The following is a 57,671-nucleotide window of genomic DNA, read 5'->3' as shown; positions in this document are numbered from 1 at the left end:
CGGAGGTCAAAGTGCCGGACACTGAGGCGATCCTGCGCGCGGCGCTGGATCAGTGGAAGAACGGAATCGACGCGCACGATCCGGAGCTGGTCGCCGCGGTGTTCACCGACGACGCGATCTTTCAGGGGCTGCGGCCGTTCAGCGTAGGGCCGCGGGGTGTTTACGAGTACTACGACGCACAGCCGCCGGGCATGACGGTGCACTACCGCATCCTGGAGTCGCGTCGCTTCGGCGCTGACGTAGCGCTCGGTTACCTCGCCGCCGAGTTTGGGTTTCGCGACCGGGACTCCGTGCAGCTGAACATCGGGGTTGTCGTCACCCGCACCGACAAAGACTGGCGGATCGCGTTCTACGAGGCCAGCTCCGCGTCCAACTGATCTCTCCTCAAGGGCTCCTCACCGGCAGGGCCGAACTTCGATCCCGACTTGTGCAGACGGCGCTCGAACAGCCGCTGCAACGGTGTCGCGACGAAGGTCGTGACGATGGTCATGAGCGCCAAGATGGTGTACAGCTTTCCGGAGATGAGTCCCGCCTCGAACCCGATGTTGAGCAGGATGAGTTCCATGAGCCCGCGGGCGTTGGCGAGCGCCCCCATCGAACCGGCCTCATACCAACTCATGCCCTGCCAACGCGCTGCCAGTCCGATGGCCCCGAACTTCGAGGCGAACGACACCACGAGCACGACACCCGCCATCAGAAGAGTCGGCCCGTCGAAGATCAACGTGAGCGACGTATTCAGGCCCGAATAGATGAAGAACGCGGGCAACAGCAGGTAGGCGACCAGCGGTTCGAACCGGTCGCGGATTGCGTCGAGCAGCGCGCCGCGTGGCATGACGGCGCCTGCGACAAAGGCACCGAACACCGAATAGATTCCGACCGCATCGGTGACGCAGCTCGCGGCCAGCACGACGAGGAGAATGACGCTCAGATGCGCGATCGGCAGGCCGCCTGAGCGTTCGACGTCGAAGCGAGGTGGCGTCCATGTTTCAAGCCGGCCGAGAAGCGGGCGACCGATATAAACCATGAACGCCAAATAGGCCAACCCACCTCCGACGGCCAGGATCGCCCCGAACAGGCTTCCCTTGGCCGTCGCCACCACCGTCGCCAGCAGTACCCACGAGCAGGCGTCGTCGACGGCGGCGCAGGACAGCGCCATCGTGCCCAGCCGCGTATTGAGCAGTCCGGAGTCGTAGACGATCCACGCCAGCATCGGAAACGCCGTGATGGCAACGGCCGCCGCCACGAAAAGGCCACCCTGCCAATGCACTACCTTCTCCGTGAAGTAGCCGCCGAGGCTGACCATCCACCATCCGACGAGGCCACCGAGGATGAGCGGGATCCCGATGCCGGCGGCCGAGGTGAAACCGGCCTGCCGCGAATGCGCGGTGAGGATGTCGAGTTTGAACGACGCGCCCACCAGGAACATGTAGAGCACGAGCCCGAGCTGACCGACGACGTAGATGACCACCAGGTTCGGATGGGTGAACGTTTCGGCGCCGATGGTCAGCTTGGTGGGGAACAGCCACTGCTGCGCAGCGGGCCAGAGCCAGCCCAATACCGATGGGCCGAGCAGGAATCCGGCCACCATCATCGCCACAACCTGTACCTGCGCGAGTCGGCGGAATAACGGCCACAGGAGGCGATAGGTCACGAGGACGACGGCGACCTGGAGGAAGAAGTGATAGGTGATCGCGAGCAACGACGGCATGTGGGCTCCTACCCTCGACTCAGTCCCGATCCGACCATCGGAATACGTAGAGGCACGCCATCAATCCGCCAAGGCTCCACGCGGCCAGGACCAGGAACGTCCGCCAGTGCTCCCAGGTGCCTGCCGGTTCAAGAACGACCATCTGTGCGGGTAACAGCGCCGATCGAAAGCCCTGTGCCATCCACTTGACTGGGAAGATCGAGCCGATGACCAGCATCCAGGTCGGCAGCAGCATCAGTGGCACGTAGGTGCCCGACACGAACTGCAAACCGACGGCCGGGCCATTGGTGATGACGGCGGCGGACACGGCGTTGCTTGCGAAGTTGCTGACGAGGATGCCCAGGAGTGAACAACTGATGATGCCGAGCACGAACACCCATGTGAGCGTGAACCAGCCGAATACGTCCGTCGGTAGCCGGAGCCCGAAGACCAAAACCCCTACCAGCAAAAGGATTACGGCCTCGGCGAAACTGACGATGGCGACCAGCATGATCTTGCCGATGAAGTACGACGTTGCGGTCGCCGGTGTTCCGCGGAGCCGCTTCAGCGCCCCGGTGTCGCGGTCCGCGGCGATACTGATGCCCAGATTGATGAAGGACGTCGACAGGATTCCATAGGCGAGCATGCTCGCCGCGATCACCGCACCGGTGGTGATACCACCGTCGGGCAGTTGCGTCGAGAAGATCGAACCCAACAGCAGGCAGATCACCGCGGGCATCGAGAACGTCAACGCCACCTGTTCGGGCCTGCGGTAGAACATCTTCAGCTCGGGGATGACTCGCGAAAGCCCGATGCGCCACACGGACGGGACCGCTGGGGCCGAGCCGCGGGCCCGCTGCCGCGGCAGTGCAGCCCTGTCCTGATGGCCGACCGACATCAGGCCTGGCCGATCAGGAGCAGGTACGCGTCTTCGAGTGAGGGCCGCGTGACGGTCAACTGCGCCAGCTCTGCGCCGTCCTTGCTCCGCTGCCGGATCAGGTCGGTCGGATAGTCCGTCTGCTCTACGCGGACCTCGTCTCCCTCCATCCAACGGACGGTGGCGGCCGAGTCGACGTGTCCGATCAGCCGCGTCGGCGAGTCCACCGCGACCACCCTGCCGCCTGCGAGCACCGCGACACGATGCGCGAGCGCGGACGCTTCTTCCAGGTAGTGCGTGGTGAGCACGATCGTCGTGCCATCAGCCGCCAAAAGCCTGATGAGCTCCCAGAATTGGCGTCTGGCTTCGGGGTCGAAGCCGGTGGTCGGTTCGTCCAGAAAGAGCAACTCGGGCGTGCCGACGATGCCGAGGGCGACGTCGAGCCGGCGACGCTGACCACCGGACAGGTTTCTCACCCTCGACCCGGACACCTCGGCGAGCCCGACGAGGTCGAGTACCTCTGCGGGCTTCCTGGCGGTGCCATAGCAGCTGGTGAACATCTGCAGGGTCTCGTGCACCGTGAGCATTCCGGCGTCACTGACCTCCTGCAGGACCACGCCGATCCGTGCCCGCCAGTCTCGGCCCGCCACTGCCGGGTCCTCGCCCAGCACCTGCACCTGTCCGGAATCGCGTCTCCGGTTGCCTTCGAGAATCTCGATGGTCGTCGACTTTCCTGCCCCGTTCGGACCGAGGATCGCGAAGATCTCGCCGTAGCCGATGTCGAGATCCAGATCTTGCACCGCGTGTGACTGCCCATAGGCCTTCGACAACCCTCGCACGTGTACTGCGGAGGCGGTCATGGGTGCGCCCCTCCGGTTTCGGGCTCGGTGGTCTGCGCCTCGAGTTCTGCGAGCAGCTCCCGTAGCTCGGCGTCCGACAACTCGCCCATCAGCCGATCCACATCGGCGTTTTCTGCCACGGGCACGTCGCCGTGGGTAAACCGAAGCTCGGCCAGCACCCGTTCGGACAGTGAGTTCACGCTGACGCCCCTGAGGATCTCCAGAACAGGAATGTCGATCGAGAACGTCGTATTGATCCTGACCCTGAAGTCCATCGCCATCATGGAATCCAGTCCGATGTCGTCGAGAATGTCGTCGGGGTCGATGTCGGTCGCGGCGCAGTCGAAGACAGCGGCGACGATGCGCCGCACCTGATCGGCGATCACTGCCAGCCTGTCAGCGTCCGGAGTGGCCGCGAGGACATCGAGTATCGAAGACTCCGAATCGGTTAGATAGGGCGATGATTCGTCGGTCTCGAGTTCTGAGAACATCATCGGCAGGCGCCCGCCGAGTCCGGCATGGCGGGCTCGACTCCAGTCGGCGGTGATGGCGACGACGTTTGGTGTCTGCTGACCGATGAGCCGATCGAGAATCCGCCCACCCACCGCGGGGGTGATGAGCTCGATGCCCCGCGACGCATAGATCTTCTCCAGCTTGAGCTCCTCGACCATCCCGACCGACCACGGCCCCCACCCGATGGTGAGCGCCGGAAGGCCCTGCGCCTGCCGATAATGGGCGAAGGCGTCGAGGAAGGCGTTGGCGGCCGCGTAATTCCCTTGTCCTGGTGAGACGATGGTGGAACCGGCGGATCCGAACATGACGAAGAATTCGAGGTCGTGATCCTTGAGGGCGTCGTGCAGCACGCGCGTTCCGGTGATCTTGGGTCGCACCACCCTGGCGAAATCGTCTTCAGTCATGTTCACCAGAAGCTGGTCGGCGACCGAGCCCGCGGCGTGAACGATTCCCCGGATCGGCCGCCCGCCGCGCCGCTCGTGGTCGTCCAGCCACGTCGTCACCTGCCCGACGTCGGCGATATCGACACTCGCAGTGGTGATTCGGGCACCGAGACGTTCCACCGCCCGGATGGTGTTCACGGTGGCGTAGTGGGCGTCGTCTTCCGTCAGTGCTGCCCAGCGCTCTCTGGGCGGGATGACGCTTCGGCTCAGCAAGGTGATGTGTCGTGCCCCGTGTTCGGCGAGGTAGCCGGCGACAACGCGGCCGAGCGCTCCCACTCCCCCGGTGACCACGTAGGTTGCGTCCGGGGTGAGCTTGGTGGGGAACGGCTTCGTCAGACCGTCGCAGAGGCGCAGGCGCGGAACGAATGTCAGGCTGCCGCGGATCGCGATCTGATCTTCGGCCTCACCGTCGAGAAGGTGCTCGCAGATGCGCGAAGCGGTTGGTCCGCGGTCGGGGGCTGAATCGGTGTCCAGGTCGATGTCGATGAGACCACCCCAGTGTTCGGAGAACTCCTGGTGTCCGATGACCCGACCGAGGCCCCAGACAGCGGCCTGGTCGACTGCACCCAGTCGCGTACCGGGCACCGGTTGCGCGTTGGCGGTGACCAGGTAGAGGCGGGGCTTGACGGTGTTGTGTTCCGCGAGGGCCTTCACCAGACGCAGCACCGTGAAGGCGCCCAGCTGATGGTTCTCGTCGGCAGAGGCGTGATCGGAGATGTCCAGGGGCCAGCAGTTGACGATTCCCGCGAAACCACCTGTGCTGCCGAGGCGTACGAACAAGTCGCCGATGTGCTCGGGGTGTTCGACGGCGTGCACGCGGTGCCCGCGACTACGCAGTTCGTGTACGACGGCCGCACCCACACCGGAGGTGTCGCACAGGACGAGCCACGATCCCTCGTCGCCCGCATCGACGCGCTCTGCGGGTGCGGCTGGATCAGCATCGCTACTCTTCTCGCGCCACTGGATCTCGTACAGCCCCTTGTCGATGTGGTCGACCGACATGCGAGATGAGGCGCTCAGCGACTGCACGACGAAGCCGTCGATGACAGCAAGGGGGTTGCCGAGCACGTCGGTGATCGTGATGTCGCTCTCGACCGCTTCGCTGGTCGCCGACACGACTCGGGTGTGGACCATCATGCGTTCTTCGGGCGGGCCGTACACCGAGCACCGCCGGATACGAGTGGGTAGGTATGGGTCTTCGTACTCTTTCTGCCCGAGAAACGGTGCACCGAAAAGCGTTTGGAATGCGCCGTCGATCAGCGCGGGGTGGAATCGGTATTGATCGACCTCGCCCGCGATCGCCGGGGGAACGGTGACCTCGGCGATTGCCCAGTCCTCACCGGCGGTGACGCCCCGGATCGATCTGAACGCGTCGCCGTAGTCGAATCCGATGGACTGGGTGCGGACGTAGAAGTCGTCGCCGCCGATCGTGGCGATGGGCTCGTCACCTCGCGACGGGTCCTCGCGGTGCGGCGCGACGGGGATGGTGTTGAGTTCAGCTGTCGCGGTGATCGCCCACTTGGATTCCCCGTCGGCCGTGGCGGAGAACGCCGCGAACTCCAGCGAGCCGTCGGCTTCGTTGAGTGTGGTCCGCAGGATGGGGTCACATGTTTCGTCCAGGATGACGGCCCGGTGCAGCATGAGGTTGTCCACACTGTGGTTCGACCCGTAGGTCTGCTTCGCCGCGGCCAGGGCCATTTCGACGTACACCGCGCCTGGGAGGACAACACTTCCCTGTATGCGGTGGTCGGCGAGAAAGGCATTGAGAACAGCGCTCAGTTCGGCTTCCCAGGTCGGGTGCACGCCACTGACCGGCTGCCCGAGCAATGGATGCACCGGGTCGTAGAACAAGGCCTCTGTCGCTTCCGGGGATTCGTTCCAGAAGCGTTTCGACTGCCATGGGTATGACGGAAGTTTGAGGAGTCGGCCTCCGTCTGGGTCCACGGCCTTCCACGCGACGTCATGGCCGTTGCAGTGCAGCGTGCCAAGGCAACTGAGCAGTGCCCTGCTGTCGTCGTGGTCTCGGCGCTGGGTCGCCATCACCGAAACCCGCTGCATCCCGGCGACTTCGAAGATCGACGCCGCCAAGACAGGATGTGGACCCAGTTCGACGAAACTGGTGTACCCGTCGTCAAGCATCCGGCGGATCGCCGGCTCGAAGAGCACGGTGGCGCGCGTGTTCTGCCACCAGTAGGCGGCACCGGCCTGGTAGCTGTCCAATTGCTCACCGGTGACGGTCGAATACAGCGGCAGTGCAGCCGCTTTCGACGACAGACCGTCGAAGACACCGAGCATGTCGTCCTTGACCGCATCCATGAAGTGGGTGTGATAAGGCACCTTCACCGCGAGGTACCTGTTGAAGACGCCGGCCTCGTCCAACTGCCGGGCCATGTCGGCGAGGAGGTCGCTGTCGCCGGCGACTGTCACCGCCGACGGGCTGTTGATCGCGGCCACCGATACCCGGCGCCCGATCTCGTCGAGCGGCTTTCCGCGGATTGTCTGCATCAGCGATTCGGTGTCGAGGCCGACGGCGAGCATCCGGCCCTGCCCGGTCGTGCGCTGCTGGAGCCGGCTTCGGTGGAAGATGACCTCGACTGCCTGCTCGAAGGTGAGCAGACCGGCGATGTAGTGCGCGGCCACTTCTCCGGCACTGTGGCCGACCACTGCATCCGGACTGATCCCGAACTCCGCGAGTTGTTCGGCCAGCGCGACCTGGATGGCGAAGTTGGCCGGTTGCGCGAACTCCGTCTCCGCCATGCGCGACGAAGTCTCATCGCGCCGGAGTTCCTCGACGAGAGACCAGTCCGCATGGCGCGACAGCTCTCGGTCGCTGCGCAGAATGCTGTCGGTGAAGGTAGAGAAGGTGTCCAGCAGACCGCGGCACATCCGCCACCACTGTGGGCCCATGCCCGTACAAACGAAGGCGAGCTTCGGCGCAGTGGAAGTGGTTCGGCTGGTGGTGATCTGCCCGCCGTCGGCGATGGCGCGCAGGTGCTCGTGCGCATCGGTGATGCTGTCGGCGATCACGGTATGGCGGTGGCTCAGATGGGTCCGCCGCTGGCCGAGCGTGTACCTCAGGTCCGACAGTGTGATGTCGGGATTGTCGGCCAGGTGGTCGGCCAACTGACCGGCCACCGCGACCAGTGCTTCGTCGCTGCGCGCCGAGATCGGCAGGACCGTGGGCAGCACCGCAGGGGGTTGGTCGGCGGGAGGGACGGAGTGCGGGGCGGGCGGTTCGGCGAGCACGACGTGAGCATTGGTGCCACCGAATCCGAAGGAGTTCACCCCGACGACGCGTCGCTCACAGTCGGGAAACGGCCTGCCGGTGGCAGGCACGTCGATCTTGAGGTCCGCGAAAGATACGTGACGGTTTGGATTCCGCAGGTGCAGATTGGCTGGGATGTACCCGTGCTTGGCCACCAGCGCCGCTTTGATCAGACCGGCCACGCCGGCGCCGGCCTCGAGGTGGCCGATGTTGGTCTTGATCGATCCGATAAGGAGGGGATCCGTCGCGGATCGATCCAAGGTGAGCGAATTGGCAAGTGCTCGCATCTCGATCGGGTCGCCCAGGGGCGTTCCGGTGCCGTGCGCTTCCACGTAGCCGACGTCGGTCGGCTGAACACCCGCCCGCCGCAGCGCAGTTCGGACCGCTGCTTCTTGGGCTTCCTCGCGAGGGACGGTGATGCCGTCGGTGTGGCCGTCCTGCGAGACCGCCGTGCCGAGGATCTGAGCGTAGATCTCGTCGCCGTCTTCGAGTGCCTTGTGCAGCGGCTTGATGACCACGATCGCGCCGCCTTCTCCGCGCGCGTAGCCGTCCGCCGAGTCGTCGAAGGCCTTGGAACGGCCCTCGGCACTGAGGAATCCGCTCTTCGACTCCGCGATTGCCGTATTGGGACCGATCATGATGTTCACGCCGCCTGCAAGCGCGAGATCGCACTCGCCGCTCCAGATGCTCTGCGCCGCAAGGTGCGCAGCAACGAGCGAGCCGGAGCACGCGGTGTCGACTGTCATGCTGGGTCCGCGGAAGTCGAAAGCATGCGATATCCGGTTCGCCAGCATCGTCATCATCATCCCGGTGGCGGAATGTGACTTGAACCGGTAGCGACTGGTGCGGCCTTGATTCTGGAGCAGTTGATAGTCGAGTGTGAAGCCGCCTATGAACACTCCGACGTCGGTGCCCGCCAAGTCGTCGGCGGGTATCCCGCCGTCTTCCAACGCCTCCCAGGTGGCGTGCAACAACAGGCGCTGTTGCGGGTCGAGTGAATGCGCCTCCCGCGGGGAGATGCCGAAGAACTGTGGATCGAATTGATCGATGTCGCAAAGGAACCCGCCTCGACGGGTGACGATCTTGCCGACCTTCGCAGGGTTGGGGTCGTGGTATCTCGCGGCGTGCCATCGTGATTCGGGGACGACGGACGTGGCGTCGGTCTCATTGCACAGCAGGTCCCATAGACGGACCGCGGAGTCGGCGCCACCGGGGAGGCGGCATCCGATTCCGACGATCGCCAAGGGCTCGCGGCCACTGTGTCCGGGCAACATCGTCACGTGGATTGAAGGATCGGTGAGGTGGCGACGATCCAGTCGCCACTGAGCGGGTTGGTGGCCTGTTCGTGTCGGTACGTTGATCGCAACTCGTGCAGGAATGAATCCCGTTGCCACGCTTGTACCTGCCGCATGACCTCGTCGTCGCCGAACATCGACGACTTGTCCGCGATGACGGTTTCGGCCAGCTGACCCGCGAGCTGACGCAGCAGTCGAGCATTCGCATCGAACTGTTCGTCGAAGTCGGCACTCGCGCCCATCATCGCGGTGTGCAGCGTCACCATGAAGTTGAGGGGTGTGTACAGGTCGACGAATCGCACAGAGGGCGTGCCGATCTCGATTGCGGCCCACTCCCGGAAGAATCGCTGGACACGATTACTCAGGGCGATGAGCCCGTCGAGGTGGGGGACGAAGCCCGGGTCGTCGGCAAGGCCGACGAACTTCCCGTTCATGTACAGAAGGCCGATGAACCCCCAGTAGAAGGCGACATCCCAGATGATCTTCGCCGACATCACCGTCGGCGTGCCCATCAGCGTGTACTGCCGCTCGTAGACGGCCAGCCACATCTCGGTGAGCGACCGGAAGAGGGTGTCGCTGATGTGAGCTCGCGCGACGATGTCTTCGCCGTCCAGATCCCTGGTGACCATGTCGGTGAGCAGCCCGTTGCCAATCGCGACCAGATCCAGACCCGACGAATACAGCGGATCGAGGAATACGCCTGAGTCACCCGTGAGGCCCCATCGGTCGCGCCCATCGAAGACCTTTGCCGCGCCGTGGCTGTATTTCTTCATGACCCGGAAGTCTTTGATCAGGTGCGCGTCCTTCGCCACGACCGCCGCGCACTGGGGCTCATGTTCGCGCAGCCACGCTGTCGCCCTGTCCAGGGTGTTGAACTCGTCGAAACTGTGAAACGCCGGGTCGGCCACGATACCGACGCTGGTGGCACCAGAGGCTAGTCGGATAAGCCAGACCCAATACCCTTCGCCCATCAGGTGATTGGTGGACATGGCACGATCACCCTCGACAAGGCGGTCCTGCCAGGCCTGGTCGTCGCTCCATCGACCGACGTCGATCTCCGTCGCGATCCGGAACCACGCGGAATTGCATTTGTGTTCGTTGGCCTGCTTGAGATCCAACTGTCGTCCGAGCATCCGGCTGCGGCCCGACGCGTCGACCACCCAGCGTGCCGTGGTGTGCGTGACTGCGTCTCCGGTCTGGAACGAAATCGTGTGCGGACGGTTCTCGAATCCGAATTCCACTGAACGGACCCGACCGTTGGCGATGTCGACACCCTGTTCCACGCAGCGCCGGCTGAGCTCGTTCTCCAGCCTGCCGCGGTCGATCTGGTAGGTCACCTGCGGAACGAACGAGGAACTGCCGAGTTCCATCCGTTGCGCGATATCGGTGTTCTGCCCGTGTGAAAAGAACATCCGCAGACCCATCTTGCGAATGTGTGAGGTGCTCAGATGGTCGGCCAGGCCGAGACGCTCACGCAGGTAGTGCGCCGACACCTCGACCGTCGACTCGCCGACCGTGTGGGTGATCTCGGGCACCGGGTGGACGTTCGGATCGATCACCAGGATTCGCGTGGTTGGACGAGCGCGGCGAAGCTCCAGCGCCAGCGTGAGGGCCGCGACGCCTCCTCCGATGATGCTGACGTCGTGATCCGCTGCCGGGATGTCGGCCGGGGAGAGGCGCGATCGGATGCGTTGGGCAAACGCCTCCCGTGTCTCCTGACTCATCTGCCCGACCTGTGCCCGCGCGTCCACCGTTGCCCCTCCCTCGAGTCGTGTCGTCGATGTGCCCAGCATTCAGACCGCTAACGAGTTGGGAGCGGACCGAACCGTCCCTAACGATGCAGAATCGATGCAACGCACACCTGTGACGAGGGAACCACACTTGTGGCACGGGGGGAATCGGGTCAGTTATTACCGATTCCTGACATCGCGCGCCCGCGGCTAGGCGCCGCCTTCGGCCTTGCGTATCTGCTCGTCGACCGCGCCACCCGGCGGCATCGAGGTGGTCAGGAAGGCGCCCGACTGCGGCAGGCTGAGGTGCAGGTCGCTGATCGTGTCGATCGCCACGGTGCCGGTGGTGAGCGTGAAGTCGAGGCAATGCCCGCCGCGTGTTCGACTGTCGTCCAGGAAGTGCAGGTGATACCCGGCGACCGTGATCCCCTGCTCGTAGCTGGGGCTGAGGTACCCGGCGAGTGTTCCGGCGATGTCGGTGAACGTGGCTTCGGCTTGGCCCTCGGTGGCCTCGGTCAGCGGCGGGTACGGCTTGTCCTGCCGTGCGACGGTTCGGGTCCGCACCGTGCTGAACTGGCCGGTGACCCGTATCGCGTAGTTCAAGTTATGACTCGAGATCTGTGCGGAGACAAGGTCGTCGAGATGCTGGTACGTCGTCGGGGTGTCCACCGCGAACGTGGTCCGTGGTCTGAAGTACGTGACGGCGGCAAACGGTGTCAGCTCGCTTTGCGCTGAGACCGCGGCGGTTCCATCCGAGCGCAGGTGGTAGCAGACTCCGTCGAGGATGATCATTTCGCCGTCGAGGCTGTTGAAGGTCCCCAGTCCGAAGTCGCCACGAGTGAGCAGTTCGCCGATGGTGACGTCGCCGTCGTAGACGCCGCCCAGCAGCGCTTCGAGCGTCGAGTACTGATACACCTCATGCGGAGCCTGCGGTGCGCCCGTCGTTGCGGCGGCCAGTGGAAGGTGATGGTGCAGCGCTTGCGCCAGCTGGGCGATCCGGCCCTGCGCCTTACCGTCGGTCATGGTTACTCCTCGGCGCCGATCGATGCCCGGTCAGTGGAACGCGTCGTCGTGAAGTTGTTGCCCCAATTCCTCGTTGTGGCTGTAATCGACCGGCACGTCGATGATGCTGACTCCCGGCTCGGCCAACGCCGTCTTGAGCGTGCTGACGAACTCCGTCATCGAGTTCACCCGATACCCGTGCGCGCCGAACGCGGCGGCGTAGCTCACCGTGTCGTAGGGGCCGAGTTGAACGCCGGAGCTGCGTCCGTACTTCATCACCTCCTGGAACGCGACCATGTTGTAGGTGTCGTCGCGCAGGATGATGTGCGTCAGCGTCACCCTCAAGCGGCGAGCGGTTTCGAGTTCCTGCGCGGAGAACAAGAAGCCGCCGTCACCGGAAACCGAGACGATTTGCGTACCCGGTCGCACCAAGGCCGCGGCGATGGCCCAGGGAAGCGAAACACCCAGTGTCTGTTGGCCATTGGAGAACATCAGGTGTCGGGGTCGGTAGCACCGGAAGTGCCGGGCCATGAAGATGTAGTTCGAGCCGATGTCGCATGCGACGGTGGCATCATCGGTCAGATTGTCCCGAAGGGCCAGTACGACAGCGACCGGATTCAATCCGCGGTCGGATTCGCTTCTGGCCCTTGCGTCCTCATCGATGGTGGTGAGCCGATCGCGCTGTTCCGCGATGGCGGTGTTGACCTCTGCGTCGAGTGTGAGGCCGGCCAGCTGCGGCGCGAGCTGATCCAGGGTCGCCGCGATGTCGCCCTGGAGTTCGATCTGCGGCTGATAGTGGTTGTCGATCATCGCGGGCAATGCGTCGATGTGGATGATCGCCCTGGTGTCGTCTGGGTTCCACAGCTGCGCGTCGTACTCCACGGGGTCATAACCCACGGCGAGGACGACGTCGGCACGTGCGAGCAGGACATCACCGGGTTGATTACGGAAGAGTCCGACCCGTCCGAGGTAGTGCGATTCGAGTTCGCGCGAGATGACTCCGGCGGCCTGGAATGTCTCCACCACAGGCAGATCGGTGTATGTGATGAGCCGGTGCAGCGCCTCGGTGACATCGGGGTCTGCGCCGCGGTCACCGATGAGCAGGACGGGCATGCGCGCATCGCGAACCGCTTCAGCGGCACGTGTGATGTCTGCGGCGGGGGCGGGTCCCAGGCGCGGCGTCGCTGGAATCGCCGTCAGAGCCGCCGAGGTTGCCGCCGCCGCCACATCGGACGGCAGTACCACCGCGGTGGCTCCACGCGGATGGGCGGCAGCGATGCGGAACGCGTTGGCGACGGTCTCTGCGACGTCATCGGGAGCGTTGACTTCACCGGTGAACTTGGTGACCGTGCTGAGTAGGCCTGCGGCGTCCATCGATTGGTGCGTGCGCTTGAGCCGTTGGTCGCGCGATACTGCTCCGCAGATCGCCACCAGCGGATCCTGCTCTGTGGTGGCGGTGATCAGCCCGGTCGCCAGGTTGGTGGTACCCGGCCCGGAGGTCACCGCGACGACACCTGGAACGCCCGTCAACCGGCCGATGGCCGCTGCCATGAAAGCCGCGTTCTGTTCGTGGCGACATACGACGACCTCAGCCGAACTGTCGAGCAGGGCATCGAAGAGGGCATCGATCTTCGCCCCCGGGATGCCGAACACGTACCGGACGCCGGCCAGCTCGATCGCCTCGACTACCCGCTGAGCTGAGCGGACAGGCGTCGAGTCCATCGGTGATCTCCTGCCTAGGGTTCGGTAGGCAGCCAGGTTACCGAGCAGAGTGTGGAGGCGGCGCGCTTTACCCGGGCAGCCGGACGCCGCGGTCATCCGTCGTCACTGAGCGTCCGAGTAACTTCAGCGGCGGCGGCGCACCGTACGCCCTTGATCCCGACAATGCCGCGCGGCTATGGGACATCGGAGTTGCGTTAGCGGGCGTCTAGTCAACGGTCATTTGCCGCTGTCCAGGTTGGTCCGGAAGAAGGTGGCCAATGTGTCGAAGGGGATGAGGTCGGTTCGGTCGTAGAGGTCGACGTGACCGGCGCCCGGAACGGTCACCAGTTGCTTGGGTTCGGCGGCGAGTTGGTACGCCTGTTCGCTGAACTCGCGCGAGTGCGCCTGGTCACCAGTGATGAACAGCATGGGGCGCGGGGAGATCGTCTCGATGTCTTCGAACGGGTAGAAGTTCATGAATCGCACGTTGCTGCTCAGCGTCGGCTGGGTGGTGGTGTCGGGGCTATTGCCTCGGGCGGTGCGGTAGAAGTCGTAGAACTCTCGGTCGATCGCCGTTGACTGCTCGGTGAGCTCGAACGGCGTACCGCCGACGTACTTGACGTCACCGCCTCTGAACTCGACGTCGCGCTGCTGCGCGGCCTGAGCCAGAGCCTGCTGTCGCATCTCGGGTGTCATTGCGCCGCGCAGTCCGTTGCGGTTGGCCCCGCCCATGTCGTACATGCTGACCGTGGCAACGGCTTTGATCCGGGGGTCGATCTTGGCGGCACTGATGACAAAGCTTCCGCTCCCGCAAACGCCGAGCGCACCGATACGTTCGGCGTCGACGAATGACTGGGTGCGCAGGTAGTCCACGGCGGCGCTGAAGTCTTCGGTGTAGACATCGGGGGCCACCAGGTTCCGCGGTTGCCCCTCACTCTCGCCCCAGTACGACAGGTCCAGGGACAGGGTGACGAAGCCCCGCTCGGCGAGCTTGGTGGCGTAGAGGTCGGCGCTCTGCTCCTTGACCGCACCCATGGGATGTCCGACGACCATCGCCGCGTTCTTCGCGTTGCGGTCCAAGTCGTTGGGCACGAACAGGTTTCCGGTCACGTTCATCTGATACTGGTTCTTGAAGGTCACCTTCTGCACAGTGACCCGGTCGCTGGTGTAGAAGTTGTCGGCACCCCGCGACGTATCGCCGGGTGCCAGACTCGCCGTTGGGAGAGCCGGTGCCTGCGATGCGGTGGTGCGTTCGGATGGGGCACACCCCGTGGTGGCGAGGACGCCGAGGACGACGGCGCCGCCGGCCATCTTCATCAGGCGACGGCCCTTGCGGTTCGGCGTCGTGGTGGTCGTGACGGTCGTGATCATGGTTGGCTCCTTCTAGTTTGATGTAACACAAAGCCGGTCGGCTTCGTCGTTGTCGCACGTCTGTTGGTCGTGGCTCGTGTGGGTCTGAGTGCGGGACAGCCGAGTCAGCGCCAGCACCGACAGTGGAACGAGGGTCAGCGCCGTGATGATCGTTCCGGTGACGGGAGGTCCCAGTTCGTCAAGAGATGAGTCGAGTGCCCGGCCGGCGATCCAACTGCCTACCGCCGTACCAAGATTGAACGCCGACGTGCTCAACGCGGAGGCGAGCGTCGGTGCTCGGTGTGCGAAGCGCACTGCCAATGCGATCAGAATGGGGTTGACCGTCATGGAGGTCAGCCCGAGCAGGCCGATCAAGACGACGGTCGGCAGGGTGTGCTGCGAGAGGACACAAATGCCGAGCAGGATGACTGCCGTTGCGGCAGAGGCGATGATCGTCGTCGAGTACGCGCGGGTGTCTCCGAGGCGACCCCCGAGGAAGGATCCCATGAGGGCGCCGACGCCGAATCCGACCAGGGCCAGGGGCACCAGAGTGCCGGATAGTCCAGCCCGGTTCGTCAACAGCGGCGCGACGTAGCTGTAGGTGGCCAGAGTGCCACCCATGATCATCACGGCGGAGAGCAGGGCGAGCCACAGCTGCCGGGAGCGCAGACTGGCCAGTTCGGCACGAACGCATGCACGCGGCGCCGTGGGATCGTCGTCCGGGACGTACGTCACGATGAGGACTGCAGCAGCGACCGCAAGGCCGGCCAGTACCCAAAAGGGGCCGCGCCACCCAATCAGTTGCCCGGCAAAGGCGCCGAGTGGGACGCCGATGACGTTGGCGAGCATCCCGCCGCCCAGGACGACGCCCAGGGCGCGGGAGCTCGCTGCGGGCCCGGCGGCGCGGCTGGCGACCACGGCGGCGATCGCCCAGAACGCGCCGGTGGCCAAGGCCGTGAGGAACCGTGCCGCCAGCAGGAGCGGGAAGCCCGAGCCGACCGCGACGACGACGTGGCCCACCGCGAACACCACGAGCGCCAGCGTCAGCGTCGTCCGGCGGGGCAGCCGCAGAGTGAGAATGGCCATGCCCGGCGTTCCGACGATCATCCCGATTGCGAAGACAGTGATCAGCAGACCTGCCCGGGCCGGCGTGACGTCGAGGTCGACGGCGATCTCGGGGAGCAAGCCGGCGATGATGAACTCGGTGGTCCCCATCAGGAAGGTGCCGACGGCGAGGACATAGACGACGAGCGGCAGCCGAGTGGACGCGGGGTTCGCTGCGGGTCGTTCTGATGTCTGGCGCGTGTCCATGTCTACGAGGAAACGCGGGTCGCGGCTGGGTAGGGAGTCCCTGCTGAGGGGTGTATCGACAGTGCATCCCTCGAAGCTGCGCTCGGTCGTACCGTGGTCGACATGGACAACCGAGCCGAAGCCCGCGAGTTTCTGATGACGCGGCGGGCGAAGGTCACCCCGCAGCAGGCGGGTTTGCCGGAGTTCGGGAACCGCCGGGTGCCCGGGTTGCGCCGCGGGGAGGTGGCATCACTGGCCGGTGTCAGCATCGAGTACTACAGCAAGCTCGAACGTGGCGGCCTGGCTGGTGTCTCGACGTCGGTCCTCGACGCGATCGCCCGCGCCCTGCAACTCGACGACGCCGAACGGGCCCACCTGTTCCACCTCGCTCACGCCGCCGACGGCACCAGCGCAGGCATGCGTCCGCGGCGGCGCCCGGCGAAGCGCTGGACTCCTCGGCCCAGTCTGCAGTGGGCCCTGGACAAGTTCACCGCCCCCGCGATCGTGCGCAACGGCCGGATGGATCTGTTGGCCGTGAATCACCTTGGCCGGGGCATGCATTCGTCGGTGTACGACAGCGACCCCAGCCGGCCACCGAACTTCGCCCGCTACACCTTCCTCGACGAGGGGTCCCGTCGCTTCTATCCGCACTGGGATGAGGCCGCCGACATTTGCGTGGCCATCCTGCGCACAGAGGCCGGCCGTGACCCCCACGACAGCCTGCTGCAGGATCTCGTCGGCGAATTGTCCACCCGCAGTGACGAATTCCGCCGCCGCTGGGGCGCCCACAACGTGCGCAGCCATGGTGCCGGGGCGAAGACGTTCCACCACGACGTGGTCGGCGACCTCGAGCTGTTCTACGAGAGCGTCGACATGATCTCCGATCCGGGGCTGACGTTGACCCTCTACGTCGCCGAGCCCGCGTCGCCAACGGCGCACGCTCTGGAACTGCTCGCGTCCTGGACCGCCGAGCAGCTTCCGGAACCTGCGACCGGCGATCATTCCGAGCACCTGACATGACCCACCTGCGCGCCAAGGCCACCCGCCACCTCGATGCCGACTGCGGCGGCGGCCTCTGAGTCGATGTGACGCAAGATCGTGTCCGCATCCACAGATCCAGGATTCAAGCCAGCCATACGGCGGCCGTAGAACACTTTCTGTCCCTGACAAGGTCCAAAATCTATCGCCGGGAGGGTAGACATTCCGCTTTAGCGCGGATAGAGTTCATCGTGCAACGAGCACAGAGGGTGATTGGCACGGGAGATGACGAAACTACCCGTGAGGTACAGAAGGGGCGGCTGAGACCTGTAGTCCGTGATCGGACCGTCGATGGTCGCCCGAGAATGTCAGGTAGTAAGTAGGGCAGTAACCGCAGAAGGAAGGAGGAGTTACCGTCGGATCGCCCGCGTTGTTCATCAGCCGGGCCGATGCCGCAGATTCCACAGCAGTATCGATGGATGGTAGTGATCTCCTCAGGGCCGGCGCCCCCGGTACGACTATTTCCGGGGCGCCGGCCCTTCACTGTGTGTGGGGCATTGCTTCGGGCGCCAACCCGCCCGCCGGTCCCGTGAAAGGTGTTGATTCAGACGACTAGCGGTCCCGCCGGCGGCGATCCGAACGACAAGTTCGAAGACGAGGACTACCCGGCCTACAGCATGGGTAGCGCTGCCCAGATCCTCGGCACAACACCAGGATTCCTTCGCAGCCTCGACGAGGCGAACCTGCTCGTTCCCCACCGCTCAGAAGGTGGGCACCGTCGCTACTCACGCTATCAACTACGGATGGCAGCCAGAGCCCGCGAACTCGTTGACCGCGGCACCGCCTTGGAAGCTGCCTGCCGCATCATCGTTCTCGAAGACCAACTCGCAGACGCCCAAGCGCTCAACGCCGAACTCAACCGTCGCCTAAACGGCCGCTAATCTGTGCCGGCGTGTGCCGCTCGACAATCATGAGCATGGCGACCGCGTACAGCCCCACCGCACACACGTGGATTCGAGCGTTTCCCGCAGCCGATCGACCCAAACGTTCGGACACACCTACCGAAGGGCATGATCGCGGGATGACGTCGCATAACCACGGTCTTGCTTTGCGCATGGCGGAGTTGGCGCAGGTGATCGCGTTGCGCCCGATCGACGATGTGCTCGTCGACGTCACCACGGCCGCGAAGGAACTGATTCCCGGCGTCGACATCGCCGGTGTGCTCCTGGTCGGTACAGGCGGAACCCACCAAACGCTCGCACCCACATCTGATCTCATGTTCAAGCTCGACGATCTGCAGATGGCCACTGGCGAGGGGCCTTGTCTGCAGGCCGCGCTGGACGAGGTCGTGATCCGCACCGACGACTTCCGCGACGAGCCACGCTTTCCCCACTACGCCCCCAAGGTCGCTGAGCTCGGCCTTCGTAGCGCACTGTCGCTCAAGTTGTACACCGCCGACCGCACCGCGGGCGCGCTGAACCTGTTCGGATATGAGCCGAATCTATGGGACACCGAGGCCGAAACCATCGGGATGGTGCTCGCCGCGCATGCCGCCGCAGCGATCCTGGCGACGCGCGAAGGCGATCAACTTAATTCGGCGCTGTCCTCGCGCGATCGGATCGGCCAGGCCAAAGGCATCCTCATGGAACGCTACAAAGTCGACGACGTCCGCGCATTCGCCATGCTTCGACAACTGTCCCAAGACGCCAACACCAAGCTCGTCGACATCGCACAGCGCGTCATTGACACCCGCGCGGATTGACGTCGCGGCGAACTCACCGCGATCCAGTCAGTTCGATTTGTCGAAACGCTGGCGTTGTCGAATCCCATATGCGGCCGCCTTTACGGCGTCGTCATCCTCCATACCCGATCCCAGGGCACCCCCCAATGTCGCAACTGCCGCCACCAACCAGGCCATCATCAACAGGGTTGAAAAGCTGGTGGGATGGCCGATGTTTTGCGCGACCATTTGCGGCGGAAGCGTCCACCATGCGGTCACCAGCAGCAGGATGAACAGCCCGATGTGGAGAATGGCGACGCCGATGGTCAGGGTGACGACAGTCGCCGCGTTGTACAACGCCGCACGTTCACGTTCGCCGGCCGAATGCGGCCGTTCCCACAATTCGTGGTCAAGGATCAGCCAGGCGATCATCGCCACGCTGGCCAAGATCGTCGTGGCGGTCAGCCGCCAAGGGCCCATGGTGTCGGACAGCTGCCAAATCGTCGGATACGCGAGGCTCACGGCCCCAGCGGCGAACGCCGCCATCAACACCTTGGACAAACCAGCAGCCAATCGCCACGGGCGGTTGGCGTAAACCATGCCCATCAAAAGCCGCAGACGTCCCAGGCCTGCCGGCGCCACGTAGCGGACGACATCGTCCTCCTGTGTCCGCGTCAGCCGCTTCACGGATCGGTGTTGCTTGTCCCGCTGGTTCGTCACCTCGGCGACGACTGTCTGTGCCAAATTCTGCACCCGGCGATCGATGAACAAGCCGCCTGTTCCAGGAATGGAAATCAGGCCGAACCGGTCATGCAAGCTGATGTCGGCAACCACCGGCGTCGTCCCCAGACGTCGTGGCAGATCGGTCAGGTAGATGACGATGTCCTCGGTCTCGGCGGCCGGGTCAACGGTGCGGATCACCTCTACGACCTCGGCATGCTCATCGATCGGATAGGAGTCGCGTCGCATAGACACGTCCCACTTGTCGTCGGCGGTAGCACCGTCCGCCAGCGCACTGGGGAGGGAATCAGAAAGACGTTTGGCTATCGCCGCCGGAGCACCGGGATCGGCGACTAACAAGATTGATGACGCGGGGTCTGCCATTAAGTCCCGCATACCTCGAAGCCCAGACCGCGAAACGTCCCTGGTGGCACGATGTCAAGTCACCGGGCGGCGACCGCCTCCGATCAGGTTCCGAAAGGCCCTCGGGCTGCCGCGGGTACGCGGTTGCGTTTTCCGTAGTGCCGGCATGCCACGCTATCTGATTTCACGGTGCCTCCTTAGTCAGGCCGCAAGGGCCGGTTCCGAATAGCCCACGGCGAGTTAGCCATTCGGTCAGCGGACCATCGCCAGCACGTCGCGCACCAGCCGTCGTGCGTACTCGTGATCGACTTCCAGGGCGAAGGCGACGTGGTGGTACAACGGCGCGATGACGTGGTCGAGGATCTGCGCAACCGTCGGTGTCGGCTCTCCGCGTTCGCCGGCTCGGCGCACCATCTCCGCCGCCTGCTCATGCCGTGTCTCCATGACCGGGCATCGCGCCACGATCTCGACGCGTGCCGACACCATCGCGCGCAGATATCGAGCCCGCCCGGGTCGGGTGATGTCAGACGCGATGATGCTCGCCCACTCCGTCAAGTCCCCCTCGAGCGATCCGGTGTCGGGTACCGATTCACCGTCCCGCGTCAGGGCGGCGACCGCGACTTCCTCGAGGAGCGCATTGACGTCGTCCCAGCGTCGGTACAGCGTCGTCGGGTTGACCCCGGCCCGTTCGGCGATCACCGGGAAGCTGATCTTGGCGGCGCCCTCGCCGACCAATTCGCCGACCGATGTGTAGATCGCGGCCATCACCCGACTAGCCCGTCCTCCGGGGCGGCTCGCGGCTGCCTGGTTCACCATGCCGACGATCGTACGCAAAGAAATTTGCTTTAACTCACTATTGCCGTACCGTCGAGAAAGCAAAGTTCATTGCTTTACGGACAGAGGTTCCCATGCCCGACCACACAGCATCGACGCTCGTCTCGCGCACCTTCAGCACGCCTCGCCACACGACCCACTACCTCGAGTGCGGGCCGACCGACGGACCGCTGATGGTCTTCCTCCACGGCTGGCCGAGCATCGGTTTGCTGTGGCGCGCCCAGATGAACGCGTTCGCCGACGACGGTTGGCGCTGCGTCGCACCCGATCTCCGCGGCTACGGCGGATCCTCCATTCCGAGGGCCGACAGCGCGTACACCATCGAAGAAGTCGTGGCAGACATGGTGGAACTTCACGACCACCTTGGCGGCGAGCCTGCGATCTGGGTTGGCCACGACTGGGGCAGCGTCGTGGCTGGCGATGTGGCTGCACACGAGCCCGGCCGCAGCCGTGGCGTTGTGCTGACCTCGTTGGCCTACTATCCCGACGGACATGCCATGCAGACAGTCGTTCCGCTGGTCGACCGAACGATCTATCCGGCCGACGAATATCCCGATGGCCAATGGGACTACTACCGCTACTACACGACGCATTTCGAGGCGGCAGTCGCCGACCTCGATGCGGACAAGGCCGCATCACTGGCGTCGATCTTCCAGCCGGGCAATCCCGCCAACGTCGGCAAGGTTTCGCCGAACGCAGTGATTTCCCGCAACGGCGGGCGCTTCGGCGCCGCACACCACGCCCCGCCGACTCAACCCGACCCGGCTCTCTGGCCGTCGGCAGACTTCGACGCGTTACTGCAAGCGTTCCAGGCTCATGGCTTCGGCCCAGCCTGCGCGTGGTACCTCAACGACGACGCCAACATCGCCTACGCGCGCAAGGCACCCGATGACGGCCGCCTGGCTCAGCCAGTGCTGTTCGTCAACGGTGACTTCGATCAGATCTGCAGCATCACCGGAAACCGCCAAGGCGACCCGATGCGCGCCGCCTGCGCGGACCTCACCGAGACGTCGATGCCCGCTGGACACTGGCTGCCGCTGGAACATAAGGAAGAGCACATTCAGGCCATTCGCACCTGGCTCGCGGAGAAGAATCTGTAGTGCGGCAACCGCTTACTTCGACGAGCGCAGCGCGACATGAGATCACGGCGCGCGGGTTGTGAGCCCGCCGTCCCGCCGAGTCCCCCGCGGGCGGCCTCCCCGCGGCAGACCGGAATCGTTCTGGGAGCGTTGCCGCCCCCGTGTCCGTCGCCATAGGTGCACCATCGGTCGCTCTGCCCTCGGTGTCCTCGGCGTTGGGGGTGTCGTTCGCAGCCGTGCGATTTGAAGCGCGGCGTGAGAACCTACAACTGCGGTCTACACCTTCGCCATGTTCGTGAACCGCGACAGGTGCAACTGATGCGCGACAGTCACCGTTCGTGTTGGGCCTGCGCGGTGCTTGGCGATGATCAGGTCTGCTTCACCACCGCGCGGGTCGTCACTTTCGAACGCGTCCGGTCGATGCAGAAGGATCACCATGTCGCTATCCTGCTCGATACTTCCCGACTCGCGTAGGTCAGCGAGCATCGGCTTCTTGTCCGTGCGCTGTTCCGGACCACGGTTGAGCTGACTCATCGCCACCACCGGAACTTCGAGCTCCTTCGCCAAAAGCTTTATCTGACGGGAGAATTCGGACACTTCCTGCTGACGCGACTCGACCTTCTTGCCCGAGGTCATCAGCTGCAGGTAGTCGATGACGATGAGGCGAAGGTCTGCCTTCTGCTTCAGCCGTCTCGCTTTCGCGCGGATCTCCATCATCGTCAGGTTCGGAGAGTCGTCGATATACAGCGGCGCTTCACTGATCTCACTCATGCGCCGCGCCAAACGCGTCCAGTCGTCGTCGCTCATCCGGCCCGACCGCATGTCGGCGAGTTTGATCTTCGCCTCCGCGGACAGCAGGCGCATCACGATCTCGGACTTACTCATTTCGAGGGAGAACACGATGCTCGGCAGATGGTGCTTGATGGAGCACGACCGCATGAAGTCCAGGCCCAGCGTCGAGTTGTGTGTCGGCACCATGGCGCGCCCCGCGAGATACATGTGGTCGTCGTTGTCGACCTCCACGCATCGCACCGGAACACTCTCGACAGGCCGCACGTCGACGATGAACCGCAAGACCGACCGCGCCGTCCCGCGGCCCCCTCGACGCTCCTTGTGCAGCAGACTCTTTCGAGTGAGCCCGAAGACGTCATCCTCCGTCGAGAAGTTGAGGATGTACGCGACCGACGAATCAGGGCTGCGGCCCTTCACCGGCTTCTGGGCGACTTGGCACCGGTAACCGAGGCTGACGACCAGTTCCTCGACATCGGTCGCCAGTCGGCGGTCAGTGACGCAGAACTGAACAGCGCCACTCGCAGTGACCGTGCCGTCGGTGTCAAGCAATCCCGCCAACAGCGCTCGCCGCTGCGACTCCGACGCACGCAGGTACTCGCTCGGGATGTGCTTCTTGCCCAGCACGCCGATCGTGCGCAGCTGCGCCTGCAGCGTGCCGACCGCATTACGGCACTCCTGGCACAGCCTGAGACCGCACGACGCTCCGCCGCAATGAGCACAGATGGGCGCCGGCACCCGATCCGACATGAACCGTGCGCGTCCTCCACAGGATCGGCCACACGTCCGCACCTGACTGGTCTGCGGGACGAACGATGCACCGCAGACGACACAGTTGCGCGCAGCGATCTCCTCGGCCTCGGGTAACCGCAATTGGTATCGATAGAGCGCAGTGCTGGACTTGTGAGCGACGAAGCCGTCCGCCTCGATACGCATGATGACTTCCGGATCCGCTGTGGTGATCTGAGCGGACGCGCTAGTTCCGTCACCGAGCCACGCGCCGAGCGTGTACGGCGGGACGAGCAGATCGCGTTCAGGCGCTTGCAGCGGCGCGGCATTGGCGACCGAGTGGTTGAGTCTGCGGTCGGCGGTCGAGCACCGAAGCGTGTCGGCGATTTCGCGGGTCGTCCGGACGGCGGCGAACGTGCGCCGATTCTTGGTCCGGTTGTATCCGCTCGCAGCGGCTTGGGCTGACTTGCGCGATGCTCGCGTATCCGTAAGCCATTGGTGCTCGGCGTCGGCGACGATGACCGTGCCGTCCGAGAACTCGACCTCGAAGCACGGTCGTCCGAACATGATCTCCGTCGCGGCGACCACCCGCGTCGGCTCACCGTTGGCACCGATCAACTGATCTCCGACGGCGACCTCGCCCATCGTCGTCCAGCCGGTCGGTGTCGGCAGCGGCGTATCGAGCTTGAGCGCCTTGCCCATACCCGGTCGGGCCGCGACGACGATCATCTGGCCGGGGTGCAGTCCGTTGGTCAGCTCGTCGAGGTCGGTGAAGCCCGTCGGCACGCCTCTCGAGATGCCGCCCTGCGATGCGATGGCATCGATCTCGTCCATGGTCGGCTGCAAGAGTTCCTCGAGCGGGACGAAGTCCTCTGACGTACTCCGACCCTCGGTCACGTCGTAGATCTCGGCCTGCGCGCGGTCGACGATGTCGGCGACGTCGGCGCCATCCGCGCCCGCATAGCCGTACTGCACCACCCGCGTGCCTGCCTCCACGAGGCGACGGAGGAGCGCCTTCTCCGCGACGATGCCGGCGTAAAAGCCCGCATTGGCGGCGGTCGGCACCGTGGAGATCAGCGTGTGCAGATAGGGCGCGCCACCGATACGGCGAAGCAGTCCGCGCCGATCCAGTTCGGCGGCCACCGTCACCGCATCGGCCGGCTCGCCCCGGCCGTACAGATCCAGGATTGAGTCGTAGACGTTCTGGTGCGCGGGCCGATAGAAGTCGCCCGGACGCAGCCGCTCGAGCACGTCGGCGATCGCGTCCTTGCTCAAGAGCATGCCGCCCAACACCGCCTGCTCGGCGGCGGCGTCCTGCGGAGGTTGGCGTCCGAAATCTTCACTGGGCGGCGCAGCGTCCATGTCTGAACGGCCGAGATCATCCATTACCGCCACGGAGCTACACCTCCCCTGAACTCGGTCGAACGTCAGTTCGATAGTCGTTTACCGTGACTGTAAGCCCAGACTCGGACATCCGCCCCCGTTCGGTCGCCCTAACGGGCGTGCGACGGCCAACGCTAGACGTTGCTGGAGCAGTGGGGAAACGGTCCTGTTGATGGACCTGTGGATGGGCTGTGCATAGGTCTGGACAGGCATGTTGAGTCGCTGGGGAGAACCTGTGGACAACTTGCTTTTTTCCGAGTATCCGCGCAGATAGTCGCACCATAAACCCCATGGAATTCTGTGGATGGGAATTCCTACGGCGTGTCGTCTTCGGTAGCGGTCTCGGGCGTGTTGTGTTTCGGCTCGGGAGCACGCAGGTTAACAGCCGGTTATCTTCGCTGTCGCCTAGCCACTGTAGGAAGTTCGCCAGCGCGCACAGCAACGGCCGGGTGAAGATCGATCAAGTCCTCACCCGGCCGTATAGAGGCTGTTGCTATTGCCCGGCGACGACGCTCAGGGACACCGAAGCGTTCACTTCGGGGTGAAGCCGCACCGTGACGGGATGGGTCCCGACCGACTTGATGTGCGCCTTGGGCAGCTGCACCGTGCGCTTGTCCAGATTCGGGCCGCCGGCCTTCTTGATGGCGCTGACAACGTCGGCGCCAGTGACCGAGCCGAACAGCTTGCCGCTGTCTCCGGCTGACTTCACCGACAGCTCGACTGCGCCAAGACCCTCGATGGCCGTCTTCAGTTCACGAGCGTGCTCGAGACCCTGCACGGCCTTCGCGTCGCGAGCCCGACGGATCTCGTCGGCCTGGCGCTCGGCGCCACGCGATGCCACGACGGCCATGCCGCGGGGCAGCAGGAAGTTACGTCCGTAGCCGTCCTTGACTTCCACGATGTCGCCCGAGGAACCCAGGTGGTCCACCTCGGTAGTGAGAATGAGTTTCATATCTTCGTCTTCCTCGTGCTTATCGCGTGGAGCTGCTGAACGGCAGCAGCGCCACCTCGCGGGCGTTCTTCACCGCGATGGCGATGTCGCGCTGGTGCTGCACGCAGTTGCCGGTCACGCGGCGGGCGCGGATCTTGCCGCGCTCGCTGATGTAGGTACGCAGCAGTGCCGTGTCCTTGTAGTCGATGATCTGGTTCTTGCCCTTCTTGGAGCAGAACACGCACTTGCGGGTCTTGACCGGCTTCTCGGGTGCCGGGCGCCTCTTCGTGGAGGACTTGGCCATGTGTCTATCTCTTTCTGGAATTGCTGATCAGTAATAAGTCAGAAGGGTGGTTCGTCGTCGCCGCCGCTGAACGACCCGGACGCCGGGGCGCTGCCCCACGGGTCTTCCTGCTTGGCGTCGGAGCCGCCGGCAGGAGCCGCTGCGCGCGAACCACCGCCGCCGCCGAACCCACCGCCACCGCCGCCGCTGCGGCTGGCTTTGTTCACCTTGGCTGTCGCGTACTTCAGTGACGGGCCGATCTCGTCGACCTCGAGTTCCACGACGGTGCGCTTCTCGCCTTCACGGGTCTCGAAGGAACGCTGCTTGAGCCGTCCCTGCACGATCACCCGCGAGCCACGCGTCAGGCTCTCGGCCACGTTCTCGGCCGCCTCACGCCAGATGTTGCAGCGGAGGAACAGCGCTTCGCCGTCCTTCCACTCATTGGTCTGACGGTCGAAGATGCGCGGTGTCGACGCGACCGTGAAGTTCGCGACGGCTGCGCCCGACGGCGTGAACCGAAGTTCGGGGTCGGCTGTCAGGTTTCCGATGACCGTGATGACGGTGTCACCAGCCACGAGTTCCTCCTGGGTTGGGTTGTCGGCGTGCGCGAAGTCAGTCGCAGGCGAGCCTACGGAGCCGCTCCGACGAACGGCACCCTTTAGTGCTTGTCGGTCCGCATTACCTTGGTCCGCAGGACGGACTCGTTCAGGTTGAGCTGGCGGTCCAGTTCGGACACCGTGGCGGACTCGGCCTTCACATCGACGACGGCGTAGATGCCCTCGGCATGCTTGGCGATCTCGTAAGCCAGCCGGCGCTTACCCCAGATGTCGACCTTGTCGACAGATCCGCCGTCTTTGCGGATGACGTTGAGGAATGTCTCCAACGACGGAGCGACCGTGCGCTCGTCGAGAGTGGGGTCAAGGATGACCATGATTTCGTATGGACGCATGAGAACCACACCACCTCCTCTGGGCTAACGGCCACGGACTGTCCGCGGCAGGAGGGTTACCTGCGTCGGCAACCGGGCCAGGTTACAGGAATGCCCGCTGATCTGCGAAATCGCGCTGTTCGGCGATTTAGACTTCGGCCGTGTTCTCCGAGACACGGTATGCGCTGAACGGGGATCTGCGCGTCGCGTATCGCGCTTCTCGGGCTGGTGAACGTGACATCGTTTTCGTTCCGACGTGGTTCACCAACTGCGAAGTCATGCCGGAGCTGCCGTCGATCCAGGGCTGGGTCGAAGCAATGACGTCGCTCGGTCGGTTCATCCTCTTCGATCAACCTGGGACCGGCGCATCGGATCCCCTGGGTCCCGGCACGATGCCGACGCTTGAGCAATGGACCGACAGCATCACGGTGGTCCTGGACGCACTCGGCATCGGCGAGGCGATTCTCGTCGCTGTCGCCGGTGCGGTGTCGACCGCGGCGCTGTTCGCAGCGGCACACCCGTCTCGAACCACAGCACTCGTGGCGTTGGAGGCATACCCGGATCCAATTGCGGTGACCGCCGACGGCCAGACGCACGACGAAGTCCGCGACGCCTTTGTCGCCACGTGGGGGACCGGAGAGTTCCAGCACTTCACCAATCCGGACATGCCCTGGAATGAGGAGATCCGGGCGGCGTGGGCACGATTCGAGCGCCTGGCGGCGAGCCCACGAACCGTTGCGCACATGTGGCCGCTTGTGGGCGAATTGGACGTCCGAGCAGTGCTCCCCACGGTCCGCGTGCCCACGCTGGTCGTCCAGCACGCCGACGACGCCATCGTCACGCCCGAGAAGGGTAGATATATCGCCGAGCACATCCACGCCGCGAAATACGCCGAGCTGCCTGGCCGAAACATGTACCACATCGTCGAGCCGTGGCGAGAGTCCTTCCAAGTGGTCGCCGAGTTTCTGACCGGTGAGCAGCCCGACATCACCGACGACCGTGTACTTGCGACGGTTCTCTTCACCGACATCGTGGACTCAACGCGACGCGCCTCGGACATGGGTGACCGCGATTGGCGCGCACTGCTCGACGCACATGACGCCGTCGTCCGCGCACAGCTCGCCCGCTTCCGCGGCCGCGAGGTCAGCACGGCGGGCGACAGCTTCCTCGCCACGTTCGACGGACCACAGCGAGCGATCCGCTGCGCCATGGCAATTCGCGACGCCGTGCAAGCACTCGGCATCGAAGTGCGCGCCGGGCTGCACACCGGCGAGTGCGAGCTCCGCGGCGACGACATCGGCGGGATCGCCGTGCACATCGGCGCCCGGGTCAGCGCACTGGCCGGCGCCAGCGACGTCCTCGTCTCCAGCACGCTGCGCGACCTCGTCATCGGATCCGGACTCGAATTCGAGGACCGCGGCACTCACGCACTCAAGGGTGTGCCCGGCGAATGGCATCTCTTCGCCGTCGCGTCGGTTTAGTCACTTACAGGGTGCGGGCACCTGGCCTGCGAGCTCGGTGGCCCACGCCTCGTAGGCCTCCGGGGTGGGGTGGATGCCGTCCTCGACCCACAGGCTCTCGTCGGCCTGCTGCTTGTAGATCGGTCGCATATCGACGAATTCGGCGCCGCGCGATTTGGCTTCCTCGATGAGTATCGAATCGAACTCATCCCGCGCCTGCGGTTCGATGTATCCCTGACCGCTGGGCGCCCGGAACCATTCGTTCTGCGCGAGAACGATGACGCGTGCGCCACTACCGGTCGCCGCGTCGAGCACCGCCTGCACATTGCTGCGGTACTCGTCGGCCGTTATCCCGTTCACCAAGTCGTTGCCGCCGGCCTGAAAGGTGATCAGCGTCGGCTTGAACTCCTCGATCTGCGGCACCTCTTCCTCGAGGACCTGGCCCGCGGTGTAGCCGCTGATGCCGGCGTTCTGCAGTTCGACCTGGCAGCCACCGTCGCGCCACTTCTCGGCGAGCAGTGCGGGGAACGATCCCGTCTGCTCGTCGGGTGCGCCGACGCCCTGGCTCAGTGAGTCGCCGAGCGCGAGGTACCGCACGGATCCGTCGGTGGGTGCTGCATTGGCGGATCCGGCGGACGAGGTCGGTGCCGGGCTCTGGGATTGGCTGCAGCCGCCGACCAGCGCGACGGCGGCGACAAGTACGAACAGGCGTCGAGTCGTCCCGGTCATTGGTCGACCATAACTTCTGCTCGCGACGAAGGTGCCTACCTCGCGTCGACCAGTTCGGGATCCGGCTCCGGCGGGGCGCTGATCCGAGTCCTGTCCCGATCCGGGCGCAGCCAGTCGGGCAGCCAACGCGGCGGCGCATCGGGCGCACCGTCGAACACCCCTCCGGTCGGGTCGTCGACCTCGCCTCCAAAACGGACCAGATCCTTCTCGGGGCGGTAGATCTGGTGAATCACCAACGCGCACAGACCGATCACCGCGATATCCCGCAGCACCACCACGACGGTGAACGGTTGCTCGGGCAGGCCCTTGTTCTGCTCACCGTAGAGGTACAGCATCCGCGGTATCCACACCAGAGCGTCGATCGTCATCCACGCCAGCAGGATGCGCCGGTGCGGCAGCGCAAGAACCGCCAGCGGCACCAGCCACAACGAGAACTGCGGACTCCACACCTTGTTCGTCAGTAGGAACGCCGCGACCACAAGGAATGCCACCTGCGCCACCCGCGGGCGCTGCTTGGCCGTCAGCACGATGTAAGCGATTGCAATGCAACACGATACGAACAACACCGCGGACACGCCGTTGAGCACCGTCGGTGGCTCCCACATTCCCAGGTCGGGATCGAAGCCCCGCCAGCCGGTGAACGAGCGGACCACGTTGTAGATCGAATCCATATCGTCGCCGCGACGGGTGTTGAGCCGGAAGAACTCTGACCATCCCCGCGGGTACAGGATCATGATCGGCAGGTTCACCACCGCCCACGTCACCACCGCGGCGGTCGTCGTCTTGCCGACCTCGCGCAGCTTGCCGGTGCGCACCGCCAACAACGCCAACGGGAGCAGCAACAGCAACGGATACAGCTTGGCCGCCACCCCGACACCGATGAGCACACCCGCCAGCACCGGTTTTCGCCGGGCCCACGCGAGCAATGCCCCCGTCGCGAAAGCCGTTGCGAGAGCGTCGAAGTTGGTGAAAATCTGGAAGATCACGATCGGCGACGCCGCCACCAGTGCCGCATCCCAGACCCGTCGCGGTCCGGCCAGTCGCGAGGTCGCCCACACCGTCGCCAGCCACGCCAGCGCCAATCCGAACGCGGCGATGTTGAAGAACATCACCACCTCGGCGAGTAACGGCAACGCCACCAGCTTCGACAGCGCGGTGTACGACTTCGCGATCGCCATCGATGCGTACTGGTAGAGACCGGTCAGCACCGGATACTCCATGTACCGCACCGCGATGTTGCCGTCGAACTGAGTCTTCGGCTTACCCGTGGAATCCTTCTCCACCCAGCTGGATTTGTAGGGGAACTTGCCGAGGTTCAACAGTTCTGCCGTGTAGAGCGGAACGGTGTCGGAATAGCAGAGCTCGTAGTACGACCGCTGGTTATCCCAGTTGGCGACGCGCTGGTCGGGCGAGCCCGTGCCGGTCGTCTGCAGGCAGGCCGCCTTGGTCGAGTACCCGAGCGCGAGAAACACCAGCGCGATGAGCAGCATCGCCCGCAGCGGGGTGAAGAACCGTTGTCTGCCGATCAGCGCGTGCTTGCCGACGGGCCCGCCGATCACTTCGGACAGCCCCGAGCCGATGGTGTCGGTGCGGCTGGGCAGGTCGCGGTCGTCGAGGCTGCGAAGGTCGTGCGCGAGCCGAGCCGGAGAGACCGTCGACGGACCGGGCGACGCCGTCGCCGGCTCGCCGTCGTCGTCCAGATCTACACCCGCTGTCACGGAGGCGGAGGCGGGGCCCCCGGCACCCCCGGAGGCGGCGGAGGCGCCCCTGGGGCGACGGGCACGGGCGGCGGAGCGACGGGCACCGTCGTCGGCGGGCCCCACGGGATCGTCACACCGGGAGCCAACTCGATCGTCGGCTGGATCACGGTCTCCGAAGGTGGCGGCGGCACCCCCGGCGGCGGGCTGGAAGGAGGCGGCGGGGCCTGCGGCACACCCGCATACCCTCCGATCTCCTCAGGCTTGGGGAACGTCTCGTTCTCGGTGCCGTCCAGCGCGCCGTCCATCGTCGACTTCCAGATGTCCGACGGCAGGCCCGACCCGTACACCGGCGAACCGTACGAGTTCTCCAACGGTTTGGTGCCTTCGGTGGTGCCGACCCAGACCGCGGTCGACAACGACGGCGTGAAGCCGACCATCCAGGCGTCGCGGTTGGCGCCGGTGTCGCCGAGCTGGTTGGTTCCCGTCTTCGCGCCCGACGCGCGACCGCCGGACAGTGCATGGCCGTTGGAGTACGCGGCGATCGGCTGCATCGCGGCGATGACGTTGTCGGCCACCTTCTTGTCGATGCGCTGCTCGCCCTCGTTGTCCTGCTGCGAGGCGTCGAACAGCACCTCGCCGGAAGAGTTGACGACCTTCTGGACGAAGTGCGGCTTGTGGTAGATGCCCGACGCCGCGATCGTCGCGTACGCCGATGCCATGTCGAGCACGCGAGTCTGGTACTGGCCCAACACGACTCCGTTGTTGGGCGGTCCGCCCTTACCGTCCTCGGACAGCGTGTGGTCCACACCGGGGAAGCTCTCGGCGATGCCCGCCTCGTGCGCGGCCTTGGCCACGTCGGCGGGGCCGTTCTCCAGCTTGAGCATCAGCCGGTAGTAGCTGGTGTTCAGCGAGCGCTTCAGCGCTTCGGCGATGTTGCAGGTGCCGCAGCCGCCGCCTTCGACGTTGTTGATCGTGATGCCGTTCAAGTCCACAGGGGAACTGTCGACCTGGGTGCCCAGACCCATCCCCTGCTGCAACGCGGCGATCAGAGCGAACACCTTGAACGACGATCCGGTGGGCAGTCCGGCCTGCGCGAAGTCGAACCCGTTGGCGTCGGTTCCGCCGTAATAGGCCTCGACCCCGCCCGTCTTCGGATTGATCGACACGATCGCGGTACGCATGTCGGGGTCCTGCCCCTCGAGGTACTCGGCCGCGGCGTCCTCGGCGGCCTTCTGTGCCTGGGGGTTGATGGTCGTGGTGATCTGCAGACCCTCGGTGTTGAGGGTCTGCTCGTTGATGTCGAAGAGCTCGAGCAGTTCCTTCTGCACCTGATGTTCGATGAGCCCGTTGGGGCCGGTCGTCTGGTTGGCCGCACTCGCCTGATCCGGTGGCACCGTCGGCGGAAACACCTGCGCGGCACGATCGGTCGGTGACAGTGCGCCGATCTCCACCATGCCGTCGAGCACCCAGTTCCACCGCGACTCGGCGCCTTCGGGGTTCACCGCGGGGTCGAGCCCGGAGGGCTGCTGGATCAGCGCGGCCAGCAGCGCGCCCTCGGCGACGTTGAGCTGCTCGACGGGCTTGCCGAAGTAGGCCTTGGACGCGGCGCCGATGCCGTAGGAACCGCGGCCGAAATAGATGATGTTCAGATACGACTGCAGCACCTGATCTTTGGACCATTCGCCGGACATCTTCGTCGAGATGACGACTTCCTTGGCCTTGCGGATCAAGCCGCCGATGCCGGAGCGCTCGTCACCGACCAGTGCGTTCTTGACGTACTGCTGGGTGATGGTCGACCCGCCCTGCAGATCGCCGCCGAACAGGTTGTTCTTCATGGCCCTGATGAACCCGGTGAACGAGAAACCGGGGTTGGAGTAGAAGTCGCGGTCCTCGGCGGCCATGACCGCGTTGCGCACCTGCACCGGTATCTGGTCGATGTTGACGTCGACGCGGTTGCCTTCCGGCGGAACGATTTTCGCAAGCTCGCTGCCGTCGCTGGCAAGGATCGTCGAAACTTGATTGGTGCGGATGTCGCCCGGCTTGGGCACCTCGACGATCATGTACGCCATCGCGAAGGTGACGATCGGCAGCAAGATCATCACTGCCACCGCGGCGATGAGCCCGCGCCGGACCCACTTCCAGTTGATCTGCAGACCTTGTCCCGGCTGCCTGCGCGGCGGCCGTCCCGGAGGTCCTCCACCGCCGGGCGGACGGCCCGGTGGCGGCGGGATCGGGGGCGGCTGCTTGGGCGCCGGTGTGCCATCGAGCGCGGCCTTCACCGCGTCGATGGGATCGCGCCACTGTGGCGGCGCGACGTCACGCACCGGCGGGAGGATGGCCGTATGCCGGTCGTCGGGCGGCAGGCTGCGCGCACGGGGCGCAGGGGCTGGATCCGCCTGCTGACGGTGCCGTGCCGGCTCGTAGGGGCGTTTCGGTCCGGGCTCGCTCACACCATCAGCCAACCGCCCTGCACGGGCCTCGTCGGCTGACCGGTCGTGGCGCCCTTCGCTATTCACTGGCCGTGCGCGCACGACTGCGCGCCGTCTGGGTCCGCCTCGGTGTGCGCGATCCCTTCGGGGGCGGGACTGCGCCGAGTACGTACGACTTGACCAAGTGATTCCATTCGCAGGTGCGGCATACCTCCACCACGTGTACAGAGAACTCGTCGAAGCGGGTTGCCAACAGGACCAACTCCTCGGCGGAGCGCGCCGATCCGGATACGGCGCCCAGGTGGTCGCCGAACACCCACGACACGAGGGTGAGCTGCTCCTTGCGGCAGATCGGGCACGTTACCGAACTGGGCTTGCCGTGGAACTTCGCGGCGCGCAGCAGATAAGGATTCGCGTCGCAGACCTCCGAGACGCCGGTGCGTCCCGAGTAGACCTCCGCCAGCAGGGACCGCCGCCGAAGTGCGTAGTCCACCACCTGTCGCTGCAATCGCACGGAGACCAGAGTACGTCGGCCGCGTGAGCGCGGAGGCGCGACGGCGCCGACGCTTGCTCCCCATGTGCGGTGACCTGGACGGCTGCCATTTACGATCATCGTCGTGGCGAACCGGCAGACAGCAGGAACGCGGGCCAAGGACAGCGACCGTAACGACACCTGCAAGATCCTCGACAGCGCGCTCGCCGACGGGCAGCTGTCGATGGAGGAGCACCGGACGCGGGTGGCATTGGCGACGCAGTCGGAGACCCTTGGCGACCTGCAGTCGCTGATCTCCGATCTGCAGAACGCCAACGCGCCGGTTCAGCTGCCCGACCTCAAGCGTCGCCCCAGGGTGCCGTCTGGCACCAGCGGCTGGGGCATCCGCCTCGCCATCGCCGGCGTACTTGTGCTTCTGGGCGTGGGAATCGGCTGGGGTCTCTACGGCAACACCACCTCGCCGCTGAGCTTCACCTCCGACCCGGGCGCCAAATCCGACGGCATCCCCGGGAAGGTCCTCACCCCGCCGAAGCAACTCCAGTCGCTCGGCGGGCTCAACGGGCTGCTCGAGCAGATGCGCCAGCGGTTCGGCGACACCATGGGATACAGCCTGGTGGTCTATCCGGATTACGCGGTGCTGTACCGGGCCGACCCCACCGATGAACGACGAAAGCTGAGCTACACGTATCGGGGCGGGTTCGACGATCCGTCGACGTCGACCAAGAGCGACGACGACGTCCTTGTCGACCTGAGCGCCTTCGACGTCGAAACCACCGTCGGCATCCTTCGCGGCGCCGCCGAGACCGTCGGCCTGCAGCAGAAGGACGTCAAGCCGGACGGCACGTACCTGTCCATCGACCCTAGCCCTGACCTGCTGACTCCTGGCGCCCTGACATTGAGAGCCAGTGTGTCCAGTGATTTCGGCAGTGGGGCCATCACCTTCGCCGGCGACGGCACCGTCAAGCGCATCGATTCGGCAGTCAACTGACGTTCGCAGCTAGTCAGCGGTTCGTAACCCTTCGTTGGCGTCGAATATATCGGCGCGATACTATTGTCGGAGGTGTTGAACCGCCGTAACGGCCAAGCAACGTTTTTCCGGGGGAGGTGATTCGGTTGTTGGAGCTCGCCATCCTGGGCCTTCTGCTCGAATCACCCATGCACGGCTACGAGCTGCGCAAACGTCTGACCGGTCTGCTCGGCGCGTTTCGCGCGTTCTCCTACGGCTCGCTGTACCCGGCGCTGCGACGCATGCAGGTCGACGGCCTGATCGTCGAGGACGCCGCGCCGGAGGGGATCCCGAAGATGCGCCGGGCTCGTCGCGTCTACCGGCTCAGCGAGGCCGGCATCGGACGCTTCACCGAACTGGTGGCCGACACCGGACCGCAGAATTTCTCTGACGACGGATTCGGCGTGCACCTCGCCTTCTTCAACCGCACACCCGCCGAAGCGCGGATGCGGATTCTGGAGGGGCGCCGTCGTCAGGTGGAGGAACGCCGCGAGGGCCTGCGCGAAGCAGTGGCGCGGGCCAGCAGCTCGATCGACCGCTATACCCGGCAGCTTCATCAGCTCGGGTTGGAGTCCAGCGAGCGCGAAGTGAAATGGCTCAACGAATTGATTGCGGCGGAACGAACCGCGCAGCAACGGGCTGAACAGCCGTAAGAACGACCGGGTTAGTAGGAGAGGGAGATAGTCGTCATGACTAAGAACACTGACGTACGCGTCGCAATCGTTGGAGTGGGGAACTGCGCGTCCTCCTTGGTGCAGGGCGTGCAGTACTACAAGGACGCAGACGAGAACGTCTCTGTTCCCGGCCTGATGCATGTCAAGCTCGGCCAGTATCACGTGCGCGACGTGAAGTTCGTCGCGGCGTTCGACGTGGACGCCAAGAAGGTCGGCTTCGACCTGTCCGAGGCGATCTTCGCGTCGGAGAACAACACCATCAAGATCGCCGACGTGCCGCCGACCAACGTCACCGTGCAGCGCGGACCCACGCTTGACGGCATCGGCAAGTACTACGCCGAGACCATCGAGATCTCCGACACCGAGCCGGCCGACGTCGTCAAGGCGCTCAAAGACGCCGCCGTCGACGTCCTGGTCTCCTATCTCCCGGTGGGCTCTGAAGAGGCCGACAAGTTCTACGCGCAGTGCGCGATCGACGCCGGCGTGGCGTTCGTCAACGCGCTGCCCGTGTTCATCGCCTCGGATCCGGTGTGGGCGAAGAAGTTCGAAGACGCCGGTGTGCCGATCGTCGGCGACGACATCAAGAGCCAGGTCGGCGCGACGATCACCCACCGCGTGATGGCCAAGCTGTTCGAGGACCGCGGTGTTCAGCTCGACCGCACCATGCAGCTCAACGTCGGCGGCAACATGGACTTCCTCAACATGCTCGAGCGTTCGCGGCTGGAGTCCAAGAAGATCTCCAAGACCCAGGCCGTCACGTCCAACCTGCAGAAGGAATTCAACGCCAAGGACGTGCACATCGGCCCGTCCGATCACGTCGGCTGGCTCGACGACCGCAAGTGGGCCTACGTGCGCCTGGAGGGCCGCGCGTTCGGTGACGTGCCGCTGAACCTGGAGTACAAGCTCGAGGTGTGGGACTCGCCGAACTCGGCGGGCGTGATCATCGACGCGGTGCGTGCCGCCAAGATCGCTAAGGATCGCGGCATCGGCGGCCCCGTCGAGGCGGCGTCGGCCTACCTGATGAAGAGCCCCCCGAAGCAGCTGCCCGACGACATCGCGCGCGCGCAGCTCGAGGATTTCATCGAGGGCTGATTCTTAACGGCGAATGCGGGCTCCGCGTTTTGTAGGGTCACCTAATGACCGACATCAGCGCTGATGACGAGCTCGCCTCGCTTTCCGAATTCACCTTCCTCAGGGAGAACGCTCGGCAGGCGGGCTCGACGGGCGCATTACCGACCGTCGAGCGCATCAACTCCGCAGCGGTCAGCGCGCTGAAGTTCGGCGACGGCGCGCCGCGCGTGGTGTTCCTGCACGGCGGCGGGCAGAACGCGCACACCTGGGACACGGTGATCGTCGGCCTTGGCGAGCCCGCACTGTCGGTCGACCTGCCCGGACACGGCCGCTCGGCGTGGCGTGAGGACGGCGACTACGGCCCCAAGCTCAACGCCACCGCGGTTGAACCCGTCGTCCGCGCGTTCGCACCGGACGCCGACCTCGTCGTCGGAATGTCGCTGGGCGGGCTCACGGCCTTGCGGTTGGCGGTGACGGCGCCCGAACTCGTCCGCAAGCTGGTCCTCGTCGACGTGACACCGTCGGCGCCCGAACGGCACACCGAGATGACCGACGAGCAGAAGGGCACCGTCGCGCTGGTTCAAGGCGAGAAGTCGTTCCCCAGCTTCGACGCCATGCTCGAGGTCACCGTCGCCGCGGCCCCGCATCGTGACCGGGAGTCGTTGCGGCGTGGGGTTTTCCACAACGCCAAACGCCTCGACGACGGCACCTGGACGTGGCGCTACGACTCGATCCGCAAGGGCGAGGGGTTCGACGGATTGTGGGACGACGTCCCCCACCTCAACACGCCCACGACGTTGGTGCGCGGGGCGAACTCGTTCTTCGTCAACGACGACGACGCCGCCGAATTCGCCCGCATCGCACCGGGATTCCAGCGTGTGCACATCGTCGAGGACTCCGGGCACTCCGTACAGAGCGACCAGCCGCGCAGGCTCGTCGAGATCTTGCAAGGGATACTCGCCGGCTAGGCGATCGTGACGGATCTGGCCCGAGGGGAATATCGGGACGTGATCGCGGTTACAACTACACCGTGACCCTCCCCATCCGCATCGGCGTACAACTGCAACCACAACACTCCCCGAATTACGGCCACATCCGCGACGCGGTGCGTCGTGCCGAGGACATCGGTGTCGACGTCGCGTTCAACTGGGACCACTTCTTCCCGCTCTACGGCGACCCCGACGGCGCGCACTACGAATGCTGGACGATGCTCGGCGCCTGGGCCGAGCAGACGTCCGCTCTGCAGATCGGCGCGCTGGTGACGTGCAACTCGTACCGAAACCCCGAACTGCTTGCGGACATGGCCCGCACGGTCGACAACATCAGCGACGGGCGGCTGATTCTCGGCATCGGGTCGGGCTGGAAACAGAAGGACTACGACGAATACGGATACGAATTCGGCACCGCGGGCAGCCGCCTCGACGACCTCGCCGAAGCGCTCCCCCGGATCACATCGCGGCTGGCCAAGCTCAATCCGGCGCCGACGCGCGATATCCCGATCCTGATCGGCGGCGGCGGCGAGAAGAAGACGCTGCCCCTGGTCGCCCAGTACGCCGACATCTGGCACAGCTTCGCCGACAGTTCCGAATACCCGCACAAGGCCGAGGTCCTTGACAGCCACTGCGCCAAGGCCGGCCGCGACCCCAACGCGATCGAGCGGTCGACGGGGGTCTCCGGCGACACCGAAGATGCCCTGCTCGCCGAGGCCGACGTGTTGGCCGGACTCGGAGTCACCCTGCTGACGGTCGGCGTCAACGGCCCCGACTACGACCTGACGCAGGCCCAGGCGCTGTGTCGCTGGCGGGACCGCCATACCAGTTAGCACTACTGAAGCTGCGTAACCGTTCCGGGGCGGGCATGTGCCGTGAGACGCTATTGGAGCCATGCCCAAGAAGTATGGGGTCAAGGAGAAAGACCTCGTGGTCGCTCACGTGGTCAACCTCATCCTCACCGGTAAGTTGCGGTCCGGAGATCGAGTGGACCGCAACGAGATTGCGCACGAACTCGGCGTCTCGCGGGTGCCGATCCAAGAGGCGGTCGTGCAACTCGAGCACGACGGGATCCTGTCCACCCAGTATCACCGCGGCGCCTACGTCGAACGGTTCGATGAGACCGTCGTACGCGAACACCACCAGATCTACGGAATCCTCAGCGGTGTCGCGTCGGCGCGCGCCGCGGACGACCCGGAACAGAAAGTCCTCGGCCGGCTCGAGTCGCTGCTCGACCTGATGCGCAACAACCGCGAGGCCCGCGCTTTCCAGGACGCCGGTTGGCATTTCCGAGCAGCGATCAACGAGGAATACTGCGGGCCGCGCCTGCTCGCGCTGATCCGCGCCTCACACGCATTCATCCCGCGCGACTTCTGGGCCTCCTACCTCCACAACTACGAAGAGATGCTGCCCCACTACGAGGCGGAGTTCGAGGCCATCCGTCGCGGCGACGCTGACGCCACCCGGGCCGTCTGCGCCGAGCGGGCCGCGATGATGGCCCGCATCCTGGTCGGCGAGCTGGTGCGTCGCGGAGTGTTCGGCCCGCGGAGTCACCCGCACCTTCATTCTGATTGAGCGCAACGCGGTGCCAAGGTGCCGCCGGTGGATACGTTTCTCAGATGATCCCGTTTCACCGACTCTGTAGAGCTTTCGTCGTGGCGCTGATCGTCGCTTTGATCGGCGGCATGGGTCTGGCCGCACCCGCAGCCGCACAGGTCGACCAGTGCGCACCGCCCGGCATCGAGAGCGCCAGCGCACTGCCGACCAACCTCGCCAAGGCGGCGACCGGCCCCGGCGGCGACAAGTACACGACGGCGTCGGTCAAACCGCTCGACAGCATCGACATCAACGCATTGGGGTTGGGCAAGCCCGGGACGCTGACCGTCGGAACACTGTCGGATGCGCCGCCGAGCATCTGCATCAACACCGCGGGTCAGTTCACCGGGTTCGACAACGAACTGCTCCGTGCGATCGCCGACCGCCTCGGTCTGAAGATCAACTTCGTCGGCACGGAGTTCTCGGGCCTGCTGGCGCAGGTGGCGTCGCGCCGGTTCGACGTCGGGTCGTCGTCGATCACCACCACCGACGCCCGCCGCCGCACCGTCGGCTTCACCAACGGCTATGACTTCGGCTACTTCTCGCTCGTCGTGCCCAGCGGATCGCCCATCAAGGGGTTCGGCGACCTCGCGCCCGGCCAGCGCGTCGGCGTCGTGCAGGGCACCGTGCAGGAGTCCTACGTCATCGACACGCTGCATCTGGATCCGGTCAAATTCCCCGACTACAACACCGTCTACGCCAGCCTCAAAACCCGGCAGATCGACGCGTGGGTCGCGCCGTCGCAACAGGCGTCGGGCACGGTCCAGCCGGGCGACCCGGCGCAGATCATCGAAAACACCTTCAGCTTGGACAATTTCGTCGCGTGGGCCGTCGCCAAGGAGAACCAACCCCTCATCGACGCGCTGAACTCCGGGCTCGACGCGATCATCGCCGACGGCACCTGGTCGCGGCTCTATTCCGACTGGGTGCCCCGCGCGCTGCCGCCCGGCTGGAAACCGGGGTCGAAGGCGGCGCCGGTGCCGCAGCTGCCGGACTTCAACACGATCGCCGCCGAGAACCAGGCCGAACCGACGGGGGCCGCGGCGCCCAAATCGACCCTCTCGCAACTCGCCGACGCGTTCGGCGACTGGGAGCTGTACAAGCAGGCGATCCCCTACCTGCTCAAGACCGGGCTTCCGAACACGCTGATTCTGACGGTCAGCGCCGCCGTGATCGGCTTGGCGCTCGGCATGGTCCTGGCCGTCGCCGGCATCTCCCGGCATCGGTGGCTGCGCTGGCCTGCGCGGGTGTACACCGACATCTTCCGTGGACTGCCCGAGGTCGTGATCATCCTGCTCATCGGTCTCGGCGTCGGACCGGTGGTCGGCGGGCTCACCGGCAACAACCCGTACCCGCTCGGGATCGCCGCGCTGGGGCTGATGGCCGCCGCCTACATCGGCGAGATCTTCCGGTCAGGCATCCAGAGTGTGGAGCCCGGCCAGCTGGAGGCGTCGCGCGCACTGGGCTTCTCCTATCCGTCGTCGATGCGCCTCGTGGTGGTTCCCCAGGGTGTGCGGCGGGTGCTGCCCGCGCTGATGAACCAGTTCATCTCGCTGCTGAAGGCCTCCTCGCTGGTGTACTTCCTCGGGCTTGTCGCCAACCAGCGGGAGCTGTTCCAGGTGGGCCGCGACCTCAACGCCCAAACCGGCAACCTGTCGCCACTCGTGGCTGCCGGGTTGTTCTATCTGCTGCTCACGGTCCCGTTGACACATCTGGTCAACTACATCGACGGCCGGTTGCGCAGCGGCCGAAAACCCACCGAGGAAGACCCGCTCGAGCTGTCGAACTCCCAGGAGATGATCTGATGACCAGTCCTGTTGAGCCGGTCTCGTTGAGCGCCACGGACATTCATTTATCGTTCGGGCCGAACGCGGTGCTGCGCGGCGTGGACATCGACGTGCCCGCGGGCACCACCGCCGCGGTGATCGGACCGTCGGGGTCGGGCAAGTCGACGTTGTTGCGGACGCTGAACCGGTTGTACGAACCCGACCGCGGCGACATCCTGCTCGACGGCCGTTCGGTGCTGGCCGACAATCCCGACCAGTTGCGCCAGCGGATCGGGATGGTCTTCCAGCACTTCAACCTCTTCCCGCATCGCAGCGTGCTGGACAACGTCACGCTGGCACCGCGCAAGCTCAAGCGACACGACGCGGAGAAGGCGCGGGAACTGGGGCTGGCGCAGCTGGATCGGGTCGGACTGCGGCACAAGGCCGACGTGCGACCGTCGACGCTGTCCGGTGGCCAGCAACAGCGGGTGGCGATCGCGCGCGCCCTGGCCATGGCGCCCCAGGTGATGTTCTTCGACGAGGCCACCTCGGCGCTGGATCCCGAACTGGTGAAAGGCATCCTCGCGCTCATCGCCGATCTCGGTGCCGACGGCATGACGATGGTCGTCGTCACCCACGAGATGGGCTTCGCCCAGTCGGCGGCCGACCGCGTGGTGTTCATGGATTACGGGAAGGTCGTCGAAACAGGCCCACCCGAGCAGGTCTTCGGGGCCGCGGAGACGGAGCGCCTAAAACGCTTCCTTTCGCAAGTTCTCTGAGCACTTGCTCGCACGTCCCACAACTTGGCAGGCTCAGACAGGTTAGACTGCCGAAATTATGGTGGAGACCGAACCGCAGGTCGCTGAGCTGGCCGGAGAGCTGCAGCGCGTCCTTTCCCGGGTTTTCTCCGTGCTCCGCCGCAGCGACCCGACGCGTGATGCCGCCACCAACGATCTGACGCTCGCCCAGTTGTCGATTCTGCTGACTCTGCTCGAGCAAGGGCCGATCCGGATGACCGAACTGGCCGCCCATGAACGGGTGCGCACGCCGACGACGACCGTGGCGATCCGCCGGCTGGAGAAACTCGGACTGGTCAAGCGGTCCCGCGACCCCTCGGATCTGCGCGCGGTACTGGTCGACATCACGCCCGAGGGGCTGTCCCAGCACCAGGAAGCGCTGGCCCATCGGCGGGCGTTTCTCGGCGCGCTGCTGGCCAAGCTCGGCCCCGAGGAACTCGACACTCTGAGCAAGGCGCTCGTCCCGCTCGAGCGACTGGCCGAATAGCTAGGGCACTGCGCGACGCAGGACGTTGGCCGCGTGCCGCATGAGTGCGGCGTCGACGAGCTTCCCGTTGCGACCCACCGCGCCGACACCGTCGGCTTCGGCTTGCCGATAGTCGTTCATGATCGCGCGCGCTTCTGCAATCTCCTCCGCAGTCGGGGTGAAGATGTCGTTGGCGACCGGCACCTGAGAAGGGTGGATGGCCCACTTGCCGTCAAACCCCAGCAGTGCGGCATGCGTGGCGGCGCGCCGGTAGCCGCTTTCGTCGCGATACCCCGGATACGGCGCATCGATGGCGGCGATGCCCGCCGCCCGCGCCGCCGCCAGCACCTGCACGCGCACCGCGTGCCAGTAGTCGCCCGGATAGTCCCCGGCCGGTTCGAAGTTCCCGTCCACCCGTGCGTGCAATGACGCGGACAGATCGCCCGCCCCGAAGATGAGCGCCTGCAATCGGCTGCTCGCGCGGGCGATCTCCGCGACGTTCAGCAGGCCTTCGGCCTCCTCGATGAGCACCTCCAACGCGATGGGATGCGCGAGCCCCAGCGTTGCCTCGAGCTGCGTCAGCAGAACGTCCACCCACCAGACATCGCGTGCACTAAGCACTTTCGGCACGATGATCACCTCGATGGCATCACGCGCGCCTGTGACGACCTCGATGATGTCGCCGTGGCACCACGGGGTGTCGAGTCCGTTGATGCGGACCGCGCGGATGGTGTCGCCCCAGTCAAGTCCGGTGAGTGCGGAGACAGCGGTGGCGCGGGCCGATTCCTTGGCGGCGGGCGCACAGGCATCCTCGAGATCCAGGAACACCAGGTCCGCACCGCTGCGCGCGGCAACCTCACACATGTGCGGGTTACTCGCCGGCGTCGCCAATTCGCTCCGGCGGGGCCGTGATCCGGACATACCGTGCTCCGTTCGTCAGATGGTTCCGGCCGCGCGCAACGCACCAAGGTGCTCGTCGTCGAGGCCGAGGAGGTCGCGGTACACGGCGTCGTTGTCGGCGCCGAGCGCGCGCCCGAGGTGGTCGATGCGGCCGGGTGTCTCGCTGAGCCTCGCGACGGGCGCCTGCACTGTCATGGCGCCGAGGTCCGGATCGTCGACCGTCACGAAAGTGCCTCTCGCGCGCAGATGCTCGTCGGCGAGGAGCTGCTGCGCGTCGTAGACAGGTGCGGCCGCAACGCCTTCGGCGAGGAACACCTTCATGGCGTGCTCGAGTGTCTGCCCGCGGATCCAGTCGGCGACCAGCGCGTCGATCTCGTCCGCGCGCTCCTGGCGTGGGATCGGGTCGACGTACTCGGGCCGCGCCGCGAGGTCGGATCGGTCGATCGCACGATAGAGCCGGGCGGCGATGCTCGACGATGCGCTGGAGATCGCGATCCAGTGGTCATCGCTCGTGCGATACGCATTGCGCGGTGCGCTGGCGTCGGCGCGGTTACCCGTGCGGCCCTGGACCCGGCCTAGTTGGTCGTAGGTCAGGGTCGCCTGCTCGACGAGTCTGGCCAAGGGTTCGATGAGGCTGATGTCGACGAGTTGTCCAGCGGCGCCGTGCACATCGCGGTGATAGAGCGCCGCCAGCACCGCGTACGTGGCCGACTGCGCGGCGACTCCGTCGGCCAACATGAACGGCGGAAGCGTCGGCGGCCCGTCGGGCTGACCACACACATGGGCGAATCCGCTCATCGCCTCCGCGAGAGTGCCGAAGCCGGGCCGGTCGCTCGCTGGGCCGCCGCCCCCGTATCCCGTCACGTGCAAGACCACCAGGTTCGGGTGGCGATGATGCAACGACTCGTAGTCCAGTCCCCACCGCGCCAGCGTGCTCGGCCGCGTGTTGATCACGAGTACGTCGCTGACGGCGAGAAGCCCGTGCAGTAGCCTGCGGCCCTCGTCGGTGCGAAGGTCGGCGGTGACGCACTGCTTGTTGCGGCTGACGCTTTTCCAGACCAGTCCGATGTCGTTGCGCCGGGAGCCCCACGTGCGCAACGGGTCCCCCGCCCCCGGCTGCTCGACCTTGATGACGTCGGCGCCCAACTCACCGAGCGCGGTCGCCACCAGGGGGCCGGCCGCCAGCGTCGCAGCGTCGACCACCCGCAGACCGGACAACGGCAGCGTGCTCACAGTGCGGGTTCGGCGACCATCTCGAAGAACGCGGCGCCGGAGTCCGGGATGCGGTTCTGCTTGAAGATGTTCACCGCATACGACACCAGGATCATCGAGTACAGCATGTGCATCAGCCTGGTCTCCTCGGGAGCCAGGTTGTTGACGTCGCGACCGTCGAGGTGGGCGATCGCGCGTTCGGCATGCGGCGCGATCGCATCGTAGAACGCGACGAGGTCGTCATAGGGACGGTCCAGTCGCGCCGCGTAGCGCTGAGCTCTGGTCGACAGCGCCCAATCGTCGACCCACTCCTCGAGCTCCGAGAACCCCTCCGGCAGTTGGCTATCGGTCATGAGTTCTGCTCCTCACCGGACTGGTATGCGGCAACGGTATCGCGGATCACCGTGTGGAACTGCCTGATGAGCAGCTCCTGATCGCTGAGGTGGAAGGTGGTCTGTGCGCGCGTCTTCAACGCCGAGTGCGTCGCCTCGATCGTGTTGACGTCCTGCATCGCGAACTCGATGGTGCTGTCCACCACCACTTCCTGCGCCAGCCGTTCGTGCGCGTTGGCAGGCGGCACGAAGTACAGGTCGATCTCGTAGATGTGGGTGTCGACGGTCTCGGGCCAGTAGGTGTAGGTGATGTAGTAGTTGCGCGCCCATAGCTGGATCGAGATGTTCGGGAAGACCCAGAACTGGTCGTTGCCCCACGATGCGATGTTTCCGCGATTCAGGAAGTCCGGCAGCGGCCCGACGTCTGGCACGTCGTCGGGCCCGAAAAGGCCTGCGCGGAAAAGCTTGTAGATCCACCGCTGATCCTGACGGGCCGGGCCGGCGCTACCCGGTTCACGCGGCGGCAGGATCGGCGGGCCAGGCACCGACGTCAGCATGTGCGGCCGGAACAGGTCGTAGTGGTACGAATCGACCGGCGGCACCATCTTCTCGGCCTTGGAGACGTCCGGGTCGATGAAGCGGCCGTGCACATAGGGCGGGTGGTACCACTCGCAGACCGAGTCCACCGCGAGCTTCCAGTTGCCCTTGATCTGGGTCGAGAATCCGTAGTGCTGGGTCATCATGTCGAACGGATACGCCTCCATGCCGAGCAGTCCCTCACCGAGGAAGGTCCGCAGCGGCACCGGGTCGTCGGCGAGGTTGACGAAGATGAAGCCGGCCCAGACCTCGCAGTGCACCGGCGGCATCCGCAGCTTGCTCTTGTCGAGGTCGAAGAACTCCTCCTCGTTGGTGATGTGGTTGACCACGCCGTTGAGGCCGTACCGCCACCCGTGGTACTTGCACGAGAACGCGCGGCACACCCCCGCCGACTCCTCCTGCGGATGCTCCTGCCACACCACCTTGTTGCCGCGGTGTGCGCACACGTTGTGGAAGGCGTAGACGTTGTCGTCGAGGTCGCGGGTGATGACGATCGACGCCAACTGCCCCGGCAGTTCGCGGGTGAAGTAGGAACCCTTGCGCGGCAACCTGTTCATGCGTCCGACGCACAGCCAGTTCCGTTCGAACACCGCTTTGCGCTCGGCGGCGAAGAACTCCTCGGAGATCGAGTCCTCGTAGTTCACCGGACCGGTTCCGAGGTCGGGATAGTCGGTGGTGAACTTGCCGCGCCCGGTGGCGAGCTTCTGCTGAATTCCGGTCACGATGTGACTCCTTCCTGTGCGTGACTTCCGTTGGCATTGCTCCATGGCTGCTGGTCCCATGGCCGGTCGAGGGGCTCCATCTCGCCGCCGAATGGGAAAAACGCGCGCTGGGCATAGGTTTCGCGGCCGAGGCCGTGACCCAGCTCGTTGACGAACGCACGCTTGAGCGGGTTGGTGAAGAGCTGGCGGGTGTAGCGCAGCGTGAGCGGTGGACGCTTGATCAGTTCGCGAGCGTGCTCCCAGGCCCGATCCAGCACCTTGTCCTTCGGAAGCACCTCGTTGACGACGCCCCACTCCTTGGCCTCCTGTGCGCTGACCTTCTGCCCCGTGAGCAAGAAGTAGCGCGCGCGGTTGTGCCCGGCGAGGACGCTCCAGATCACGTGTTGCCCGTCACCGGGCACCTGGCCACGCGGGAAGTGCGACGCGTCCTGGAAGTACGCGTCCTCGGACGCGAGCACGATGTCGCCCATGATGGGCACCTCGGAGTGCATGTTGCACGGCCCGTTGACGGCGCTGATCATCGGCACATCGACGTCGAGCACGTTGAAGATCAGATGCCTTGCATACCAGGCTTTCTCATCCAGCTTGTTCAGTCCGCGAACATCGGGCATGGCCTGGTAGATGGGGTGTTCCGGTGGCTCGCCGTTGGGCAACCGTCCCCAGTTGGCGTTGTAGTTCTCGCCGGTACCGGTGTGTATCAGCACTTTGATCTCGCGGTCCCCCGCGATATCGGCGAACGCGTCGGACATCTCGTCGTGTGCCTTCCAGCTCCACACCAGGCTGTCGCCGTCGGTGTGGCACTGCATGAAGAGGATGCCGTCGTCGGTGAGCTCGAATTTGTAGTTGGCGTAGCTGTTCTGGTACTCGCTGAATCTCGATCGTTTGGCCATGCTGTTCCTCTCTGGTCACGTTCCCGTCAAGCGCGCCGCCACGGGCGCAAATCTGTCGGCCTGGGCTTGCTGCACGGTGATGTAGTTGGCGCCGTACGCTTCTCGGCGCCGCTGCAGCGTCTCGACGATCGCGTCTTCGGGACCGACGAGCACGTTCGGATGGTCGCGGAGCACGTCGACCGGCATACCGGTCTTGTCCGCGATCCGTGCGTATCCGGCCTCCGCGTCGTCTCTGATCGAGACGAAGTACGGCGAACTCTCGATGTCGAGGTCGCCGATGCGGGGACCCGCGGCATCGCGGACATAGTCGAATCTGCGCGCGGCTTCCTGTTGGGGTGTGAGGCCATCGTCGTTCTGGGCGGCGAACGGCACGGTGTTGATGCTGACGATGTTTGCCTCGCGTGCGGCGTAGGTCAGCACCCGGGGGCGCCCGCCGCCGATCATGATCGGCGGGTGCGGCCGTTGCACCGTCGCAGGAGTTCCCTTGTAGCCGCAGACATTGACGTATTCGCCCGAGGTGTCCAGGTCGTCACCCGCGCAGTGCGCCTTGACGAGGGCGACCGCCTCTTTGAGCTTCGCGATCCGCCGGCCGGGGGTGTCGAACGTCAGGCCCATCGCCTCGTACTCCACCGCACTCCAGCCCGCACCGATGCCGATCTCGAGGCGGCCGTCCGACAGCAGGTCGAGCGTCGCGACCTCCTTGGCGAGCACTGCGGGCACGTGATAGTCGATGCAGAAGACCCGGCAGCCGAGTCGCAGCGTCGTGGTGTGGGCCGCGGCGCTGGCGATGGCTGCGATGGGCGCCAGGTCCTGACGCGGGGTCTGCGCCCGGCGCTGTGCGGGGCCGGGCCCGAGGTAGTGGTCGGCGACGAAGAGAGTCGAGTATCCCAATTGCTCGACTTTGCAGGCGAATTCGCGCCATTCGCGCGCATCGGCGGCATTCGTCGCCTGGACGGCGAAACGGAACGGCTGCCTGTCCACACCGGCGAGAGTACCCGGGATTGCGCTTTAAGTATACGGTTTTGTATATTTTAGTGTTATGAAGACAGCACTGGTGACGGGCGCCTCGTCAGGGATCGGCCGGGCCATTGCGGATCGCCTGCGAGCCGACGGGAATCACGTCGCCTCCATCGACCTGACCGAATCCGATACCGACTTCAGTTACGTCGCCGATGTGACCGATCGCGGCCAGATCGACGCCGCACTGAACGCGGCGCGCAGTGCGCTCGGGCCGATCACAATCCTCGTCAACGCCGCAGGCATGACCTCGTTCCGCCGGTTCACCAATCTCACCTCGGCGGAATGGTCGAAGGTCGTCGACGTCAACCTCAATGGCGTCTTCCACGTCACCCAGGCGGTGCTGCCCGACATGCTGGAGGCCGGCTGGGGCCGCATCGTGAACATCTCGTCGTCGAGCACCCATTCCGGGTCGCCCTACCAAACCGCCTACGTCGCGGCGAAGTCCGCGGTCAACGGGCTGACGAAAAGCCTTGCGCTGGAATACGGCCCCCTCGGCATCACCGCCAATGTGGTGCCCCCCGGATCGATCGACACCCCGATGCTGCGCGATGCGGAACAGAAGGGGTTGCTCGGCGGATCGATCGACGACATCGCCGCGCGCATTCCCGTGCGCCGGATCGGCCTGCCCGAGGACATCGCCGCCACGTGCGCGTTCCTCGTGTCCGAGGAAGCCGGTTACATCACCGGGCAGATCGTCGGCGTGAACGGTGGCCGCTGCACGTAGTCGTCAGCGGGGGATGACGCCGCTGAGGAACACGCGCACGGCGTACTGCAGATGGCGTTCCTGCTGCTTCGCCGAGCGGAACACCCCGAAGTCGGCCATCCGTGCGGGCACCGCCTCGACCATCGCCAGGAAGGTTTCGGCGGCAAGCTCGACGTCGTCGGTCTTGATGGTGCCGAGTTCCTCGTGTCGGCGCAGCAATTCGGTCACGGCCCGCAGGCGTCCCGCCCACATCATCGACTCGGCGGAGACGTTGAACTCGGGGAACTGTGCGGCCTCGTTGAACGCGATGCGTTTGAGTCGCACGTTCTGGGGGTGGGTGGCGCGGGCCAGCGCGATGCGTCCCACCGCCAGAAGTGCGGTTTCCACATCCTCTTCTACGTCCTCTTCGACGATCTCGTCGATGGACCCGTCGTCGGTGTACCTCGCCAGCGCCCACGGGATCACGTCGGCGAACAACGCCCGCTTATCCGGATAGCGCGCATATAGCGATCGTTTGGTGATGCCCGCAGCCTTGGCGATGGCCTCCATACTCGCTCCGGCATAACCCAATTCGATGAAGAGCGCGACTGCGGCCTCTCGCACTGCGAGGTCGAGTTTCTTCGCCTCTGCCTGGGTGGGCCGTCCACGCCGCGTCGCCACCAGGCGAATTGTACGGCTAGCCCAGCCAATCCAGGACCGCCGCCGCAGTCCACGACTGCTGCATGCTGCCAAGGGGTTCGCCGGTGAACGGCTCGTAGTACTCGGCGAAGGTGCCGTCACTGACCTGCCGCAGGCCTTCGCGCCGAAGGATCGACGACCGCTCGGCCCAGCCGCGGCGGGCGAAGCACCACGAGAAGAGCCAGGTCGTCACCGGCCACACCGGGCCGCGCCAATACTCGCGCGACCGGAAATCACGCGACACCGGTGACGTCGTGGGTATGAGCGCGAACTTCAGATCCGGATGCCCGCAGAATCGCGGCCCCTCCAGGAGCCGCAACAGCGCGCGCTCCTTGTCGTGCGGCAGTCCGCCGCACAGCAGCGGTGCGAACTGCGCGACCGTCTCGGTGGCCACCCACTGCTCCGCACGGACGTCGTAATCCCTTGCCGCGCCGTTACGTTCGTCGGTGGTCTCGACGACTCCCGCGCGGAACCGTTCGGCCCAGCCGTACAGGTCGCGGACGTCGGCGTGCGGGCGCTTGTAGTCCTCGCCGATCTCGGCGAGCACGTCGCACGCCACACTGAGGATCGCCGACACGAACACGTCCTCCACGGCGAAGCTCATCACCTTCGGCAGCAGCTCGTCGTCGTAGCGCGCGGACTTCATCTCCTCGAGCAGCCATAGATATCGGTCGTATTCGATGTCCGACGGACGCTGGCTGGCGTCGGTGACGATCGCGTTGTCCTCGCGCTGGTATTCCGGCACGCGGCCGGGCACCACGTTGGCGTAGGCGCTGTCCCACCGGGGCGAGTTGTCCATCCCGGATTCCCACCCGTGGTACAGCGTGACGCGGCCTCGCGACCTCGGGTCCCGAGCCTCGGCGAGCCAGCGGTGCCAGCGGACCAGGTCGTCCCACCGGCGGTCGAGGAATGCCTCGGCGACGGCGCGGGTGGACCGTCCGCGGCTGCGCGCGTGGTCGAGGATGCGTTGCACAGCGATCGCATGCACCGGGGGTTGTGTGATTCCCGACGTGTGCCGGTTGCGCGGCGCGTTGGCCGCCAGCGCCGACGTCGCCCACCGTGCCGGTCCTGGGAAGTAGCCGTCGACGCCGTTGGCGAAGACGATGTGGGGAATCATGCCGTTGTCCCACTGGGCCGATAGCAGCGTGTCGAGTTCGACGACGGCGCGCTCGACGCTCAGCGGAGCCAGCCCGATCGCCACGAAGGCGGCGTCCCAACTCCACATATGGGGGTACAGCAGAGGGGCCGCGGTCGTCATTGTGCCCAGGTCGTTGCCGCGCAACAGGTAGGCGGCGCGGGCCGAGAGCTGCGTTGGAGCGAAGCTGGAATCGTGGGCCATCGCCTCCATGATGCGTCTGGAAGCTAAGAGTTGCAGGTCGGTAGGGTGGCGACATGCCGACGGCGATGATCACCGGGGCCTCTCGCGGGCTCGGCGCGGCCATCGCGGCGGCGCTCGCACCGACCCACACGCTGTTCTTGGCGGGTCGCCCGTCAAGGGAGCTCGACGCGGTCGCCGAGCAGTTCGGGGCCACCACATGGCCGGTGGATTTCGGCGACCCCGACGCGATCGCTGCGGTCGTCGAACCGATCGTCGAGCTGGAGGTCTTGATCCACAACGCGGGTGTCGCCTACCCCGGACGCGTCGCCGAGTCCTCCGTCGAGGAGTGGCAGGCCACCATGGCGGTGAATGTGGTTGGCCCGGTGGCACTTACGCTGCCACTGCTGCCCGCTCTGCGCCGCGCGGACGGCCACGTCGTCTTCGTGAACTCCGGTTCGGGGATCAACGCGTCGCCGGGCCTGGCGTCGTACTCGGCCAGTAAGTTCGCGCTCCGCGGCTTCGCGGACTCACTGCGCAGCGACGAGCCGTCGCTGCGCGTCACGTCGGTACACCCGGGCCGGATCGCCACCGAGATGCAGGAAAGCTTGATCGCCTACGAGGGTCGCGACTACGACCCGTCGCAGTTTCTGAGTGCCGAAACTGTTGCGAAGGTCATAGCCGACGCGGTCAACGCCCCCCGCGACGCCCACATCCACGAGGTCATCGTCCGCCCCCGGTGATTTCCCGGTGATTTCGGCGTGCGCAGTCACGCTCAGCGTGACCAGCCACGCCGAAATCGCAATACTCAGGCGACGATGTTGACCAATCGGCCCGCCACCACGATCACCTTTTTCGGCGTGGCCCCGTTGAGGAACTCCTGCACCTTGGCGTCGGCGAGCGCCGCGGTCTCCAATGCATCGGCGTCGGCGTTCGCGGCGACGGTGATGCGGCCGCGGACCTTGCCGTTGACCTGCACCGGTAACTCGACGGTGTCCTCGACGAGGTACTGCGGGTCGGCCACCGGGAACGGGCCGTGTGCCAGCGAGGTGTCGTGGCCCAGCCGCTGCCACAGCTCCTCGGCCAGATGCGGTGCCAGCGGCGCGACCATCAACACCAGCGGTTCGAGCGCGGGCCGCGCCGTCACACCCTGCTTGGTCAGATGGTTGGTGTACTCGATCAGCTTGGCGGCCGCGGTGTTGTTGCGCAGGTTCTTGTAGTCGTCGGAGACGCCTTCGATCGTGCGGTGCAACAGCCGCAGTGTGTCGTCGTCGAGCGCCTCGTGCTCGACCGCCCGTCCTGCGCCGGTCTGCTCGTCGACCACCAACCGCCACACCCGCTGCAGGAAGCGGTACGCCCCGACGACATCCTTGGTCGCCCATGGGCGCGATGCGTCCAGAGGACCCATCGACATCTCGTAGACCCGCAATGTGTCCGCGCCGTAGTCGTCGCAGATCTCATCCGGCGAGACCGAGTTCTTCAGGCTCTTGCCGATCTTGCCGAACTCCTGGAACACCTCGATCTCACCATCGGGTCCCGGAGCCGACCCGTCGGCGACATCCGGCCGGAGCCAGTAGAACTTTCCGTCGCGTTCGGTGACCTCGGCGGCAGGAACGTATGAGCCGCGCGAGTCGGTGTACGCGAACGCCTGGATGTAACCCTGGTTCACCAACCGCCGGAACGGCTCGCGCGAGCTGATGTGCCCGAGGTCGTAGAGCACCTTGTGCCAGAACCGGACGTACAGCAGATGCAGCACCGCGTGCTCGACACCGCCGACATAGAGGTCGACCCCGCCGGGGTCCCTGGGGCCGTGCTCGGCCGGGCGCGGCCCCATCCAGTAGGCCTCATTCTCCTTGGCGCACAACTCCTCTTTGTTGTACGGGTCGGTGTAGCGCAGCTCGTACCACGAGCTGCCCGCCCACTGCGGCATCACGTTGGTGTCGCGGGTGTAGGGCTTCAACCCATCACCAAGGTCCAGCTCGACATGCACCCAGTCCGTCGCCGTGGCCAGCGGCGGCGCCGGCTCGCTTTCGGCGTCGTCGGGATCGAGTTGCACCGGCGCGTAATCCGGAATGTCGGGCAGCTCGACGGGCAGCGCCGACTCGGGCAGCGGGTACGCGCGGCCGTCGGCGTCGTAGACGATCGGGAACGGCTCACCCCAGTAGCGCTGGCGCGCGAACAACCAGTCCCGCAGCTTGTACTCGACGCGGGCGCGCCCGCGGCCGTCGGTCTCCAGCCGCCGCGTCATGGCCTCCTTCGCTGATGCGACGGACAGGCCGTTCAGATAGTCGGAGTTGACCACTTCGCCGTCGCCGCCGTACGCCGCCTGCGAAATATCGCCGCCGGCAACCGTTTCCACGATCGGCAGGCCGAACTCCTGCGCGAAGTCCCAGTCGCGCTGGTCGCCGCCGGGCACCGCCATGATCGCGCCGGTGCCGTATCCCAGCAGCACATAGTCGGCGATGAACACCGGAATCCGTTCACCGTTGGCCGGATTCGTCGCATACGCGCCGACGAACACGCCCGTCTTGGCCTTGTTCTCCTGACGCTCGAGATCCGACTTGGCCCCGAGGGTGGCGCGGTAGGCGGCGACCGCCTCGGCGGGCGTCGCGCCGCCGAACGTCCAGCGCGGGTCGACATCGGCGGGCCACTGCTCGGCGACCAGGGCGTCCACCAGCTCATGCTCGGGTGCCAGCACCATGTACGTGGCGCCGAACAGCGTGTCGGGCCTGGTGGTGAAGACCTCGATATCACCTGCATCGGTGCCGAACTGGACCGACGCACCCACCGACCGTCCGATCCAGTTGCGCTGCATGGCCTTGACCTTGTCCGGCCAGTCCAGCACCTCGAGATCGTCTAGCAGCCGGTCTGAGTACGCCGTGATGCGCATCATCCACTGCCGCAACCGTTTCCGGAACACGGGGAAGTTTCCGCGCTCGCTGCGGCCGTCGGAGGTGACCTCCTCGTTGGCCAGGACGGTGCCCAGGCCGGGACACCAGTTCACCAGCGAATCGGCGCGGTAGACCAGTCGGTGCGAGTCGATGACGTCGGCGCGCTCATCGGCTGACAGGTCCGCCCACTGTCTGCCGTCGTCGAGCGACCTGGCGCCCGAATCGAATTCGGCGATCAGCTCGGCGATCGGCTTGGCCTTGTCGGCCGACGGATCGAACCAGGCGTTGTAGATCTGCAGGAAGATCCACTGCGTCCACTTGTAGAAGTCGACGTCGGTGGTCGAGAAGCTTCGCCGGGAGTCGTGCCCGAAGCCGAGGCGGGCCAGCTGTCGGCGAAAGTTGACGATGTTGGCCTCGGTCCGGGTGCGCGGATGCGTGCCGGTCTGGATCGCATACTGCTCGGCAGGCAACCCGAAGGCATCGAAGCCCAACGCGTGCAACACATTGCGGCCGGTCATCCGGTAGTAGCGCGCGTAGACGTCGGTGGCGATGTACCCGAGCGGATGCCCGACGTGCAGACCCTCTCCCGACGGATACGGGAACATGTCCTGCACGAACATCTTGTCCGCAGGTACCGCGGCTCCGTCGGGTGCCGCCAGTGAGCCGACCGGGTTGGGCACATTGAACGTCCCGGTGTCCGCCCACGTCTGCTGCCAGGCGCGCTCGATCTCCCCGGCGAGCTCCGCGGTGTAGCGGTGCTGCGGGGTATCGGTTCCGGCGTCGGGCGAGTCAGTCACGTGAACAGGGTATAAGTCCACCAATCGGAGGTTTCCGGCCACAGGTTGGTCTCGGTTGCATCACCGCCCGGTCAGAACAAGGTTGCAGGTCCATTCCAGCCCTAGTGACCGCGGTTTGACCGTGGTTACAGTCGGCGGGCTGACCAAACGTGGCGAGCCATTAGTGGAAGGACCGACGTCGATGACCGAGACCGCCCGGCGCTCGAGGACCCTGGCCACCGGTGTGGCCGCAGCTGTCGTCGGCGTCCTCGGCTTGACCGGTGTCCCCGCCTCGGCCCAACCGGTACAGCCGCTGCCTCCCCAGCCCGCGCCGTCCGTGATCTCGCAGTCCGCGGCGACGCCGGGGACCGCACTGACCCCCGCCGCGCCGAACGCCGCACTGAGCGTCCCGACCGCACCCAATGCCGCCCTCACCCCGGCGGCGCCCGCGGCCACCGCGGCGCCAGGTGGAGTCGCCACACCGCAGGTCGCGGCGCCGGCACCGCAGGCGATCACACCGGCCACGGCCGGCACGCTTACCGACTTCTTCCAGTCAAAGGGCGTCACGCTCGAGCCTCAGAAGAGCGCCGACTTCAAAGCCCTCAACATCGTGCTGCCGATGCCGAGTGGCTGGGCGCACGTACCCGACCCCAACGTCGCCGACGCGTTCGCCGTGATCGCCGACCGGGTGGGCGGTAACGGTCTCTACTCGTCGAACGCGCAGATCGTGGTCTACAAGCTGGTGGGTGAATTCGATCCGAAGGAGGCAATCAGCCACGGATTCATCGACGCGCAGCAGATGCCCGCCTGGCGGTCCACCGATGGCTCCATTGTTGATGTCGGCGGGATGCCGACGTCGACCATCGAGGGCACCTACCGCGAAAACTCCATGACGCTGAACACCTCTAGGCGCCACATCATCGCGACCGCCGGCCCGGACAAATACCTGGTGTCGCTCGCCGTCACCACCAGCGTCGACCAGGTCGTCGCGGCGGCCCCTGCCACGGACGCCATCGTCAGAGGCTTCAAGGTCAGCGTCCCGGCACCACCCGGCGCGACGCCCCCGCCCGCCCCCGCAGTTCCCGGACAGCCGGCCTCGGCGGCAGCACAGCCCGCGGCGCAACCCGCGGCACCCGCCCCCAGCGCACTGGGAGCCCAGGGCGCCCAGACCCAACCGACCACCGGACTCACCGGATAAAAGCTTGTCCCCCCGGGCGAAGCCTGGCGCCCGGGGGGACGCCCAACACACCGGGCTCGGCGGCCTCGTATTGTGTGGCCCATGTTCATTGTCGCGGTGCTCTGTTTGTGCGCCGCGCTGGCGATCGCGGGCTTCGGGGTGTGGCTACTGGTCCGGCCCCGATCCGCTGATGTCGCTCAATCGGTGCTTCGAGGGGTCGCACCGACCCAACTCGCCGCTGCGGCCATGCTCGCGTCCGCCGGCGCCGTGGCGCTTTCCAGTCGCCCGGACACCGCCGTCGTCGTGGTCATCGTGTGCGTGGTCGGTGCCGTGAGCACAGTGGCAGCGGGCTGCTGGCAGGCGGCGAAGGTCATCGCACGCAAAGAACCGACGGGCTGGGCACCGGGCGCGGCAGCCGCGGGTGGTTGTGGTGGCGCCTGCGCGACGTGCACGCTGTCCTGCAGCTGAACGTACTGGCGCTCAGCGGTTTTCAGTTGCGGCTGACGTCTATCGGGTGAGTCGCGAGCAGCGACAGCGGCAGCGGCTGACGACGGAGAACACGGGCCCACAAGTCCATTCGCGGCTCGGCGAGAACGTCGGATGGCATTGCGGACAGCACAATCCAGTCGTCGCGCTCGATCTCGCCTTCCAGCTGACCGATGGTCCAGCCCGAGTAACCGGCGAAAATCCGCACCCCTTCGATCACCGGCGCGATCGCCTCGGGCTCGGCATCGAGATCCACCATCACCATGCGGCCCTGCACATGCCGGAGCCCGGGCAGACCCGCTGGGTCAACGCCGACCCGCAGCGTCGCCAGGCACAGCGCCGCGTCGCGTTTGACGGGTCCGCCGATGAACATGGTCTTGGGTTTGGTGGCCAGCTTCGCCCACTGCGGAAGCACGTTGTACACCGCGGTCTCGCTGGGCCGGTTCAGCACCACGCCGAGCGTGCCGCCGTCGTTGTGCTCGACGATGTAGATGACGCTGCGCCGAAACGTCGGCTCGAGGAGATCGGTGTTGGCGAGCAGTAGCGTGCCGGCCCGCACCCGGTGCTTCGCAGGCGCGATGAAGTCCTCTGGGTCCTCTGAATGCGCCACCTCAACATCATCGCATCAGCAACCTGCCAACGTGGCGAACAAACCCCGCTCGCCGGGATATTTGTACTGTGGTTCTCGGGGGCGGCAGATCGCCGAACATCGCCCCCAACAGACAACAGGACGGATTTTCGTGGTGGACGTGCGCGCGCCGCTCGCCGTGTTGCGTTCCGTCCGCAACCTGCCCGAGTTCCGCAGGCTCCTGGAGCTTCGGCTCGTCAGTCAGTTCGGCGACGGCCTGTTCGCGGCCGGGCTCGCGGGCGCGATCCTGTTCAACCCCGAACGCCAGGCCACACCGCTGGCAATTGCCGGCGCCTTCGCCGTGCTCTTCTTGCCCTACTCCCTGCTCGGGCCCTTCGCCGGGGCGCTGCTGGACCGCTGGGATCGGCGGCTGGTTCTCGTCGGTGCCAACACCGGCCGCCTCTTGATGGCGTTCGTGGTGGCGGCGCTACTGCAGGTGGGTGTGGACGATCCGCAGATCCTCATCGCCGCACTGGTCGTCAACGGATTCACCCGATTCGTCTCGTCGGGCCTGTCGGCGGCACTGCCGCATGTGGTGCCGCGGGACCGGGTGGTGGCGATGAACTCCGTTGCGACGGCGACGGGGTCCGTCGCCGCATTCCTCGGCGCGTTCTTCATGGTGCTGCCCCGGATGGTGTTCGGCGCGGGCGACAGCGGCGCTGCTGCGATCATCTTGATCGTCGCGATCCCGGTATCGATCGCCCTGTGGCTGTCGTGGCGCTTTCCGCCCCACATGCTCGGCCCCGACGACAGCGTGCGAGCGATTCACGGATCGGTGGCGTATGCGGTGGCCACCGGCTGGATACACGGCGCCCGCACCGTGGCGACGGTCCCGACGGTGGCGGCGACGCTGTCCGGGCTCGCCGCCCACCGGATGGCGTTCGGCATCAACAGCCTGCTGGTGCTCGTGATCGTCCGGCACAGCGACACCCAGGAGGTCGCCGGGTTCGGTACGGCGGTGCTGTTCGGCGCCGCCACCGGCACCGGGGCCCTGCTGGCCGCGGCGATCATGCCGATGGCCGTCGCCAGGTGGGGACGCTATGCGACCGCCAACGGATCCCTGGCGCTGGCGGCGGTGATCCAACTCGGCGGGGTCGGCCTGCATGTGCCGATGATGATGGTGTGCGGCTTTCTGCTCGGCATCGCCGGTCAGGTGGTCAAGCTGTGCGCCGACAGCGCGATGCAACTCGATGTCGACGACGCGCTGCGCGGCCACGTCTTCGCGGTGCAGGACTCACTGTTCTGGATCACGTTCATCATCGCGATCAGCCTGTCGGCGATCGTGATTCCCGACGACGGGCAGCAGCCGGCACTCGTGCTGGCGGGGTCGGGTGTCTACCTGGTGGGGTTGGCCGCGCACGCGGCGCTCGGCCGCCGGAGCCGACCCTCGGGCTAAGGTGACCGGCATGGCTGGTGCCGAGCCTATGGTGGCCGATCTG

The 57,671-nt window shown here is 65.7% G+C and carries 52 protein-coding genes (2 of these 52 only partly in view); 22 read left to right on the top strand and 30 right to left on the bottom strand.

What is annotated here, in order from left to right; genetic code table 11:
• Positions 1-25 carry the 3' end of an SDR family NAD(P)-dependent oxidoreductase gene (locus AB4Z42_RS15190; protein WP_442010002.1) on the top strand. Its footprint begins 680 nt before the window's first position, so the window shows 25 of its 705 coding nt (coding positions 681-705); its start codon lies off the left edge, out of view; it ends in the stop codon at positions 23-25.
• A complete protein-coding gene (locus AB4Z42_RS15185; RefSeq protein WP_442010001.1) occupies positions 12-377 on the top strand; it encodes a YybH family protein in 366 nt (121 codons plus the stop codon). Before AB4Z42_RS15190 ends, AB4Z42_RS15185 begins: the two co-directional genes overlap by 14 nt.
• On the opposite strand, the gene AB4Z42_RS15180 is transcribed toward AB4Z42_RS15185, so the two are convergent.
• The 9 genes from AB4Z42_RS15180 to AB4Z42_RS15140 all read right to left on the bottom strand — a co-directional run bounded on the left by AB4Z42_RS15180 (position 350) and on the right by AB4Z42_RS15140 (position 16,013).
• Entirely contained in the window at positions 350-1,708 is a 1,359-nt protein-coding gene (locus tag AB4Z42_RS15180; protein ID WP_442010000.1) for a cation:proton antiporter domain-containing protein, read from the bottom strand. The genes AB4Z42_RS15185 and AB4Z42_RS15180 overlap by 28 nt on opposite strands.
• A 19-nt stretch (positions 1,709-1,727) precedes the next feature.
• Complete coding sequence (locus tag AB4Z42_RS15175) at positions 1,728-2,585, bottom strand: ABC transporter permease (RefSeq protein WP_442009999.1); 858 nt, start codon at positions 2,583-2,585, stop codon at positions 1,728-1,730.
• Positions 2,585-3,424: an ABC transporter ATP-binding protein gene (locus tag AB4Z42_RS15170; RefSeq protein WP_442009998.1), complete on the bottom strand. Its 840-nt coding sequence runs from the start codon at positions 3,422-3,424 to the stop codon at positions 2,585-2,587. The genes AB4Z42_RS15175 and AB4Z42_RS15170 overlap by 1 nt, the downstream gene beginning before the upstream one ends.
• On the bottom strand, positions 3,421-8,898 hold the full coding sequence (locus AB4Z42_RS15165) for a type I polyketide synthase (protein WP_442010060.1): 5,478 nt from the start codon (positions 8,896-8,898) through the stop codon (positions 3,421-3,423). Before AB4Z42_RS15165 ends, AB4Z42_RS15170 begins: the two co-directional genes overlap by 4 nt.
• Positions 8,899-8,900: 2 nt before the next feature.
• On the bottom strand, positions 8,901-10,643 hold the full coding sequence (locus AB4Z42_RS15160; RefSeq protein WP_442009997.1) for an NAD(P)/FAD-dependent oxidoreductase: 1,743 nt from the start codon (positions 10,641-10,643) through the stop codon (positions 8,901-8,903).
• A 216-nt stretch (positions 10,644-10,859) separates the two neighbouring features.
• Positions 10,860-11,672, bottom strand: coding sequence for an acetolactate decarboxylase (budA, locus tag AB4Z42_RS15155; protein ID WP_442009996.1), 813 nt, complete (start codon positions 11,670-11,672; stop codon positions 10,860-10,862).
• Between the two features lie 30 nt (positions 11,673-11,702).
• Positions 11,703-13,373 carry an acetolactate synthase AlsS gene (alsS, locus tag AB4Z42_RS15150; protein ID WP_442009995.1) on the bottom strand — a complete coding sequence of 557 codons (1,671 nt, stop codon included), beginning with the start codon at positions 13,371-13,373 and terminating at the stop codon, positions 11,703-11,705.
• Positions 13,374-13,589: 216 nt separating this feature from the next.
• Entirely contained in the window at positions 13,590-14,723 is a 1,134-nt protein-coding gene (locus tag AB4Z42_RS15145; protein WP_442009994.1) for an alpha/beta hydrolase, read from the bottom strand.
• Between the two features lie 12 nt (positions 14,724-14,735).
• On the bottom strand, positions 14,736-16,013 hold the full coding sequence (locus AB4Z42_RS15140) for an MFS transporter (RefSeq protein ID WP_442009993.1): 1,278 nt from the start codon (positions 16,011-16,013) through the stop codon (positions 14,736-14,738).
• A 102-nt stretch (positions 16,014-16,115) separates the two neighbouring features.
• Here AB4Z42_RS15140 and AB4Z42_RS15135 point away from each other — a divergent pair, with 102 nt between their 5' ends.
• From AB4Z42_RS15135 to AB4Z42_RS15125, 3 genes are all read left to right on the top strand, one after another.
• Positions 16,116-17,012 (top strand): helix-turn-helix transcriptional regulator, encoded by an 897-nt coding sequence (locus AB4Z42_RS15135; protein ID WP_442009992.1) that lies wholly within the window; start codon positions 16,116-16,118, stop codon positions 17,010-17,012.
• 557 nt (positions 17,013-17,569) lie between these two features.
• Entirely contained in the window at positions 17,570-17,911 is a 342-nt protein-coding gene (locus AB4Z42_RS15130) for a helix-turn-helix domain-containing protein (RefSeq protein WP_442009991.1), read from the top strand.
• 140 nt (positions 17,912-18,051) lie between these two features.
• A complete protein-coding gene (locus AB4Z42_RS15125) occupies positions 18,052-18,732 on the top strand; it encodes a GAF and ANTAR domain-containing protein (RefSeq protein WP_442009990.1) in 681 nt (226 codons plus the stop codon).
• Between the two features lie 27 nt (positions 18,733-18,759).
• Here the strand turns inward: AB4Z42_RS15125 and AB4Z42_RS15120 are convergent, their stop codons facing one another.
• The gene (locus tag AB4Z42_RS15120) at positions 18,760-19,794 is read right to left on the bottom strand and encodes a hypothetical protein (RefSeq protein ID WP_442009989.1); all 1,035 of its coding nucleotides are present in this window, start codon (positions 19,792-19,794) and stop codon (positions 18,760-18,762) included.
• A 231-nt stretch (positions 19,795-20,025) separates the two neighbouring features.
• Positions 20,026-20,589 (bottom strand): TetR/AcrR family transcriptional regulator C-terminal ligand-binding domain-containing protein, encoded by a 564-nt coding sequence (locus tag AB4Z42_RS15115; protein ID WP_442009988.1) that lies wholly within the window; start codon positions 20,587-20,589, stop codon positions 20,026-20,028.
• 92 nt (positions 20,590-20,681) lie between these two features.
• Here AB4Z42_RS15115 and AB4Z42_RS15110 point away from each other — a divergent pair, with 92 nt between their 5' ends.
• Positions 20,682-21,707: an alpha/beta fold hydrolase gene (locus AB4Z42_RS15110; protein ID WP_442009987.1), complete on the top strand. Its 1,026-nt coding sequence runs from the start codon at positions 20,682-20,684 to the stop codon at positions 21,705-21,707.
• A gap of 255 nt (positions 21,708-21,962) precedes the next feature.
• Here the strand turns inward: AB4Z42_RS15110 and dnaB are convergent, their stop codons facing one another.
• From dnaB to rpsF, 5 genes are all read right to left on the bottom strand, one after another.
• Complete coding sequence (gene dnaB, locus AB4Z42_RS15105) at positions 21,963-24,599, bottom strand: replicative DNA helicase (protein ID WP_442009986.1); 2,637 nt, start codon at positions 24,597-24,599, stop codon at positions 21,963-21,965.
• Positions 24,600-25,080: 481 nt separating this feature from the next.
• A complete protein-coding gene (rplI, locus tag AB4Z42_RS15100; protein WP_442009985.1) occupies positions 25,081-25,539 on the bottom strand; it encodes a 50S ribosomal protein L9 in 459 nt (152 codons plus the stop codon).
• Positions 25,540-25,558: 19 nt separating this feature from the next.
• Positions 25,559-25,822 carry a 30S ribosomal protein S18 gene (gene rpsR / locus AB4Z42_RS15095; RefSeq protein WP_014210198.1) on the bottom strand — a complete coding sequence of 88 codons (264 nt, stop codon included), beginning with the start codon at positions 25,820-25,822 and terminating at the stop codon, positions 25,559-25,561.
• A 38-nt stretch (positions 25,823-25,860) separates the two neighbouring features.
• Positions 25,861-26,376 (bottom strand): single-stranded DNA-binding protein, encoded by a 516-nt coding sequence (locus tag AB4Z42_RS15090; RefSeq protein ID WP_442009984.1) that lies wholly within the window; start codon positions 26,374-26,376, stop codon positions 25,861-25,863.
• 83 nt (positions 26,377-26,459) lie between these two features.
• Positions 26,460-26,750, bottom strand: a complete 291-nt coding sequence (gene rpsF / locus AB4Z42_RS15085) for a 30S ribosomal protein S6 (protein ID WP_014210200.1) — start codon at positions 26,748-26,750, stop codon at positions 26,460-26,462.
• Positions 26,751-26,890: 140 nt separating this feature from the next.
• On the opposite strand from rpsF, the gene AB4Z42_RS15080 reads away from it, so the two are divergent.
• A complete protein-coding gene (locus tag AB4Z42_RS15080; protein WP_442009983.1) occupies positions 26,891-28,210 on the top strand; it encodes an adenylate/guanylate cyclase domain-containing protein in 1,320 nt (439 codons plus the stop codon).
• Here AB4Z42_RS15080 and AB4Z42_RS15075 read toward each other — a convergent pair whose 3' ends face one another.
• From AB4Z42_RS15075 to AB4Z42_RS15060, 4 genes are read right to left on the bottom strand one after another with little or no spacing between them, the layout of a single operon-like run.
• Complete coding sequence (locus AB4Z42_RS15075) at positions 28,211-28,918, bottom strand: SGNH/GDSL hydrolase family protein (protein WP_442009982.1); 708 nt, start codon at positions 28,916-28,918, stop codon at positions 28,211-28,213.
• Positions 28,919-28,953: 35 nt separating this feature from the next.
• Complete coding sequence (locus AB4Z42_RS15070; RefSeq protein ID WP_442010059.1) at positions 28,954-30,618, bottom strand: glycosyltransferase family 87 protein; 1,665 nt, start codon at positions 30,616-30,618, stop codon at positions 28,954-28,956.
• Between the two features lie 14 nt (positions 30,619-30,632).
• Positions 30,633-33,134, bottom strand: a complete 2,502-nt coding sequence (locus tag AB4Z42_RS15065) for a transglycosylase domain-containing protein (RefSeq protein WP_442009981.1) — start codon at positions 33,132-33,134, stop codon at positions 30,633-30,635.
• Complete coding sequence (locus AB4Z42_RS15060) at positions 33,127-33,561, bottom strand: DUF5318 domain-containing protein (RefSeq protein WP_442009980.1); 435 nt, start codon at positions 33,559-33,561, stop codon at positions 33,127-33,129. Before AB4Z42_RS15060 ends, AB4Z42_RS15065 begins: the two co-directional genes overlap by 8 nt.
• A 103-nt stretch (positions 33,562-33,664) precedes the next feature.
• Here AB4Z42_RS15060 and AB4Z42_RS15055 point away from each other — a divergent pair, with 103 nt between their 5' ends.
• From AB4Z42_RS15055 to AB4Z42_RS15015, 9 genes are all read left to right on the top strand, one after another.
• Positions 33,665-34,528, top strand: coding sequence for a DUF1707 SHOCT-like domain-containing protein (locus tag AB4Z42_RS15055; protein ID WP_442009979.1), 864 nt, complete (start codon positions 33,665-33,667; stop codon positions 34,526-34,528).
• 125 nt (positions 34,529-34,653) lie between these two features.
• On the top strand, positions 34,654-35,199 hold the full coding sequence (locus tag AB4Z42_RS15050) for a PadR family transcriptional regulator (RefSeq protein WP_442009978.1): 546 nt from the start codon (positions 34,654-34,656) through the stop codon (positions 35,197-35,199).
• A 36-nt stretch (positions 35,200-35,235) separates the two neighbouring features.
• Positions 35,236-36,312, top strand: coding sequence for an inositol-3-phosphate synthase (locus tag AB4Z42_RS15045; protein ID WP_442009977.1), 1,077 nt, complete (start codon positions 35,236-35,238; stop codon positions 36,310-36,312).
• 44 nt (positions 36,313-36,356) lie between these two features.
• Positions 36,357-37,259: an alpha/beta fold hydrolase gene (locus AB4Z42_RS15040; RefSeq protein ID WP_442009976.1), complete on the top strand. Its 903-nt coding sequence runs from the start codon at positions 36,357-36,359 to the stop codon at positions 37,257-37,259.
• A 62-nt stretch (positions 37,260-37,321) separates the two neighbouring features.
• The gene (locus AB4Z42_RS15035) at positions 37,322-38,113 is read left to right on the top strand and encodes an LLM class F420-dependent oxidoreductase (protein ID WP_442009975.1); all 792 of its coding nucleotides are present in this window, start codon (positions 37,322-37,324) and stop codon (positions 38,111-38,113) included.
• A gap of 61 nt (positions 38,114-38,174) precedes the next feature.
• On the top strand, positions 38,175-38,855 hold the full coding sequence (locus AB4Z42_RS15030) for a GntR family transcriptional regulator (RefSeq protein ID WP_442009974.1): 681 nt from the start codon (positions 38,175-38,177) through the stop codon (positions 38,853-38,855).
• A 110-nt stretch (positions 38,856-38,965) separates the two neighbouring features.
• Positions 38,966-40,681, top strand: coding sequence for an ABC transporter substrate-binding protein/permease (locus tag AB4Z42_RS15025; RefSeq protein ID WP_442010058.1), 1,716 nt, complete (start codon positions 38,966-38,968; stop codon positions 40,679-40,681).
• Entirely contained in the window at positions 40,681-41,421 is a 741-nt protein-coding gene (locus tag AB4Z42_RS15020; protein WP_442009973.1) for an amino acid ABC transporter ATP-binding protein, read from the top strand. Before AB4Z42_RS15025 ends, AB4Z42_RS15020 begins: the two co-directional genes overlap by 1 nt.
• A 58-nt stretch (positions 41,422-41,479) precedes the next feature.
• A complete protein-coding gene (locus AB4Z42_RS15015) occupies positions 41,480-41,926 on the top strand; it encodes a MarR family winged helix-turn-helix transcriptional regulator (RefSeq protein ID WP_442009972.1) in 447 nt (148 codons plus the stop codon).
• Here the strand turns inward: AB4Z42_RS15015 and AB4Z42_RS15010 are convergent, their stop codons facing one another.
• The 6 genes from AB4Z42_RS15010 to AB4Z42_RS14985 are packed head-to-tail and all read right to left on the bottom strand — an operon-like array spanning position 41,927 to position 47,539.
• Complete coding sequence (locus tag AB4Z42_RS15010; protein ID WP_442009971.1) at positions 41,927-42,826, bottom strand: HpcH/HpaI aldolase/citrate lyase family protein; 900 nt, start codon at positions 42,824-42,826, stop codon at positions 41,927-41,929. It lies immediately after the preceding gene.
• A gap of 15 nt (positions 42,827-42,841) precedes the next feature.
• Complete coding sequence (locus AB4Z42_RS15005) at positions 42,842-44,038, bottom strand: CaiB/BaiF CoA transferase family protein (protein ID WP_442009970.1); 1,197 nt, start codon at positions 44,036-44,038, stop codon at positions 42,842-42,844.
• Positions 44,035-44,370 carry a hypothetical protein gene (locus AB4Z42_RS15000; RefSeq protein WP_442009969.1) on the bottom strand — a complete coding sequence of 112 codons (336 nt, stop codon included), beginning with the start codon at positions 44,368-44,370 and terminating at the stop codon, positions 44,035-44,037. Before AB4Z42_RS15000 ends, AB4Z42_RS15005 begins: the two co-directional genes overlap by 4 nt.
• On the bottom strand, positions 44,367-45,668 hold the full coding sequence (locus AB4Z42_RS14995) for an aromatic ring-hydroxylating oxygenase subunit alpha (RefSeq protein ID WP_442009968.1): 1,302 nt from the start codon (positions 45,666-45,668) through the stop codon (positions 44,367-44,369). Before AB4Z42_RS14995 ends, AB4Z42_RS15000 begins: the two co-directional genes overlap by 4 nt.
• Positions 45,665-46,558: an enoyl-CoA hydratase/isomerase family protein gene (locus AB4Z42_RS14990; RefSeq protein WP_442009967.1), complete on the bottom strand. Its 894-nt coding sequence runs from the start codon at positions 46,556-46,558 to the stop codon at positions 45,665-45,667. Before AB4Z42_RS14990 ends, AB4Z42_RS14995 begins: the two co-directional genes overlap by 4 nt.
• Before the next feature lie 15 nt (positions 46,559-46,573).
• Positions 46,574-47,539: a TIGR03621 family F420-dependent LLM class oxidoreductase gene (locus AB4Z42_RS14985; protein WP_442009966.1), complete on the bottom strand. Its 966-nt coding sequence runs from the start codon at positions 47,537-47,539 to the stop codon at positions 46,574-46,576.
• A gap of 58 nt (positions 47,540-47,597) precedes the next feature.
• Here AB4Z42_RS14985 and AB4Z42_RS14980 point away from each other — a divergent pair, with 58 nt between their 5' ends.
• Entirely contained in the window at positions 47,598-48,302 is a 705-nt protein-coding gene (locus tag AB4Z42_RS14980; RefSeq protein ID WP_442009965.1) for an SDR family NAD(P)-dependent oxidoreductase, read from the top strand.
• 3 nt (positions 48,303-48,305) lie between these two features.
• Here the strand turns inward: AB4Z42_RS14980 and AB4Z42_RS14975 are convergent, their stop codons facing one another.
• Together AB4Z42_RS14975 and ggh are read right to left on the bottom strand one after the other, a co-directional pair.
• Positions 48,306-48,941, bottom strand: a complete 636-nt coding sequence (locus AB4Z42_RS14975; protein WP_442009964.1) for a TetR/AcrR family transcriptional regulator — start codon at positions 48,939-48,941, stop codon at positions 48,306-48,308.
• A gap of 16 nt (positions 48,942-48,957) precedes the next feature.
• Positions 48,958-50,298, bottom strand: coding sequence for a glucosylglycerate hydrolase (ggh, locus tag AB4Z42_RS14970; RefSeq protein WP_442009963.1), 1,341 nt, complete (start codon positions 50,296-50,298; stop codon positions 48,958-48,960).
• A gap of 53 nt (positions 50,299-50,351) precedes the next feature.
• On the opposite strand from ggh, the gene AB4Z42_RS14965 reads away from it, so the two are divergent.
• Positions 50,352-51,017 (top strand): SDR family oxidoreductase, encoded by a 666-nt coding sequence (locus tag AB4Z42_RS14965; protein WP_442009962.1) that lies wholly within the window; start codon positions 50,352-50,354, stop codon positions 51,015-51,017.
• Positions 51,018-51,082: 65 nt separating this feature from the next.
• Here the strand turns inward: AB4Z42_RS14965 and leuS are convergent, their stop codons facing one another.
• A complete protein-coding gene (leuS, locus tag AB4Z42_RS14960) occupies positions 51,083-53,986 on the bottom strand; it encodes a leucine--tRNA ligase (protein WP_442010057.1) in 2,904 nt (967 codons plus the stop codon).
• A 157-nt stretch (positions 53,987-54,143) separates the two neighbouring features.
• On the opposite strand from leuS, the gene AB4Z42_RS14955 reads away from it, so the two are divergent.
• On the top strand, positions 54,144-55,139 hold the full coding sequence (locus AB4Z42_RS14955; RefSeq protein WP_442009961.1) for an LpqN/LpqT family lipoprotein: 996 nt from the start codon (positions 54,144-54,146) through the stop codon (positions 55,137-55,139).
• 81 nt (positions 55,140-55,220) lie between these two features.
• A complete protein-coding gene (locus AB4Z42_RS14950; RefSeq protein ID WP_442009960.1) occupies positions 55,221-55,586 on the top strand; it encodes a hypothetical protein in 366 nt (121 codons plus the stop codon).
• Between the two features lie 22 nt (positions 55,587-55,608).
• Here AB4Z42_RS14950 and AB4Z42_RS14945 read toward each other — a convergent pair whose 3' ends face one another.
• The gene (locus AB4Z42_RS14945) at positions 55,609-56,214 is read right to left on the bottom strand and encodes a YqgE/AlgH family protein (protein WP_442009959.1); all 606 of its coding nucleotides are present in this window, start codon (positions 56,212-56,214) and stop codon (positions 55,609-55,611) included.
• A 130-nt stretch (positions 56,215-56,344) separates the two neighbouring features.
• Between AB4Z42_RS14945 and AB4Z42_RS14940 the strand changes: the two genes are divergently transcribed.
• A complete protein-coding gene (locus AB4Z42_RS14940; RefSeq protein ID WP_442009958.1) occupies positions 56,345-57,628 on the top strand; it encodes an MFS transporter in 1,284 nt (427 codons plus the stop codon).
• Positions 57,629-57,638: 10 nt separating this feature from the next.
• A protein-coding gene (locus AB4Z42_RS14935; RefSeq protein ID WP_442009957.1) for a TIGR03084 family metal-binding protein crosses the window boundary here: on the top strand, positions 57,639-57,671 show its 5' portion. It continues 750 nt past the right edge of the window; only the first 33 of its 783 coding nucleotides appear in the window; its start codon is at positions 57,639-57,641; its stop codon lies beyond the right edge, outside the window.

It is taken from the genome of Mycobacterium sp. 2YAF39 (assembly GCF_052114565.1).
In the GTDB taxonomy this organism is placed as follows: Bacteria; Actinomycetota; Actinomycetes; order Mycobacteriales; family Mycobacteriaceae; genus Mycobacterium.
The sequence above is the reverse complement of the archived record's forward strand: the minus strand, read 5'-3'. Positions and strand labels throughout refer to the sequence as shown.

Excerpts from the sequence above, each read along its gene's own strand:
- AB4Z42_RS15180 (WP_442010000.1), bottom strand. The coding sequence starts at position 1,708 with ATGCCGTCGTTGCTCGCGATCACCTATCACTTCTTCCTCCAGGTCGCC.
- AB4Z42_RS15175 (WP_442009999.1), bottom strand. The coding sequence starts at position 2,585 with ATGTCGGTCGGCCATCAGGACAGGGCTGCACTGCCGCGGCAGCGGGCC.
- AB4Z42_RS15170 (WP_442009998.1), bottom strand. The coding sequence starts at position 3,424 with ATGACCGCCTCCGCAGTACACGTGCGAGGGTTGTCGAAGGCCTATGGG.
- AB4Z42_RS15165 (WP_442010060.1), bottom strand. The coding sequence starts at position 8,898 with ATGTTGCCCGGACACAGTGGCCGCGAGCCCTTGGCGATCGTCGGAATC.
- AB4Z42_RS15160 (WP_442009997.1), bottom strand. The coding sequence starts at position 10,643 with ATGAGTCAGGAGACACGGGAGGCGTTTGCCCAACGCATCCGATCGCGC.
- budA (WP_442009996.1), bottom strand. The coding sequence starts at position 11,672 with ATGACCGACGGTAAGGCGCAGGGCCGGATCGCCCAGCTGGCGCAAGCG.
- alsS (WP_442009995.1), bottom strand. The coding sequence starts at position 13,373 with ATGGACTCGACGCCTGTCCGCTCAGCTCAGCGGGTAGTCGAGGCGATC.
- AB4Z42_RS15145 (WP_442009994.1), bottom strand. The coding sequence starts at position 14,723 with ATGATCACGACCGTCACGACCACCACGACGCCGAACCGCAAGGGCCGT.
- AB4Z42_RS15140 (WP_442009993.1), bottom strand. The coding sequence starts at position 16,013 with ATGGACACGCGCCAGACATCAGAACGACCCGCAGCGAACCCCGCGTCC.
- AB4Z42_RS15135 (WP_442009992.1), top strand. The coding sequence starts at position 16,116 with ATGGACAACCGAGCCGAAGCCCGCGAGTTTCTGATGACGCGGCGGGCG.
- AB4Z42_RS15125 (WP_442009990.1), top strand. The coding sequence starts at position 18,052 with ATGACGTCGCATAACCACGGTCTTGCTTTGCGCATGGCGGAGTTGGCG.
- AB4Z42_RS15120 (WP_442009989.1), bottom strand. The coding sequence starts at position 19,794 with ATGGCAGACCCCGCGTCATCAATCTTGTTAGTCGCCGATCCCGGTGCT.
- AB4Z42_RS15115 (WP_442009988.1), bottom strand. The coding sequence starts at position 20,589 with ATGGTGAACCAGGCAGCCGCGAGCCGCCCCGGAGGACGGGCTAGTCGG.
- AB4Z42_RS15110 (WP_442009987.1), top strand. The coding sequence starts at position 20,682 with ATGCCCGACCACACAGCATCGACGCTCGTCTCGCGCACCTTCAGCACG.
- rplI (WP_442009985.1), bottom strand. The coding sequence starts at position 25,539 with ATGAAACTCATTCTCACTACCGAGGTGGACCACCTGGGTTCCTCGGGC.
- rpsR (WP_014210198.1), bottom strand. The coding sequence starts at position 25,822 with ATGGCCAAGTCCTCCACGAAGAGGCGCCCGGCACCCGAGAAGCCGGTC.
- rpsF (WP_014210200.1), bottom strand. The coding sequence starts at position 26,750 with ATGCGTCCATACGAAATCATGGTCATCCTTGACCCCACTCTCGACGAG.
- AB4Z42_RS15075 (WP_442009982.1), bottom strand. The coding sequence starts at position 28,918 with ATGACCGGGACGACTCGACGCCTGTTCGTACTTGTCGCCGCCGTCGCG.
- AB4Z42_RS15045 (WP_442009977.1), top strand. The coding sequence starts at position 35,236 with ATGACTAAGAACACTGACGTACGCGTCGCAATCGTTGGAGTGGGGAAC.
- AB4Z42_RS15040 (WP_442009976.1), top strand. The coding sequence starts at position 36,357 with ATGACCGACATCAGCGCTGATGACGAGCTCGCCTCGCTTTCCGAATTC.
- AB4Z42_RS15030 (WP_442009974.1), top strand. The coding sequence starts at position 38,175 with ATGCCCAAGAAGTATGGGGTCAAGGAGAAAGACCTCGTGGTCGCTCAC.
- AB4Z42_RS15025 (WP_442010058.1), top strand. The coding sequence starts at position 38,966 with ATGGGTCTGGCCGCACCCGCAGCCGCACAGGTCGACCAGTGCGCACCG.
- AB4Z42_RS15020 (WP_442009973.1), top strand. The coding sequence starts at position 40,681 with ATGACCAGTCCTGTTGAGCCGGTCTCGTTGAGCGCCACGGACATTCAT.
- AB4Z42_RS15015 (WP_442009972.1), top strand. The coding sequence starts at position 41,480 with ATGGTGGAGACCGAACCGCAGGTCGCTGAGCTGGCCGGAGAGCTGCAG.
- AB4Z42_RS15010 (WP_442009971.1), bottom strand. The coding sequence starts at position 42,826 with ATGTCCGGATCACGGCCCCGCCGGAGCGAATTGGCGACGCCGGCGAGT.
- AB4Z42_RS15000 (WP_442009969.1), bottom strand. The coding sequence starts at position 44,370 with ATGACCGATAGCCAACTGCCGGAGGGGTTCTCGGAGCTCGAGGAGTGG.
- AB4Z42_RS14990 (WP_442009967.1), bottom strand. The coding sequence starts at position 46,558 with ATGGCCAAACGATCGAGATTCAGCGAGTACCAGAACAGCTACGCCAAC.
- AB4Z42_RS14980 (WP_442009965.1), top strand. The coding sequence starts at position 47,598 with ATGAAGACAGCACTGGTGACGGGCGCCTCGTCAGGGATCGGCCGGGCC.
- ggh (WP_442009963.1), bottom strand. The coding sequence starts at position 50,298 with ATGGCCCACGATTCCAGCTTCGCTCCAACGCAGCTCTCGGCCCGCGCC.
- AB4Z42_RS14965 (WP_442009962.1), top strand. The coding sequence starts at position 50,352 with ATGCCGACGGCGATGATCACCGGGGCCTCTCGCGGGCTCGGCGCGGCC.
- AB4Z42_RS14955 (WP_442009961.1), top strand. The coding sequence starts at position 54,144 with ATGACCGAGACCGCCCGGCGCTCGAGGACCCTGGCCACCGGTGTGGCC.
- AB4Z42_RS14950 (WP_442009960.1), top strand. The coding sequence starts at position 55,221 with ATGTTCATTGTCGCGGTGCTCTGTTTGTGCGCCGCGCTGGCGATCGCG.